This is a genomic window from Actinomadura mexicana (genome assembly GCF_900188105.1).
Classification (GTDB): Bacteria; Actinomycetota; Actinomycetes; order Streptosporangiales; family Streptosporangiaceae; genus Spirillospora; species Spirillospora mexicana.
Window position 1 is genome coordinate 170,795 of record NZ_FZNP01000012.1, and the last position, 53,312, is coordinate 224,106.

Below are 53,312 nucleotides of genomic sequence, written 5' to 3' on the forward strand. Positions count from 1 at the left end.
CCGTACTGGGACGTCCGCAGCCTCCTCGACCTGCTCCCCGAGGACGGCGCCCGCATGCTCGACGAGCCCCAGGTCCCCCTCTACGAGGACTACCTCGACAGGCTCCTCGCCCAGTGCTGAGGCGCCGCCTCACGGGCGCGCCGGCGCGTCGGGCGGCCAGGCCGGGCGCGACGGCGCGCGCGTTCAGGGCAGGATGACGGCCTCGATCGGGAGGCTGGAGTCGGCGGGCAGTTCCAGAGCGGACGGGCCGATGCCGGAGGCGACCAGCTCCGAGCCCAGGGCGGCGACCATGGCGCCGTTGTCGGTGCACAGCTTCGGACGCGGGACCCGCAGGCGGACCCCGGCGGCCGCGCAGCGCTCCGCGGCGAGCGCGCGCAGCCGCGAGTTCGCCGCGACGCCGCCGCCGATCAGCAGGTGGTCGACGCCGTTGTCCTTGCAGACCTGCAGCGCCTTCCGCGTCAGGACGTCCACGACGGCCTCCTGGAAGGAGGCCGCGACGTCGGCGACCGGGACGGGCTCGCCCGCGCGCTCCTTCGCCTCCACCCAGCGCGCCACGGCCGTCTTCAGGCCCGAGAACGAGAAGTCGTAGGTGCCGTCGTTGTACTTGCCGCGGGGGAACGCGATCGCGGCCGGGTCGCCCTCGCGGGCCATGCGGTCGATGACGGGACCACCGGGGAACCCGAGGTCCAGGACGCGGGCGACCTTGTCGAACGCCTCGCCCGCCGCGTCGTCCACCGTGCTGCCCAGGGGCCGGACGTCGCCCGCCACGTCCGGGACCAGCAGCAGCGAGGAGTGGCCGCCCGAGACCAGCATCGCCACGCACGGCTTCGGCAGCGGGCCGTGTTCGAGCTGGTCGACGCACACGTGCGCGGCCAGGTGGTTGACGCCGTAGAGCGGCTTGCCGAGCGACAGCGCGTACGCCTTGGCGGCGGCGACGCCGACCATCAGCGCGCCGGGCAGCCCCGGGCCCGCGGTGACCGCGAACGCGTCCACGTCGGTGAACGCCACCCCGGCGTCGGCGAGCGCGCGCTCGACGGTCGGCCCCATCGCCTCCAGGTGCGCCCGCGACGCGACCTCCGGCACGACGCCGCCGAACCGGGCGTGCTGGTCCACGCTGGAGGCGATCGCGTCCGCCAGCAGCGTGTGCCCGCGCACGATCCCGACCCCGGTCTCGTCGCAGGACGTCTCGATGCCGAGCACCAGTGGCTCGTCCCGAATCACGTGAGTCTCCCTGTCTCCCCGTTCACCCTGTCCCGCCCGCTTCCAGGGCGCCTTCTGCCGCTCCGGCTCATTCGGCTCTGGTGAAGCCCATGGGCGGACGGTCGCGGAGCTTGCGGCACATGACGATGGCGTCCACGTCCGAGGGCTGGTAGTAGCGCTTGCGGATGCCGACCCGCTCGAAGCCGAACCGCTCGTAGAGGCGGTGGGCGGCGTCGTTGTCGGCCCTGACCTCCAGGAACACCGACTCGCTGCCGCGCCGGACGGCCTCCTCCAGCAGGGCGGTGAGCAGCACCGCGCCGATGCCGCCCTTGCGGCGGTCCGCGCGCACCCCGATGGTCTGCACGTCGGCCTGCCCGCCCGCCGCGGCCAGGCCCGCATAGCCGACGATCTCGCCGCCGGGCGCCTCCGCGACGACGTAGAACCGGGTGCGGGGCTGGTCGGCGAGTTCGCCGGCGAGCATCTCCTCGCTCCAGGTGTCCTCCGGGAACAGCAGCCGGTCCAGCCGGTGGACGGCCGGGAGGTCCGCAACGGTCATGGGGCGCAGGGCGACGTCGCTCACGCCGGCGTCACCTTCTTGCGGGGGCCCGGCTCCCTCGCGTCCGGCCGGCGCAGGTAGAGGGGCTCCGGCGGCAGCAGCTCGGGCCCCTTCAGGCCCGACAGCCGCGCGACGACGAGCTCGGCGAGGGCGCCCGCGGTGGGCAGCAGCGGCTCGTGCCCGGACTCTCCGAGGACCTCCGGGTACAGGGTCGCGCCCTCGCCCACGACGGGCAGCCCCCCGGGCGCGCCCTCCAGGACGTCCGCCGCCGGGCCCACGGCGGGCTCGGTGGCGCGGAAACGTGCCGAGTCGTACCGCGCCCAGTAGACCTCCTTGCGGCGGGCGTCGGTGGCGACGGCGAACGGCCCGTCCCGCTTCGTGGCCCAGGCCATGATGTCGAGCGTGCAGACACCGTGCACGGGAACGCTGAGCGCCTCGCCCATCGCGCGGGCGGTGACCAGCCCGACCCGCAGGCCCGTGTAGGGCCCCGGCCCGACGCCGACGGCGATCGCGCTGAGATCGGCGGGCGCCGCCCCCGCCTCCGCCATCACCTGCGCGATGGACGGGGTGAGCAGCTCGGTGTGGCGCCGCCGGTCGACGGCCTCCGCCAGACCGCGCGGCGCCGCGCCCTCTCCCGGGATCCACTCGTACAGCGCCACGGTGATCGCGGCGGTCGCGGTATCGAAAGCCAAGACCAGCACGGGTTGTAAGCCTACCGGCCGCCGGCACGGCATGGTCCGGCTCTCGCCCGGCCGTGCTCAGGGGCCGGGGGCGGGTTCAGGGGCACGGGCGGGCTCAGCGCCGGCTCAGCGCGGTGACCACGGCCTTGGTGACATCGGTGGCGCCGCCCGTGGCGGCGTCCGACGACAGCGGATCGCCCTTGTCCGAGCCCGAGTAGTGGACGGTGACCAGGACGTTGGCGACCCGCACGTTGCCGATGGCCTCGCCGGAACCCTGGTTGCGGTCCACGCTGTAGACGATGTAGCCCTCGTCGCCGACGCCGGTGAGCCGGATCTTGTCGGTGAGCTTCTGCCCGGCCAGCAGCCCCTTCCCGGACTCGTCGGCGGTCCGCTCGGTCGCGAACGTCCTGCGGGCGGCGTCCGTGGGCGACGCCGCGGCCCCGGCCGCGATCGCGCGCAGCTCGATGGTGAGCTGCCGCCTCTGCTCGCCCGCGTAGGCGCCCCACACGCACTGGTTCTGCTGGTCGTCGCCCTGGTAGTTGTCGGCGTCGGTGCGCTCGGACCGGGGCGCCAGCCGGCCGATCAGGTCGTCGCCGACGATCGTGCAGGAGTCGGGGACGGCGGTGCGCTCCCCCTTGGACGCCGGGGAGTCGTCCGTGGCGCCGCTGCCGACGACCTGGCCGGCGCTCTTGTCGCCGCTCGCGCCGACGCCCGTCAGGACGGCGAACGCCGCGAGCCCGCAGACGGCGACGCCGGCGACGGCGCCGCCGAGGACGACGGCCCAGCGCCGCCCGGTGCGGCGCTCGCGCGCCCGGTGGCTGCCGGTGCGGTATCCGCCGCTCCCGGTGCGGTATCCGCCGCTTTCGGCGCGGTATCCGCCGCTGCCCGTGCGGTAGCCGCCGCTACCGGTCTCGTAAGGGCCGGTCTCCCGCTGGTAGGGACCGCTGCCCGGCCGTCCGGAGGAGTACCGCTCGTACTCGTCTCCGCCCGCGCCGTATCCACCGCCCTCCGGCCGGTAACCGCCACCTGATCCCTGGCCACCGCCTGAAGCGCGGTAACTGTCGCGGTAATTCCCGCTGCGATGGCTACCACTCACCGGCCCCACTCCCGTTCGGAATCGATATGTCGCGAAGGTGAGGTTCGTTCCGGCAAAGAGTACGACATCAAGCCAAAGAAAGGACCAACCGGCCAGGCAAAAACCGTAAAAGTTGCCAGACCCAGGTCATCCGGGGCCGAGTTCCAGGTCGGACCAGCGATCACCGACCCCGACGATCCTTACCTCGCGCCCCTCGCCGGGCCCGTCCCCGCGAGAAATGATCATTTCCAGCCGGTCCTCGGCGAGGCCTTCGGCGAGCCCTTCTCCCCATTCCACGATCGTCACCGATTCCGCGACGGACGCGTCCAGATCGAGATCGTCCAGCTCCGCGAAACCGCCCAGCCGGTAGGCGTCCACGTGCACCAGCGACGGGCCGCCCGCAAGCGACGGATGCACCCGCGCGATGACGAACGTGGGCGAGGTGATCGGGCCGCGCACCTTCAGCCCCTCGCCGATGCCCTGCGTGAGGGTCGTCTTGCCCGCGCCGAGGTGGCCCGTCATCACGAGCAGGTCGCCCGCCCGCAGCAGCCCGGCCAGGCGCAGCCCGAGCTCGCGCATGTCCTCGGCGGTCGGGACGGTCACGCTGACGGCTTTCACGCGGTGCGCTCCTCTTCCTCGTACGCGGGGCGGACCCGTTCGACCAGACGGCGCAGTCCCCCGGTCACCACGCCCGGGTACTCCAGGGGCAGCACGTGGCCGGCCTCCTCCACCTCTACCAGTTCCGCGTCCGGCAGCGCCGCGGCGATCCGGCGGGCGTGCTCCGCGGGGGTCAGCCGGTCCCGGCCGCCCGCCAGCACCAGCATCGGCACCCCGCCGAGCACGTCCAGGCACCCGATCTTGTCGTGCGCCATCAGCGCCGGGTAGTACTCCGCGATCACGTCGATCGGCGTCTGCCTGATCATCTGCTCCAGGAAGCCCACCACGGAGGGGCTGACGTGCTTGTCGGCGAACGCCATCTTCCGCGTGACGACGAACGCCAGGTCGGCGCCCAGCCCGCGGGCCTTGTCGACCAGCTCCGCGCGGCGGCCGAGGCCGCGCAGCGTCCCGGGGGCGAGCGGCCGGACGGCCTTGGCCAGCAGGAGCGGCAGCCCCAGCGTCATCTCCCCCATGTCGCCGCAGGAGGTGTTCACCAGCGCCACGCCCACCACCCGCGACTCGAACAGCTCGGGGTACCGGTCCGCCAGCGCCATGATCGACATGCCGCCCATGGAGTGCCCCACGAGGACGACCGGACGGCCCGGCGGGACGGCCGCGTCCAGTACCGCGCGCAGGTCGTCGCCGGTCTGCTCGATCGTCGCGTCCCCGGGCCCGCCGCGTCCCGAACGGCCGTGGCCGCGCTGGTCCCAGAACACCAGCCGCAGCGACCCCCGCAGGTCGCGACGCTGGTAGTGCCACGAGTGCTGGTTGAGGGTGTAGCCGTGGCAGAACACGACGGTGAGGTCGGCGTCGTCGGGGCCGTCCACCTCCACGTGCAGCGGGACGCCGTCGTCGGCCCGGACCGCCAGCTCCCGCCCGCGCAGCTCGCCGAAGGGCTCGGCCGCGTCGGGGTCCGGGCGCAGCCGCACCCGGCCGACGGCGAGGCGCCGCAGCCCGACCGCCGCGCCCACCCCGGCGGCGCCCACGCCCGCGACGACGCCGGCGACACCGATCCTGCGCCTGTTCCTGCTGTCCATGCCCGCGCCCCCTACAGCCCCCCTCCCGGGTACGCCCTCGGTACCCGGGCTCCGATGCGGGTGACGATCTCATACGAGATCGTCCCCAGCGCCTCCGCCCACTCCCGCGCGGTCGGCTCGCCCCGGTCCCCCGGGCCGAACAGGATGATCTCGTCTCCTGCCGCGAACGGGTCGTCGCCGAGGTCGACGACGAACTGGTCCATGCAGACCCGCCCGGCGATCGTCCTGCGGCGCCCGCCCGCCAGAACCTCCAGCACGTTGGACCCCTGCCGCGGGATCCCGTCGCCGTACCCCACGGGCACCACGGCCAGCGTGGTCTCCCGCTCGGTGTGGTAGGTGTGACCGTACGACACTCCGCTCCCTGCCGGAACCCGCTTGACCAGCGCAGCGTCGGCCACGAGCGTCATCGCGGGCCGCAACCCGAACTCGCCGAGCGACGGCACCGGGGTCAGCCCGTACGTCGCGATGCCGGGCCGGACGAGGTCGAACCGCGCCTCCGGCAGCGTCAGCGCCGCCGCCGAGTTCGCGATGTGCCGCACCTCGAACCGCGCCCCCGCCTTCTCCGCGTGCGCGACCATCTCGGTGAACGCGCCGACCTGCGCCGCGATCGAGGGATGGCCGGGCTCGTCCGCGCAGGCGAAGTGCGACATGACCCCGGCCACCCGCACGTGCCCCGTGGCCTCCGCCTTGAGCGCCGCGTCGACCAGCGCCTCCCACCCGGCGCCGCGCGCGCCCCCGCGCGACATGCCCGTGTCGGCCTTGAGGTGGATCCGCGCCTCGCGCCCGGCCCGCTCCGCCGCCCGGACGATCTCCTCCAGCAGCCAGACCGCGCCCACGGTCATGTCCACGCCCCGCGCGACGGCCTCCTCGTAGGGCTCGCCGGGAACGCCCAGGCAGACCAGTGTGCGGACGGTGAGCCCCGCGTCCCGCAGGCGCAGCGCCTCGGCCAGCTTCGCGACGCCCAGCCAGGACGCCCCGCCGGCGAGCGCGGCGCGGGCGGCCTCCACCAGCCCGTGCCCGTACGCCTCGGCCTTCACCATGGCCATCACCTCGGCGCCCCCCGCATGCCGGCGCAGCACCCCGATGTTGTGGCCGATGGCGCCGAGATCGACCCGTGCCTCCGCAGGAACCCTCATGGGCTCATTCTCCCAGGGTGGCGTCCCTCTGGAAGACAGAACTACCCCTGGGAGGAAACTGTCCTGAAGGCGGCGGGGAGGGCTTCGACCACGTCCTGGGCGCTGATGGGGGCTTCGGGGCCGGGGGCGGGGGCGGCGGCCAGGCGGGCGGCGAGGCCGTGGAGGTAGGCGCCGGCGGCGGCCGCGTCCAGGGCGGGCATCCCGCCGGCGAGGAGCGCGCCGATCAGGCCGGACAGGACGTCGCCCGTGCCGGCGGCGGCGAGGCGCGGGGTGCCGGTCGGGTTCACGCGGACGGGGCGGTCCTGCTCGGCGACCAGGGTCGTGGAGCCCTTGAGCAGGACGGTCGCGGAGAGTTCGGCGGCGGCGCGGCGGACGTTGTCGAGGCGGGCGGCCTCGATGTCCTCGCGCCGGGCGGCGACGAGGCGGGACAACTCGCCCGCGTGCGGGGTGAGGACGGTCGGGGCGGCGCGGCGGAGCAGGTCGCGGCGGCGGGCCAGGACGGTGAGGCCGTCGGCGTCCACCAGCACGGGCAGTTCGGTGGTGAGAACCGCCTCCAGGAGCGACTCGGCGGCGTCGCCGGTGCCGAGGCCGGGGCCGGCGACCCATGCCTGGACGCGCCCGATGCGCTCCAGGATGCCCGTGTCGTGGCGGCCGGGCTCGACGACCGTGGTGACCACTTCGGGCCAGCGCTGCCGGACGAGTTCGACCGGGCGGGCCACCGAGGCGAAGCGGACCATTCCGGCGCCGCCGCGAAGGGCGCCGCCGGTGCTGAGGACGGCCGCGCCGGTGAACTGGTCACCGCCGGCGAGGATCCCGACGACGCCGCGGCGGTACTTGTCGGACTCGGGACGGGGCTCGGGCGGGGCGATGTCGGCGGGCCGGGCCGCGACGACGTCGGGGTCGGGCAGGTCGGGGCCGAGCCCGATGTCGACCAGTTCGACCACGCCGCAGTGGGCCGCGCCCGGGTCGACGAGCAGGCCCGGCTTGTGCGTGCCGAAGGTGACGGTGACGTCGGCGTGGACGGCCGCGCCCTCGACGCGCCCGGTGCTCGCGTCCACGCCGCTCGGGACGTCGCAGGCGACCACGAGCCCTGCGGACTCGGAGGCGAGCGCGGCGTACCGGGCGTGGGGCTCGCGGAGGCCGCCGGTGCCGCCGATGCCGGTCAGGCCGTCGATGATCAGGTCCGCGCCGGCGATCGCGGCCTCGGCGCCCGCGTCCAGCAGGCGGCCGCCGGCGGCGCGCAGGTCCGCCAGCCCGCCCGGGTGGATCTTCGACCCGGCCTGGACGGCCCGGACGCGGGCGCCGCGGCGGGCGAGGCGGGCCCCGGCGTACAGGGCGTCGCCGCCGTTGTCGCCGCCGCCGATCAGCAGGACGACGCGGGCCCCGTACACGGCGGGCAGGAGGCGCGCGCACACCGAGGCCAGCCCGGCGGCGGCGCGCTGCATCAGGGCGCCGTCCGGGAGGCGGGCCATGAGGGCCCGCTCGGCCGCCCGGACCTTGCCGACCTCGTGCGCGTACCTCATCCGCGGCTCCCCAAGTCGATCACACACTTAGAGTGCCACGTGGGGACCGTCCGCAACCGTCGGCGAAGGTGATCACAACTTGCAGCGCAAGTTTCGGTGTCATGTGCGTAAAAGAATCATCAGCCGTAGAATCTTGCTCCACCGGTCCGATGTATTCGCGCCGCCACCCCCCGGTGCGGCAGAATGCGCCCAGATCAGTCCGCCGGGACTGGAGAGGCCCGAGCAATGAGCACTTCCCGAGGTCCCTCCGTCCGGCAGCGGCGGCTGGCCGCCGAGCTCCGGAGACTGCGCGAGAGCAGGGGTCTGACCGGAGACGAGGTCGCCGAACGGCTCGCCTGGTCCACGGCCAAGGTCAGCCGGATCGAGAACGCGCGGACCGGCGCGAAGATCGGCGATGTGCGGCGGCTGCTCGATCTGTACGAGATCGAGCGCGCGCGGCACGACGACCTGATCGCCCTGGCGCACGACGCCGCCCAGCGGGGCTGGTGGGAGGACTACCGCGACCTGCCGAGCCAGCTCGCGAACTTCATCGCGCTGGAGTCCGAGGCCACGGCCGCGAGGGAATGGGGCAGCACCGTCATTCCCGGGCTGCTGCAGTCGGAGAGCTACGCCCGAAATGTGATCGGCGGCTGGAGCGACCTGGCCACCCTGCCCCCGCAGGAACTCGAACGCCGGCTGGACGTGCGAATGCGGCGGCGCGAACTGCTGGACGGGCCCACTCCGCTGGAACTGTCGGCGATTATCGACGAGGCGGTTCTGCGGCGCCGCATCGGCGATCACAAGGTCATGCGCGAGCAACTCGAACATCTGTACCAGATGACCGAGCGGCCGAACGTGAACGTGCAGATCTTGCCCTTGGACATAGCACACTCGGTGTTGGCTGAATCGTTTATCCTTCTAGAATTCTCTTCGGTGCACGACATCACCTTCCCTGATATCGTTCACACGGAATCCCTGACGATCAGCCACTTCGCGGAAGAAGCCGTCACCTATATGTACCGGCTCGCCTATTCGAGCCTGTCCCGGCAAGCACTGGACGCCGCGGAGTCGCGGCGGCGCATAGCCGAGGTCAAAGAGGCGTGGTGACGGTCCGCCAAGGGGCTCAATCCTTGTGAAAGGCACCGAGTGTCCCCTTTCGCCACTCCTGTACCACAATGGAGGAAAAGCGCCTACTGCGGGGCGAGCAATACCTGCGTCGAGATCGCCACACTGGTCGATTCGTCCCGTTTTATCGGGGCGCGAGACGCTAAGTACGGTACGCAGAGTCCAGTTCTGTCGTTCTCCCAGGCTGAATGGCGGGAATTCCTCAAACGAGCCAAGAAGGGTGATTTCGACCTGGGCTGCTGACCCGGCGCCGACGCGCCGTCCGGCCCCGTCCGCCCAGGGCGGCGCGGGGCCACGCCGCACGGGCCGGGTCCATCGTTGACCCGGCTCGTCGCCCTCCCACCCGGCACTCTGCAACTACCTCGGCACGCCTGTCACACGGGTACCGCGCCACCCGGACGTGATCAGGCGTTTTTTGCGATCTTGTTACCGTGTGCTTGAGCACCGGCAGCGCGGCCGCGGGCAATGCAACTTTCAATGCAGGGAGCCGGAATGAGTTTCCAGGGGACACCGCCCGCCCGATGGAGAAAGAGCGCTCGATGCGGCGCCAGCAACGGCTGCGTCGAGGTCGCACGGCGCGACGAGGACGCCATATCCGTGCGCGACACCGAGGACACCGCGACGATCCTTTCGTTCGGGCCCGACGAATGGCGCAGGTTCACGGAGGAGGCCAAAGGCGGCCGTTTCGACCACCCGCTGAAATAGTCACTGCAACTTGCATCGCCGGAGAGATTTCCAACCGGCCAGAGAATTGCGATCAGCGGGAGCGGATACGCGCCGCCGCATGATATGCCACACGTTTTTCCGCGGCTCCCCGCTCCCGCTGATCGCATTTCTCAGAAGATGATCGATTTGTGAGTCCGCTCACGCCACCCGAACGCCCCGGGGAACCCGGTGAAGCGGCGTCCGCAGCCGGGATGCCGTGATCATTACCGCGCCTCCCGCGAGGGCCAGATCGAAGGCCAGCCCCCACGGCCACACCGCGGCCCCGTCCGAGCGGTTCGACCCGTAGTCGCCGTCCCCCGCGCGGATCTCGCGCACGCTGCGGCTGATCTGCCCGAGCGGGTCGGAGGAGGACGAACGGTGGATCATCACGTCGCCGACGAGGACGCGGCGCTCGGGCAGGCGCGGCGCCGCGTCGGCGAGCGCGACCACCGGGTTCGGGGCCAGCAGCCACCAGATCCGCTCGGTGTGGTCCCGGCCGTACCCGCCGTAGGAGCCGCCGGCACGCTCGGACGTGAGCGGGACCGCCAGCGTGAACAGCAGCGGCGTCCCGACGAGCAGGCCGAACACCGTCAGGTACGACAGCAGGATCGAGGTGACGCTGCGGGCCAGCACCGCCGACCAGGCCTGCGAGACCGCGCAGACCACGCCGATCATCAGCGCCGTCACGAGCAGGACGACGAGGGCCCGACCCGCGCCGATGGCGCCCTCGGCGACCGGCAGCAGCAGGCTCGGCAGCGTCAGGAGCAGCGTGACCAGGCCCGTCCCCCAGGCGGCGGCGAGCTTGCCGAGCGCGATCTCGCCCGGCGTGAGCCGGGTGACCTGGAGGGTCGCGAGCGTCCCGCGCTCCCGGTCCCCGTTGACCGACTGGCCGCCGAGCGCCGGGGTGACGAGCAGCGTCAGCACCAGCACCCCGAGCAGGACCCCGCCGAACATGGGGACGCCGGGCTCGCCGTAGGAGGAGGTGTCGCCGTGCTCCAGCGCCACCCGGAACAGCAGCCCGAGCCCGTTGACGACCAGGAACCAGGTCGCGAGCAGGATCTTCCAGCGGCCGGTCCGCAGCCGCGTCCTGATCTCCTGCCGTGCCACCAGGCCGATTCCACGGGCGGTCACGGCGCTCACCTCCGGTCCTCGGTCATCGCCAGATAGGCCGATTCGAGCGCGCTGCCGGCGGGCGCGAGGCCGCAGACGGGCACGCCGGCGGCGACGAGCCTGGCCAGCAGCCCGGCCGCCTCGTCCTCGGTCAGCGGCCCGACCTCGGCGGCTCCCGCCGCGTCGGCCGCCCGCACCCAGGGCAGCCCGCCCGGCTCGCGGTCCAGGGCCGCCGCCAGCGGCTCGGGGTCGAGCGAGCGGATCCGCCACCGGACCCGGGCCGACGCGCCGGCGATCTCCGCCATCGCGTGGACCCCGGCCGTCCGGCCGTGGTCGACCAGGACCACCCGGTCGGCGATCTCCTCCAGCTCGCCGAGGATGTGGCTCGACACGAGCACCGCGACCCCGTCGGCGGCGAGGGAGCGCAGCAGGTCGCGCAGCTCGATGCGGGAGCGCGGGTCGAGACCGGACGCGGGCTCGTCCAGCAGCAGGACGCGCGGCCGGTGCACGAGGGCCCGCGCCATCCCGAGTCGCTGCTTCTGCCCGCGGGAGAGGGCGTGGACGGGCTGCCCGAGATGGTCCTCCAGGTGGACGAGGCTGAGCAGCGCCCTGATCCGGCGCGGGCGCTCCTGCCTGGACAGCCCGTAGGCGTCGGCGAAGAAGGCCAGGTACTCGTCCACCGTGAGCTGGTCGTACACGCCGAACGTGTCCGGCATCCAGCCGAGGGCTTCGCGGGCCCGAGCGGGCCGGGCGAGCGCGTCGTGCCCCGCGATCCGCACCGTGCCCGCGTCGGGCGCGAGCAGGGTCGCCAGGATCAGCAGGAGCGTCGTCTTGCCCGCGCCGTTGCCCCCGACGAGCGCCGTGACCTGCCCGTACGGGACGGTGATGTCGAGTCCGCGCAGCGCCTCCACCGGCCCGAAGCGCCGCACCACCCCGCGTGCCTCGATCGCGAGGCCGCCGTCTCCTGCCACCCGTCACCTCCGCCGCCGGGCCGGTTTCGATGGTGATGGGACGCGGCCCGCCGCCGGCGGGTTCAGTCGATCTCGGGCTGCTCGCCCGAACCGGCCGCTATTCGACGGTGACGGACTTGGCGAGGTTGCGGGGCTGGTCGACGTCGTGGCCCTTGGCGGTGGCCAGCTCGCACGCGAAGACCTGCAGCGGGACGGTCGTGACCAGCGGCTGCAGCAGCGTCGGGACGGCCGGGACGCTGATCAGGGTGTCGGCGTACGGCTCGACCGACGCGTCGCCCTCCTCGGCGATCACGATCGTCCGGGCGCCGCGGGCCCGGATCTCCTGGATGTTCGACACGATCTTGTCGTGCAGGACGTCCCGCGCCCGCGGCGGCACGACGACCACGACGGGCAGGTCCTTCTCGATCAGCGCGATCGGGCCGTGCTTCAGCTCGCCCGCGGCGAAGCCCTCGGCGTGCATGTACGCCAGCTCCTTGAGCTTGAGCGCGCCCTCCAGGGCGACCGGGAAGCCCACGTGGCGGCCGAGGAACAGCACGCACCGCTCGCCGGCCAGCGAGCGGGCCAGCTCGCGCACCGGCTCCATGGTCTCCAGGACCTTCTCCACCTTCTCCGGCATCCGTTCGAGAAGCTGGACCATGGCGAAGACCTCGTCGCCCCACTTGGTGCCGCGCACCTGTGCGATGTAGAGGGCGATGAGGTAGACGGCGACGAGCTGGGTGAGGAACGCCTTGGTCGACGCGACCGCGATCTCCGGCCCGGCGTGCGTGTAGAGGACGCCGTCGCACTCGCGGGGCAGCGTGGAGCCGTTGACGTTGCAGATGCCGAGCAGCTTGGCCTTCTGCTCGCGGGCGTGCCGGACGGCCATCAGCGCGTCCATCGTCTCGCCCGACTGGGAGATCGCGATGACCAGCGTCGTCGGGGACAGGATCGGGTCGCGGTAGCGGAACTCGCTGGCCAGCTCGACCTCGCAGGGCAGCCCCGCCCAGTGCTCGATCGCGTACTTGGCGATCAGCCCGGCGTGGTAGGACGTCCCGCAGGCCACAATGATGATCTTGTCGACCTCGCGCAGCTCCTGGTCCGGGATGCGCATCTCGTCCAGGTGCAGGCGCCCGTCGGCGCCGATCCGGCCGAGCAGCGTGTCGGCGACGGCGCGCGGCTGCTCGGCGATCTCCTTGAGCATGAAGTAGTCGTAGCCGCCTTTTTCCGCGGCGGACACGTCCCAGTCGACGTGGTACTCCTTCACCTCCGCGGGGCGCCCGTCGAAGTCGGTGACCGTCACCCCCTCGGCGCGCAGCTCGACGATCTGGTCCTGGCCCAGCTCGATCGCGTCCCGGGTGTGCTCGATGAACGCGGCCACGTCGCTGGCGAGGAAGTTCTCGCCGTCCCCGACGCCGACGACGAGCGGGGAGTTGCGGCGCGCCCCGACGACCAGGCCCGGCGAGCCGGTGTGCGTCGCGACCAGCGTGAACGCGCCCTGCAGCCGGCCGCAGACGCGGCGCATGGCGTCGGCGAGGCCGCCGCCGCCCTTCAGCTCGTCCTCCAGCAGGTGGGCGACGGCCTCGGTGTCGGTGTCGGACCCGAGCCCGTGCCCGCCCTCCTCCAGCTCCGCGCGCAGCTCCGCGAAGTTCTCGATGATGCCGTTGTGGATCACCGCGACGGAGCCGGTGCAGTCGACGTGCGGGTGGGCGTTGCGGTCGTTCGGCGGGCCGTGCGTCGCCCACCGGGTGTGCCCCATGCCGAGCGTCCCGGCGGGCGGGGGCTCCTCCTCCAGGGCGGCGCGCAGGTTCACCAGCTTGCCCGCGCGCTTGGCCGTCGCCAGCTTCCCGTCGGCCAGCACGGCCACTCCGGCCGAGTCGTAGCCGCGGTACTCCAGCCGCGCCAGCCCGTCGACGACCACGTCGAGGGCGGAACGGCCGCCCACGTACCCCACGATTCCGCACATGGCGGCAACTCTATTCGGTACCGCGCACCGGACCTACCTGCAAGGGCCACCCGGCATGACGCTAGCGTGGACGACCGGTGGAAACCCGGTGACCGGAACGCGGCCCGGTTAGTGTTCAGCCATGACGAGCGGATGGGACAGCGTGCCGAGCCCCTACGTGGAACTCCTGCGTGAGGCCTGGCGCGGCCTGCGCGAGAACACCCCGCTCCCGCTCACGCCCGGTGAGCTGGACGCCCTGCGCGGCCTGCGCGACCCGATCGACATCGCCGAGGTCGAGGAGGTGTACCTGCCGCTGTCCCGGCTGCTCAACCTGTTCTTCCTGTCGGACGGCCGGCTGCGCGACACCGTCAGCGGCTTCCTCGGCGGCGCGGTGCAGCCCACCCCGTTCATCATCGGCGTGGCGGGCAGCGTCGCGGTCGGCAAGTCCACCACGTCCCGGCTGCTGCGCACCCTCCTCGCGCGCTGGCCGGAGCACCCGAGCGTGGAACTGGTCACGACCGACAGCTTCCTGCACCCGAACTCGGTGCTGGCCGAGCGCGGGATCATGGACCGCAAGGGGTTCCCCGAGTCCTACGACCGCCGCGCCCTCGTCCGGTTCGTGTCGGCGATCAAGTCCGGCGCGGCGGAGGCGTCGATCCCGGTGTACTCGCACCTGGAGTACGACATCGTCCCCGGCGCGACGCAGACCGTCCGGCGCCCGGACATCCTGATCGTCGAGGGCCTGAACGTCCTGCAGGCGCCCCCGCCCGGCACCCTGGGCGTATCCGACTTCTTCGACTTCTCCATCTATGTGGATGCGCGGGTCGAGGACATCCGGCAGTGGTACATCGACCGCCTCTTCGCGCTGCGCCGCACCGCCTTCACCGACCCGCGCTCCTATTTCCACAAGTACGCCCGCGAACTGGACGAGGACGAGACCGCCGCGTTCGCCCAGCGCGTGTGGCGCGACGTCAACGAGATCAACCTCGTCTCCAACATCCTCCCGACCCGCGCCCGCGCCACCCTCGTCCTCCACAAGGACCGGAACCACTCGGTGCAGAGGGTGAGACTGCGCCGTATCTGATGCGGGTCAGCGGGACCAGGGGCCCGTGACGGCGAAGGTGGTGCCCGGGGTGTAGGCGTTGACGTACATCGTGCGGTTGTCGGGAGAGAACGTGACTCCCGCGAACTCGCCCCACTCGGGTTCGGTCTCGGTGCCGATGTTCTGGCGGTTCCGGGCCATGGGGTAGACGGTGCGGCGGCGGGAGACGCCGAAGACGTGCTGGGCGCCGTTGCCGTCCTCGCACACCATCAGGCCGCCCCGCGGCGCCAGGCAGATGTTGTCGGGCGACTCGCCGGGCTTCTCGACGTCGGTGGCCGGGCCGAACACGATGACGAGGGCGAGCCTGCGGTGGCGCGGCTCGTAGGACCACACCTGCCCGAAGTGGTCGGCCCGGGAGCCGTCCTTCGTCTTCGCGAAGCTCGACACGAAGTAGACGCGGTCGCCGCCCCAGTAGCAGCCCTCCAGCTTCTGAGCGTGCGTGATGCCTCCGGATCCGAAGTCCTGGAACCGGATCGGCGTCAGCGCCGCGAGCGGGTCGGGCACCTTCTTCCACTCGACGCGCTCGAAAACGGTGCCGGGCTCCTGCACGACCGACAGGTCCGGGACGCCGGGGACGCACAGCGCCTCAAGCCGCCCGCCGGCCCGCAGGCTGCCGAAACCGCCGCGCGGCCGCTTCGGCTGGAACCGGTAGAACAGCCCGAACGGCTTGTCGAAGGCGTCCTCGGTCTCGTAGACGGTGCCGTCGCGCGGGTCGACGGCGATCGCCTCGTGCTGGAACCGCCCCATCGCGGTCAGCGGCTCGGGGACGGTGCGGCCCTGGTCGTACGGGTCGACCTCGAAGATGAACCCGTGGTCCTTGGTGTAGTTCCCCGTGCCCGCCTTGTCCTCGGTCTCCTCGCAGGTCAGCCACGTGTGCCACGGGGTGGGGCCGCCCGCGCAGTTGACGGCCGTCCCGGCGATGGCGACGCGCTCGGTGTGCACGCGCCCGGCCGCGTCGACCTCCAGCGCGGTGCAGCCGCCGAGGCCGCCCGGGTCGTAGGTGACGCCCTCGACCGCCGGCACCCGGTGCGCGGCGTCCGGACGGTTCTCGTGGTTGCGGACGAGCCACGTGCGGCCCCGGCGCCCGGGGAAGGCCGACATCCCGTCGCAGTGGCTCGGCACCGGCCCCTCTCCGGAGCGCAGCGGGTCGCCCTCGCGGGACAGGACGGTGTAGCGGAAGCCGCGCGGCAGGTCCAGCAGCCCCTTCGGGTCGGGCACGAGGGGCCCGTACCCGTCGTGGCCGCCGGTCGGGGCGGCGGACGCATCTCCGGCGAACAACTGCTCCACGGATCCGGTGAAGGCGATCCCCGCCCCCACCGCACCCGTCCTGGCGAGGAGCTGGCGGCGTGAAACTGTCATGAGCACACTCCCTGATGGATCGTTACAAGATCCTCTTGCCCGTTGTAACACGCGTCACATCGATTGTGAACCGACCCCGGCGCGGAACCGGCCGAACCGGGCGTCACGGGCGTGCGTCTGACGATCGATACTGTCCGTGCCTGTCGTGAAACTGGAGCGATGACCGACATTCCCCGCGTTGAGGACGCCCCCGACAGCGATCTGCCCCGCCTGCTCGTCGATCCGCCGTGGACGCGCCGGACCCGCGCGAGCGCCGAGCCGATCGTCGTGAAGGGCCTGAAAAAGCCCAAGACGTCCGTTGTCGAGTCCTGGCCGCCCGGGCTGCGGGACGAGTGGCTGAACATGCCCCACCGCATGTTCCCCGACTCGTACCAGCCCTACCCCGAGGAGCCCGACTGGAAGGTGCTGGCCGAGCGGTACCGCAGCGGTGAGGCGCTGACCGCCCCCCGGGGCGGGGACCGCCGGCACGGCTACTACTGGCTGGTGATGCAGGGTCCCGACGACCTCGCCGAGGAGCTCCTCGGCGACGAGCGCTACTACGACGACTGGGACAGCAGCATCTTCGACGTCGCGCTGAAGCACTTCGCGGCCCGGCGCGGCCTCGCCGCCCACCGGCTGCTGCTCTTCGCGGCGAAGGAGCAGATTCGCTGCGCGGCGGCGCTCGTCCCGTTCCTGGACGACGCCACGGCGCAGCTCATGATCGGCGCGCTCGGCCGGGTCGACGAGGCCGCGCGGCTCTGGTTCACCTGGCACGGCGCCGGGGCGGCCCCGTTCGTGATCCCGGACGCGCTGCGCAAGCCCGGCCCCAAGCGCACGAAGGCCGAGCAGGCCCTCACGCTGATCGCCCGCGAGCACGGCAGCGGCTGCGTCGTGGACGCGGCGCGGGGGTACGGCGAGGAGGCGGTCGCGGCGATCGAGGCGCTGCGCACCGACCCGCTGGACCAGTATCCCGACGATCTGCCGGAATGGGACGAGGAGACCGTCGGCAGGCTCCCGCGACTCCTGCTGCGCGGTCGCGACCGGGCGCTGCCGGTGGAGGCCGTCCGGCACTTCGTGACCATGTTGCTGATCTCCACACCGGAGGACCCGTACCCGGGCTGCGAGCAGGTCGCCGAGCTGTGCGACCCGGCCTCCCTGGCCGAGTTCGCCTCGGCTCTCGGCGTCAACGACCGGGGCAGCGGGCTGTGGGCGTCGCAAGGCGTGCAGTACGCCCTCCGGCGTTTCGGCGACGCCGCCACGGCCGCCCGCCTGGCCGACCGCATGGTGCGCTGGGACAACTACTACACCTGGACGTTCAAGGGGTGGACGGCGCTCGACGTCCTCATGGCGATCGACATGCCCGCCGACGACCGGCTGCGCCACCTGGACCGCATCGTCCGCCGGGGCGCCGACGCCAAGCACCTGCGCCCCCGCGCGCAGGGCCTGCTGAACGCCGCCGCCCGGAAGCGCGGACTGACCTCCGAGCAGCTGGCGGACCTCCTCGTCCCGGACCTCGGCCTTGACGCCGAAGGCTCGATGACGCTCGACTACGGCCCGCGCCGCTTCGTCGTCGGCTTCGACGAGCAGCTCAAGCCCTTCGTGACCGACGAGGACGGCAAGCCCCGCATGGCCCTGCCGAAGCCGGGCGTCAAGGACGACGAGAAACTCGCGCCGCTCGCCTACCAGCGGTTCGCCGACCTCAAGAAGGAGGCCCGCGCGGTCGCCGCCGACCAGATCAAGCGGCTGGAGAAGGCGATGGTCACCGGGCGCTCCTGGACGCCCGAGGAGTTCCGCTCCGTCTTCGCGGGGCACCCCCTGATGCGCCACATCGCACGCCGCCTGGTGTGGTCGGCGGACGGCGCCGCGTTCCGGGTCGCCGAGGACGGCACGCTCGCCGACGTCCACGACGACGAGTACGTCCTCCCGCGGGACGCCCGCGTGACGCTCCCGCACCCGGTCCTTCTCGGCAAGGACACCGTTGCGGCCTGGGCCTCGGTCTTCGGCGACTACGAGATCCTCCAGCCGTTCCCGCAGCTCGGACGTCCCGTCTACGAACTGCGGGACGGCGAGCGCGACGCCGCCCGGCTGGCCCGCTTCGAAGGGCTCACCGCCCATTTCGGCAGGTTCATGGGCATGACGTCCCGCGGCTGGGAGCTCGGCGACAAGGAGACCGGCGGGTTCCGCCGCCAGGTCAACCTGGTCACCCCGGACGAGCGGCACGTGATGGTCGCGTTCGAGCCCGGCATCCGCGTCCTCGACCCCGAGGAGTTCGCTGAGCAGACGATCGAGCGCGTCATGCTGATGACCGGCCGCTACTCCGGGAAGGCGCATCCCTTCGGCGCGCTCGACCCGGTCACCGCGTCGGAGATGCTCGCCGAGCTGACCCGCCTGACCGGCTCCACCACCTGACCGGTGCCTCCGTCCACCGATCGGTGGACGGAGGGTTCCACCGGTCGAGGCTCATGCGCGCCAGGGTGCCGCGGCCAGCATCTCCGGTATGACGGATCTTCTCGTACGCATGGCCCGGTGGAGCGCCGGGCATCCCTGGCGCGGCATGGCGGCCTGGCTGCTGTTCGTGGTGCTGTGCCTCGGCATCGGCGTCGCGGCCGGCGGGCACGCGGCCACGACCGAGGACTACCGGATCGGCGAGGCCGGCCGGGGGGAGGCGATCGCCGCCGAGGGCGGGCTGCAGCAGAGGCCCGTCGAGCACGTGCTGGTCACCGGCAGGGGCGCGGCCGCCGACGCGGCGGCGCGGGACGCCGCCGCGCGGATGGGGCGGCTGCCCGAGGTCGCGTCGGTGTCCGCGCCCGTGCGCTCCGAGGACGGCTCGGCGGTCCGCGTCGACGTGACGCTGAAGGGCCCCGAACTCCAGGGCAAGGAGCACGTCGAGCCGCTGCTGGCCGAGACCGCCGCGGTCCGGGCCGCGCACCCGGACGTGAGGGTGGAGGAGACGGGCGGCCCGTCCATCAGCAAGGGCGTCGGGGAACTGCGCGACGACGACCTCGCCCGCACGGAGATGATCGCGTTGCCGATCACACTGGTCACGCTGCTGCTGGTGTTCGGCTCGTTCGCGGTGGCGGTCGTGCCGGTGGTGCTCGCGCTGACCTCGATCGCGGCGGCGATCGGCCTGTCGATGCTCGCCTCGCACGTCTTCCCGGACGCCGGGGTCGGCGCCAGCGTGATCCTGCTGATCGGCATGGCGGTGGGCGTCGACTACACCCTCTTCTACCTCAAGCGGGAGCGGGAGGAGCGGGCCCGCTCGGGCGGCCGGCTGGACGCGCGGGCGGCCGTGGAGACCGCCGCGGCGACGTCGGGGCGCTCGGTCGTGGTGTCCGGCCTGGCTGTCGCCGCGTCCAGCGCGACCCTCTACCTGGCCGACGACGTCATCTTCTCCTCGATCGCGACCGCGGCGATCGTCGTCACGCTGATCGCGGTCGTCAGCTCGCTGACCGTCCTCCCGGCGGTGCTCGCGAAGCTCGGCGGATGGGCGGAGCGGCGGGCCGTCCGGCGCGGCCGGGCGCCGAAGCCGCCGCGGACGGGCGGCGGCCGGATCACCCGGGCGATGCTGCGCCCCACCGGAAGGCACCCGGCCGCGACGCTGGCCGTGGCCGTCACGGCGATGCTGGCGCTGACCGCGCCGCTGCTGAGCATCGACCTCACCGACATGGGCCGCGACAGCCACCCGCGCGAGATCCCGGCGATGCGGGCCTACGACCGGCTGAACGCGGCGTTCCCGGAGCTGAAGGCCATGCACCAGGTCGTCGTCAGGGCCGACGCCGGACGCGCGGACGAGGTGACCGCCGCCCTGCGGGCCCTGGCCGAGCGCGCCGGGGGCGACCCCCTGCTCGCCGGGACGTCCCAGTTGCGCACCTCGCCGGACGGGCGGATCAGCATGCTCGAACTCGCGGTGCCGCACCACGTGAGCACCGGCGCGGCGCGGCGCTCCCTGGAGCGGGTCCGCGGCGAGTACGTCCCGGAGACCGTCGGGATGCTCGGCGTCGAGACCGCCGTGACCGGGGACGTGGCCCGCTATGCCGACTATCCCGAGCACCAGGAGGGCAAGCTGCCGTTCGTCGTCGGAGCGCTCCTGCTGGTGACGTTCGCGATGACCGTGTGGGCGTTCCGCTCGGTGGTCCTCGGGCTGATCGGCGTGGTGCTGAACCTGCTGTCGGCCGGCGCCTCGCTCGGCCTGCTCACCCTGGTGTTCCAGGGGACGTGGGCGGAGGGGCTGCTCGGCTTCACCTCCACCGGCTCGGTCGGCTCCCGCGTCCCGCTCTTCCTGCTGGTGATCCTTTTCGGGCTGTCGATGGACTACCAGGTGTTCGTGATCAGCCGGATCCGGGAGGCGGCGCTGCGCGGCGTCCCGACCCGGCAGGCGGTGCTGGACGGGGTCGGAGGCTCGGCGAGCGTGGTGACCAGCGCCGCGTTCGTCATGGTCACGGTGTTCGCCGGCTTCGCCACCGTCCACATCATGGAACTGAAGCAGATGGGCTTCGCGCTGGCCGTGGCGGTGCTGCTGGACGCCGCCGTCATCCGCATCACGGTCCTGCCCGCGCTGATGCTGCTGCTCGGCGACCGGTGCTGGTGGCCCTCGCGCGCCGCCCGCCGGACGCCAGGCCGCCCCGCCCGGCCGTCCTCGATGACCGTAGGCTGATCGGCATGGCGCGGCCCGGCGAACGACCCCAGGTGCGAGCGCTCCGCAGGTGGTACGCCGGGGCCTGGGTCCTGTTCGGGCTGGCTCCGTGCGCCCTGGGGGTGGCGGACCAGCCCGACTCCTCCCGGGCCCCGGCGCTGGGGCTGCTGTCCGTGCTCGGGCTCTGCTACCCGATCACCGAGACGTTCCCCGGGAACCCGGTGGTCCGCCGGAACACGTTCCTGGGCGTGCTGATCGCGGGGATCGGCGCCGTCTCCTACCTGATGAACGGCGCCGCGTCCCTGCTCATCACGTCCCTCCCGCACTTCTGGATCCTCGCGGGCGGCCCCCGGCGCGCGGTGGCGCTCAGCGGCGCCGCCACCGCGGCCGCGGTCGCCGGCGGCACCGTCCGGGGCGCCCCGGACGGGGAACCGCTCACCGGCAACTCGATCGCCGCGCTCGTCGGGTACGCGGCCGGGGTCCTGCTCGGGTTGTGGATGCACCGCGTGGTCGGGCAGCACGACGAGCGCGCCCGGATGCTCGAAGCCGACCTGGCCGACGCCGAGCGCCGCCTCGCCGAGGCGCAGCGGCAGCAGGGCGCCGCCGACGAGCGTGAACGGATCGCCCGCGAGATCCACGACACGCTCGCGCAGGGGTTCGCGTCCATCGTCGTCCTGGCGGCGGCGGCCCGCGACGGCCTCCGCTCCGACCCGGACCGCAGCGGCCGTCAGCTCGTGTCGATCGAGGAGACGGCGCGGGAGAACCTCGCCGAGGCGCGCGTCCTCGTCGGGGCGGCGTCGCAGGGCAGCGTCGCGCCCGCGTCGGCCGCCCGGACGCTGCGCCGCACCCTCGACCGGTTCGCCGAGGACACCGGGCTCACCGTCCACGCCGAGCTGCCCGACGTCGAATGCGACCAGACGACCCGGATCGCGCTGCTGCGCTGCACGCAGGAGTCGCTCGCCAACGTCCGCAAGCACGCCGCCGCGTCCACGGTCGGCATCGTCCTCGAACGGCACCCGCACGGCGTCGAGCTGGAGATCACCGACGACGGGCGCGGGTTCGCGGTGGCCGGGTCGCGCGGCTTCGGCCTCGACGGCATGCGCCGCCGCCTCGCCGAACTGGGCGGCGAGCTCACCGTGACCAGCTCCCCCGGCGAGGGCACCCGGATCCTCGCCATGATCCCCGCAAGGGCGTGAGATGACCGCGAGACTCAGAATCATCGTGGTGGACGACCATACGGTCATGCGCGCGGGCGTCGTCGCGCTGCTGGCCGCCGAGCCCGGCATCGAGATCGTCGGCGAGGCGGGCGACGGCCGCGCGGCGATCGCCCTGGCCGAGCGGCTCCGGCCCGACGTCGCGCTGCTCGACCTGCGGATGCCCGTGCTGGACGGGGTCGCGGCCACCGCCGGGATCGGCCGGCTCGGCACCCGCGTCCTCGTCCTCACCACCTACGACACCGACACCGAGATCGAGCGCGCGATCGAGGCCGGGGCCATCGGCTACCTGCTCAAGGACACCACCCGCGACCAGCTGGTCGACGCCATCCGCGCGGCGGCGCGCGGCGAGACCGTCCTCGCGCCGCGGGTGGCCGAGAAGCTCGTCGCCCGGATGCGCCGCCCCGAACCGGCCGCGCTGACCGCCCGGGAGATCGAGGTGCTCCGGGCGGTCGCCGACGGCCTGTCCAACGCCGAGATCGGGCGGCGGCTCGTCATCGCGGAGGCGACCGTCAAGACGCACCTGCTCCGCGTCTTCGCGAAGCTGGACGTCGGCGACCGCACGCACGCCGTCGTCGTCGCCATGGACCGCGGCCTCCTCGCCCGCCAGTACGGCTAGTCGGCGCTGGCGACGGGCAGGGAGCGGAGCCGGAAGGTGGCGAGGAACGCCGCGACGAGCGTCACCGCCACCAGCAGCCCGATCGCCACGGGCAGGTCCACGGTCGACCTCACCGGCGACGCGTCGGTCAGCGCGTCCGTCACCGACAGGCACCACTGCTGGATGGACGCCGACTTGGCGCCCGGCGCGAAGTTGCCGAGCAGCGACTCCCACACCAGCGCGTACAGCAGGCCGATCGTGACGGCGTTGCGGCTGGCGACGGCCAGCGCGACGAACACCGCGCTGTAGACGACGCCGCCGATCAGCACGCCGATCGCGAACGCCGGCGTCAGCTGCGCGGTCGTCCCCGTGAGGACCAGCCCCGCCAGCAGCGTCGGCACCGCGGCGAACGCCGTCACCAGGACGATCGCCACGACCAGCTTCGTCAGCACGATCACCTCGCGCGGGATCGGCTTGGTCAGCACGTACATGATCTGACCGTCGTCGATCTCCGGTCCGATCACGCCGGTCCCGGCGATCAGTGCGAGCAGCGGCAGCAGCGTCGCCAGGCCGAACTTCTGCAGGACGTTCGCCGAGACGTCCAGGTCGTCGTTGCCGGTCACCTTCAGCGCCGCCGCCAGCACCAGCAGGAGCAGCGGCAGCCCCAGCAGGAGCAGCGCGCGCTTGCGTCCGAGCATCGCCCGGAACGTGATCATCGCGATCGTGCCATTCATCGGGCCACCAGGTAGGAGAAGACGCTTTCGAGGGACTCGTCGGCCGGGGAGACCTCCCACAGCCGCACGCCGGCGTCCCGGGAGACCTGCGGGAGCAGCCAGGTGAAGCGCTGGAAGTCGACCGCCTCGACCTGCAGGCCCTTGTCGGTGAGCTGGACGCTGCGGGCCGACCCGTCGGCGATGACGGCGGCGGCGAGCCGCCGGTCGTCGGACGAGCGGACGAGGAAGATGTGCGGCCGGTCGGTCATCAGCCGCCGGATCTTGCGGAAGTCGCCGGACGCCGCGTGCCGCCCCGCCACGATCACCTCGATGTGGCTGGCGAGCCGCTCCACCTCCTCCAGGATGTGCGAGGAGAACAGGATCGTGCGGCCCTCGGCGGCCATCCGCTGGATGAGGTCCATCAGCTGGAGCCGCTGCCGCGGGTCCATGCCGTTGAACGGCTCGTCCAGCAGCAGCACGGGCGGGTCGTGCACCAGCGCCGACGCCATCTTGATGCGCTGCTTCATGCCCTTGGAGTAGTTGCCGATGGGGCGCTCGGCCGCGTAGTCCATCTCCACCAGGCCGATGGCGCGGCGGGCGGCGGCCTTTGGATCGGGCAGCTTGTGCAGTTTGGCCATCGCGAGGATGAACTGCCGGCCGGTGAGGAAGTCGTAGGCCGACTCCCGTTCGGGCACGAGACCGAGGCTGCGGTAGACGCCCGGGTTCCGCCAGATCGGCGTCCCGTCCAGCGTGACGGAGCCTGACGACGGGGCGAGGAACCCGCCCATCATGTGGATGAGCGTCGACTTGCCCGCCCCGTTCGGGCCGAGGAGCCCGGTGACGCCCGGCCCGACCTTCATCGTGACGCCGTTGACGGCGACGACGTTCCCGTACCACCGGGACACGTTCTCCAGGATGAGCTCGCTCATTGTTTCCTCCCATGTGGGGAGGCGACCCCCCACACCCCCCGGCTCGCTCCGCTCATACCTGCTCCATGTGGGGGGACGACTCCCCACACCCCCCGGCTCGCTTCGCTCATCCCTGCACCCCGTGGGGGGACGACCCCCCACACCCCCCGGCTCGCTCCGCTCATTAGGAGAGGCCCGCCTTCCGGAACCTGCGGTACAGCACCGCGATCGAGCCGACGACGATCAGGGTGCACACCGCGAGCGCGACCACGCCGCCGGCGACGCCGGACGGCACCCCGGCGGACGACGACTGCGCGCCGAGCAGCCGCACCTGGACGATGTCGACCAGGTTGAACGGCGTGAACAGCCCCGCCCAGCCCTGGAGCGTGAAGTTCGTCTGCGCCTCGGCGATCCCCTGGACGGCGCCGACGAACGCCGCACTGATCATGTAGACGGCGATGACCGCCGCGACCCCGAACCCGCGCCGCGGCGTGAACGCCGCGACCACCATCCCGATGGCGGCCAGCACGAGCGCGAACAGGACGCAGCCGACGAGCGCGCCGAGGTACTTCAGCAGCTGCTCGCCCGGGTCCGGCATCTTGGAGATCAGGCCGCCGACGTACAGGACGGTGACGGGCACCGCCATCAGCGCGAACAGCGCGGTCGCCATCGCGGCGGCCTTCGCCAGCACGAAGTCGAGATGGCCGACCGGGCGTGAGAAGTACAGCGGGATGACGTGGAAGCGCACCTCCCGCGAGGCCAGCACCGGCGCCTGCGTGGCCAGGAAGATCGCCACGATGACCTGCATGATGTTGGCGTAGGACGCGTAGCGGAAAAGCGCGTCCTCCTGCTTGGTGAAGGCGAACGCCGCGACCGACCCGGCGGCCGGCAACAGCATGATCGCCGCCAGCAGGAACGGCATCACCTTCGCCCGCGCGGGACGGCCGAGGCCGTAGGCGGCGCGCAGGTTGTGCACGTACAGGGACCGCAGCACGTACGCGCGGCCGTTGCGACGCCCCTCGTAGTGCCGGTAGCCGATGTCGTGGATGGTGCTGGTGCTCATCGCGGCGCCCCCTGCTGCACGTCTCCGGGCCGCACGTCTGCGGCCGGGCCCTGCGGCGCCGGCGGCGTCTGGAAGACCTCTTCGATGTGGTGGCGGCGCTGCTCCATCCGGATCAGCCGGAGCCCGAGCTCGGCGACACCGTCGCGGACCAGGTCGTAGGTCTGCTCGCCGACGATGTCCACGACGAGGAACCGGCCCTCCGGATGGACGGTCACGCCCTGGTCGTGGAGGTGCCGCCCCAGCGTGTCGCGTCCCTCCTCCACCTCGACGGTGAGGAAGCCGCTCTCGGCCGTGTACGCCTCGACGGCCTGGGAGCGCAGCAGCTTCCCGCCGTCGATGATGACGACGTGCTCGCAGACCCGCTCCAGCTCGCCCAGCAGGTGCGAGGTGACCAGGACGCTGATCCCGAACTCGGTGCCGATCCGGCGGATCAGGTCGAGCATCTCGTCGCGTCCGGCCGGGTCGAGGCCGTTGGTGGGCTCGTCCAGGAAGACGAGCTTCGGATCGTGGACTAGGGCCTGGGCGAGCTTCACGCGCTGTCGCATCCCCGTCGAGTAGCCGCCGATGGGACGGTAGCGCTCCTCGTACAGGCCGACGTGCCGCAGGGTGTCGGCGGCCCGCTCGCGGGCCGCGGTCGGAGGCAGCCCGCACATCCGGGCCATGTGCACCACGAACTCGGTCGCGGACACGTCCGGCGGCAGGCAGTCGTACTCGGGCATGAACCCGACGCTCTCCCGGATCCGCAGACCCTCGCGCGCGATGTCGAGGCCGAGCACGGTCGCGGTCCCGGAGGTGGGGGGCATCAGCCCGAGGAGGATCTTGATGAGCGTCGACTTGCCGGCGCCGTTGGCGCCGACCAGGCCGACCACTCCGGGCTCGACGGCCACGGACAGGTCGTCCAAGGCGGTCACCCGAGGGAACCTCATCGTCAGGCCCTGGGTGGCGATGATGGGCATACCGTCGAACCTAGCCGCTGGCTCCGCGTGGCACGTCACCCTGAAGAGCGATCAGGGGCAGCCTTTGGTCCGGTGCCGGAACGACCTAAGTTCCCCGCATCGCACTCCTTCGGCCACGCTGCCGCAGCACCGCGGCCCACACGGCCCGCTGGAGGAGCAGGGTCAGGGCGCCCGCGATGATCATTCCGGCGACGTTGACGCCCAGCTGGAGCAGCGAGCCGTTGATCTCGCTGCCGTGCTTGAGCGCCATCGCGACCGCGAGGTTGCCCGCCGCGGGCACGGTGGTGACCGAGATGAAGACCCCGACCAGCGCCGAAGACTTGCCCGCGGTGAGCGACAGCACCCCCGCGGCGCCGGCGAGCAGCGCGACGATGAACGACCAGCGGTCCGGGCTGTAGATGAACGCGGTGAGCGGGCGGTCGTCCGGCAGGCGGTCCAGCTCGATCACGCCGGTCCACCGGGCGGCCAGCGCGCACACGTAGGTGACCGCGATCGCCGTGGCGAACCCGATGACCAGTGCCCGCACCGCGTGCACGATCCGTCCGGGCTGGAGCCGGACGAGCCCGTAGCAGATCGCCGCGATGGCCGCGAACTCCGGCCCGAGGACCATGGCGCCGACCACCAGCACCGGCGAGTCGATCAGCGCCGCGATCGCGGCGAGCTGCGTGGCCAGCACGAGGAACGCCACGAACGACCAGGTCAGCGCGGTGCCCTCGCTGACCTGCCGGTCCAGTTCCTCCCAGACGACGGCGTCGTCGCCGTGCCCCGGCGCCAGGTCCTTGGCCACTTCGGCGCGGTCGGAGAGCGTGAGATCGACCTTGTCGAGGGCGATCGACCCGTCCCGGTCGACGCCCAGGGCGCGCAGCGCGTCCAGGACCTCGTTGGCCGACTCGCGGGCGATGTCGGCGGTGACGAGGTCGCCCCGCGGAGCGCGGGCGGCGCCCTCGATCACCACGACGTTGGTGGCCCCCGCGCAGGCCGCCAGCTCCTTGCAGACCACTTCCGTGCGCTCGGCCGGGACGATCGCTCTGAGATGCAACACGGGCCAATCGTGCCGCAAACACCGCGGCGCCGTGTCACCAGCACATCCGGAGGAACGCCAGGCCAGAATGTTTGATCGATTATTTGCCTTCAAGTTGGCAAAAACGCCTAGAAACTCCCCCAGGACGGTGAAGTCATGACACAGCCTCCGGTGCTGTTGAAGGCCGCGCGGACGGCTGCGGCGGGTCTCGCGCTCGTCGTCCCGCTGGCGACGGCGGGCTGCGAGGGCGACGTGGGCCTCTCGCAGACGGGATCGCCCTCGTCCGGCTCGACCAGGCCCGCCTCCGGCGACGAGGCCAGGGCCCGCAAGAACCTGTCCGGGCTGCGGATCGCGTCCGCGACGGACGGCGGCTACCGGCGCGACGCGTTCGGCACGCGCTGGAAGGACACCGACCACAACGGCTGCGACCAGCGCAACGACGTCCTCGCCCGCGACCTGACGAAGGTCGAGAAGAAGGGCCGCTGCATCGTGCTCGCCGGGAGGCTGGACGACCCCTACAGCGGCAAGCAGATCGACTTCGAGAAGAAGGACGCCGCCGAGGTGCAGATCGACCACGTCTACCCGCTCGCCCTCGCCTGGCGGATGGGCGCCTCCCGCTGGAGCGAGGACAGGCGCGAGCAGTTCGCCAACGACCACGACAACCTGCTCGCGGTCTGGGGCGTGCCCAACCGGCAGAAGAGCGACTCCGGCCCCGGCGAGTGGAAGCCGCAGAAGGGGTTCCAGTGCGTCTACGCGATCAAGTACGTCGCGGTCGCGAAGGAGTACTCGCTACCGGTGACGCGCTCCGACCACGACGCGCTCCAGGACTTCCTCGCCCGCTGCTGAGCGGCCCTAAGCTCGTCCCATGAGCGAATTTCGCGGCAAGGACGCCGAGAACGACGTGGACAGCGCCGAGCGGGAGCTGCCGAGGGTGCGGACGGAACGGGGCGTGGGGGCGCGGGCGACCGGTGCGGAGGTGACCGGCGCGTCCGCGACCGGGCTCACGCTGCGGGCCGGGAACGGGCTCGGCTCCCTCGCGCTCGGGGCCATGGCCCTCGGCGCGGTCGCGGTCGGCGCGGTCGCGATCGGCAAGCTCGCGGTGAAGCGGGCGGTCATCGGCCATCTCCAGGCCGGGACCGTCGAGATCCAGCACCTGAAGGTCGGCCGGCTGGAGATCGACGAGCGCTAGCCGGGCGGGCGGCGTCCGTCCGGCTGGCCGAGGGTCGTGCGGACCACGCCGGCGAGGTGCTCGGCCACCGACCGGGCCTGCGTCTCGGACGCCGCCTCCACCATCACGCGCACCATCGGCTCGGTGCCGCTCGGCCGGATCAGGACGCGTCCGGTGTCGCCGAGGCCGGCCTCGGCGGCGGAGACGGCCGCGGCCAGCTCGGGGGAGGTCTTGGCACGGTCCTTGTCGACGTCCCTGACGTTGATGAGGACCTGCGGCAGCCGCGTCATCACCTTGGCCAGCTCGTCCAGCGGGCGCCCGCGGCGGACCATCGCGGCGAGCAGGTGCATGCCGGTCAGGACGCCGTCCCCGGTCGTCGCGTGGTCCAGCATGATGACGTGGCCGGACTGCTCGCCGCCGAAGCCGAAGCCGCCCTCCTTCATCGCCTCCAGGACGTACCGGTCGCCGACCGCGGTCTCCACGACGGTGATGCCCGCCTCCCGCATGGCCAGCTTGAAGCCGAGGTTCGACATCACGGTCGCGACCACGGTGTCGGCGGCGAGCGCGCCGGCCTCGCGCAGGTCCAGGGCCAGGATCGCCATGATCTGGTCGCCGTCGACGACCTCGCCGCCCGCGGTCACCGCCAGGCACCGGTCGGCGTCGCCGTCATTGGCGATGCCGGCGTCCGCGCCGTGCTCGCGGACGGCCTTCTGCAGCGCCTCCAGGTGCGTGGAACCGCAGCCGGAGTTGATGTTCAGCCCGTCGGGGGCGGTGCCGATCGTGATGACCTCGGCTCCCGCGCGGCGCAGCGCCTCCGGGGCGACGTCGCTGGACGCGCCGTTGGCGCAGTCGATGACGACGCGCAGGCCGTCCAGCGACACCGGGACCGTGGTCAGCAGGTGCGCGACGTACTGCTCGACCGCGCCGTGCGCCTCCCGGACGCGGCCGACGCCCGCGCCGGTCGGCGGCTCCCACGCCTCGCCGAGCCGCGCCTCGACGCGGTCCTCCAGATCGTCGGGGAGCTTGTAGCCGCTGCGGTCGAAGAACTTGATCCCGTTGTCGGGGGCCGGGTTGTGCGAGGCCGACAGCATCACGCCGAGGTCGGCGTCCAGCGTGTGGGTCAGGTGCGCCACCGCGGGCGTCGGCAGGACGCCGAGACGCAGCACGTCCACCCCGGCGCTCGCGAGGCCCGCCACGACGGCGGCCTCCAGGAACTCGCCCGAGGCGCGGGGGTCGCGGCCGACCACCGCGACCGGGCGGTGCCCCTTGAACGCGCCCTGCTCCCCCAGCACCCGCGCCGCCGCGACGGACAGGTCCATGGCGAGCGGGGCGGTCAGGTCGCGGTTGGCGAGTCCGCGCACGCCGTCGGTCCCGAACAGACGAGCCACAGTTCAACTCCCGATCAGAGAGAAGGTTCCGGAAATGAGGGAGAGGCCACCCGGAAAAGCGGACGAGCCGCCGCACCCGGGTGCGCCGGCCGTGCGGGCCGGCTGCGGAGAAGCCACGGGGTGCGACGGCTCGTGCCGTCGATCAACGCTTGCTGTACTGCGGAGCCTTGCGGGCCTTCTTGAGACCGGCCTTCTTGCGCTCCGGCACCCGCGCGTCGCGGGTGAGGAAGCCGGCCTTCTTCAGCGCCGGGCGGTGCTCGATGTTGGCGAACTGCAGCGCGCGGGAGATGCCGAGGCGCAGCGCGCCGGCCTGGCCGGTGGTGCCGCCGCCGTTCACGCGCGCGAGCACGTCGAACTGGCCCTCCAGGCCCAGCAGCACGAACGGCTCGTTCACGATCTGCTGGTGCACCTTGTTCGGGAAGTACTGGTCCAGGGTGCGGCCGTTGATCTTCCACTGGCCGCTGCCGGGAACGAGGCGGACCCGCGCGATGGCCTGCTTGCGGCGGCCGGTGCCGGCCGACGGGCCGGTCGCGACCGGCTGGCCGAGGAGGCCCTCGCCGGCGGCCTCGGGGGTCTCGGTGCTGTACTCGGACGGGGCTTCCTCGTACGAGTCGAGCTCGGCGGCCTGCTCGGCGCCGGTGGTGTCGTCCACGGTTCTCCTCGGGGTTTTCTGGCCAGGGCGGCTGACCCGTCAGGCGGGTGCCCCGGCGGCCACTGCTTCCGGGTCGCGCGCGATCGGCTCGCGCGCGGGCGTCACTTCTTGATCTGGCTGATCTGGGTGATCTCGAACGGGACCGGCTTCTGCGCCTGGTGCGGGTGCTCCGGCCCGGCGTAGACCTTCACCTTGCCGAACATCTTCCGGCCGAGGGAGTTCTTGGGCAGCATGCCCTTGATCGCCTTCTCGACCGCCCGCTCGGGGTGCTTGGCCAGCAGGTCGCCGTAGCTCACCGAGCGCAGACCGCCCGGGTAGCCGGAGTGCCGGTAGGCCCGCTTCTGCTCCAGCTTGTTGCCGGACAGCGCCACCTTGTCGGCGTTCACGATGACGACGAAGTCACCGGTGTCGAGGTGCGGGGCGTAGATCGGCTTGTGCTTACCCCGGAGCAGCTGTGCGACCTGACTGGCGAGACGGCCCAGCACGACATCGGTCGCGTCGATGACGTACCACTGACGCTGGACGTCAGCGGGCTTAGGGGTGTACGTGCGCACGGGCGTCAGCCTTCGTTTCTCGTCGACTCTCAGCGGTTTCGATCCTTCACCCGTCCTCGCGGACGGGCTGCCACTGGCAGCGGAATCCTGCTCGCGCCGATCAGAGGATCATCCGACCCGGCGCTCCGGGATGCCGGGGCCCGCACGCGGCCACGGGGGCGCACATGACGGGGACACACCGGCAGGTCGTCGCGCCTCCCGCCTGCAGCGAGCAGGCGCCGACGCACACAACAAACACGCAGGATACTCGGCCGCGTGCACACGGGTCAAAACGAGCCGCCGTGGCGCTTCGGGCCGCGTGCCAAGTATGCCGCATGCGCCGAATGCCAGAAAGAGAACGTTCAGCACCGCAACGATCACACTTCGTAGCGACTAAGCCTTTCTGGGATCATTTCGGTAACGGAGGGTCCATATCGGGATATGGTGCCGGGCGACCGGTCCATGCCGGCTCACGCCGGCCCGCACCCGGGAGCCCCCGCTGACTACTCCCCGCAGACCAGCCGATCCCGCCGGAGGCCGCCCGCCCGGCAGCGCCGGGCGCTCCGGCCCCGCACGGCGCGACGCCTCGGCGCCGCGCGACGTCCCCCCACGGCCCGGCGCCCGTCCCTACCGGGACGAACTCGTCGCCAGCGGCCCGCGGCGCGCCCGCCGGGAGCCCCCGCCCGCCGGGCCGGGGCCGAACGACGGCGACACGTTCTGGAACGACCGCCCACCGCGCGGGAAGCGTCCCAAGAAGAAGGGCGCCAAGGGGCTCGTCGTGGCCGCCACCGCGTCCGCGCTCGCCATCGGCACCGGCGTCGTGATCGACCGGCTCGTCCTGCCTCAGTTCCGGTCGGAGAAGACGTCCGCCTCCGGGGCGGAGCGCAGCCCGTCGGTAGAGGTCCCGACCGGACCGCAGAGCGACCCGCTCGCCGCGACCGGCAAGGGCTCCGGTACCGGCTCGGGATCCGGTTCCGGGACGGGCACCGGCGGCGGCCGGACCGGCGCCTCTCCCGCGCCGACCGCCGAGGAGCAGACGCCGCCGCTGAAGGTGATCCACCCGCCGAAGAGCGCGTCGGCCAAGCCCTCCAAGGCCAAGAGGTCCCCCGGATCGGACGCCCCCTCGACGCCGGGCGGGGGCACGACCCCGGGCGGCGGGTCCGGCGGCTCCGGCGGATCGTCCGGTCCCGAGGCGAGCGTGGTGTCGCTCACCAACGCCGAGCGCGCCAAGCACGGGTGCCCGGCGCTGCGCAGCGACGCGCGGCTCGCCACCGCGGCCGGCAAGCACTCGGCGGACATGGCGGCCAACAACTACTTCGACCACACCTCCCGCAACGGCGACAGCCCGTGGAAGCGGATGGAGGACGCCGGCTACAGCAGTCCCGGGGCGGAGAACATCGCCAAGGGGTACCCGACCGCCTCGGCCGTCGTGAAGGGCTGGATGGACAGTCCCGGCCACCGGGCCAACATCCTGAACTGCGGGCTGCGCGCCATCGGCGTCGGGATGGCCTCGGGGTCCGGCGGGCCGCTGTGGACGCAGGACTTCGGCTGGAAGTGACCCTCCCCGCCCCGCGGGGACATGACCTTCGGCAAATCACCGGCGTCCGGTTCGCCCCCATGTCATGGTGGGTGTCGCGAAGGTCCAGAGCCCTGAACGAGGAACGGTAAGGTCCAACCCATGGGTTATCCGGGCGATCAAGGCAAACCCGGCGACTGGCCTCCCCGGCAGTCGCCGCACGCGCCGTACGGACCCGGAGCCGAAGCGCCGCCGTACGGCCACGACAACGACGAGTCCCCTTTCGCGCCACGTGACCAGGGGCCCGGCGCGCCCCCGCTCGGCAGTGACAGCTTCGGCAGTGACAGCTTCGGCGGCGACGCGTCCGGCCAGGACAGGTTCGGCGGCGCCCCCTACGGCGGCGGTGCGCCCGGGGGCGCGCCCGGGGGCGAGGCGCCCGGCGAGCAGACCGCGGCCTGGTCCGGCCAGCCGCCCGCATGGGGCGACGAGCCCGCCGGCGGCGCCGCCTTCGGCGAGAACGCCCCCGGCGAGGGCGGCTTCGGCTCCTACGAGGGCATGCCGCCCGGTCCGTCCGACGCCCCCGAGCGCCCCGAGCGCCGCCGCAACCTGCCGCTGATCATCGGCGGCGCCGCGGTCGCCGGGATCCTGCTCATCGGCGGCGGCGTCGGGCTGTCGTCGATGCTGAAGGGCGACTCCGAGCCGGAGCCGAAGCCGACGCAGGCCGCGTCCCGGCAGCCGCAGGCCACGCCGAGCCCCACGCAGCCCGTCCTCGCTCCGGTGAAGCTGCAGAGCCGCACCACCGACCCCGCGCCGCTGACCCTCAAGGAGGTCTTCGGCAAGGCGACGTTCAAGTCGGGCGGTCACAAGTACGTGCGGACGGCCGCCACCGGCAAGAAGTCCTGCACCGGCGTCGTCGGCGGCACGACGCTGGCGGCGGCCCTCAAGAAGGGGCGCTGCACGCAGTCGCTCCGGGCCACCTACGCGCTCAGCAACGGCTCCCTCATCGGCACGGTCGGCGTGTTCAACCTGCAGACCGAGGCCGCGGCCAAGAAGGCCGTCAAGGCCGCCGCCGCCAAGGACGCGTTCCTGGTGGCGCTGCCCGGCAAGGGCGTCAGCAAGAACAACGGCAAGGGCGAGGCGCTCGGCACCTCGCAGGCACGCGGCCACTACGTCATCATGACCTGGGTGCAGCGGCCGGACGGCAAGAAGATTTCCAGCAAGTACCATGCCGCCGTCCGGGTCTTCGGCACCCAGCTGGTCAAGGGCAGCAACCTGGCACTGGCGCTGCACTACCGGGAGACCGAAGGCAAGCCCCTCCAGAAGTGACCCCCATGAATACCCTCACTGCTTATGTCTGGACCTAGAGACGCACGGGAGCACGGCGAGCAGGCCGGCGAGGCCGCTCCCCTCAAGCTCCCCGCCTTCGGGCTGGAGGCCCCCTGGTGGGCCGCCGAGTCCGTGGACGCCGCCCCGCCGGCCGAGCAGGCGCCCGCGGCGCCGGAGATGCTGTCGGCGCCCGTGCTCGAAGCCCCCCTGGTCGAGGACGCCCTCGCCGGGCAGGCCGAGGACGAGGCGGACGTCCGCGCTCCCCAGGTCCCCACCGCTCCCCACCTCGCCTCGGCACCGCCCGGGACGCTCGTCGCCGGGAGGGGCGTCCCGCAGGTCGACTCCCGCGGCGCCGTCCCCGCCGAGCCGATCGTCAAGCCGCCGATCTCCCCCGACGAGACCGACCCCGAAGGCTTCCCGCCCGTCCCGCCCGCGCAGGGCGGGTCCGGGGGCGCGACGCCGCGAGGCCAGGACGCGGGGGCCCTCACACCAGAGACCGAGGCCACCGTGGACCACCCCGCCGCGACCGACACCGCGACGGACATCCCCGCGTCGCTTTCGGCGTTCGAGAAGGCCAAGGAGGCGGAGGACGCCGCCTCGCTCGCGCCCGTGCTCGTCCCGGACGCCATCCTTCCGCCCGGCGTCGTCCCGCCCACCGGAAGCGGCCCGTTCCCGCACGCCGATCCGGCCGCGGTGGGCGCGGCGGCCGCCGAACAGCCCCAGGTGGGCACGCCGCCCTTCCACGCCGAGGGCACCGCCCCGGCCGACGGCCCGCCCGGACGCCCCCCGCAGGGCATGCCCGTCACCGGCCGGGGCGGCGGCAAGGGACGCCCGGTGCTGATCGGCGGCGTCGCCGCCGTCATCCTCGCGGCGGTCGGCGCCCTGTTCCTCATCGGCGGAACGGGTTCGGACGGCGACGACGGCAAGGACGGCAGGACGCCCGAGGCGCCCGCGGCGGCGCAGACCACGCCCGCGGTCACACCGTCCGCCACGGCCGCCGCCCCCGTGGACATCACCAGCGAGAAGACCGACACCGCCGACCTGACGTTCCACGACGTCTTCCCGACCGAGACCATCCGGTTCGGCGACCGGACCTACCTCCGTGACCGCTGGTCGCTCAACCGGGACGTCACCTACGCGGCCCGCGGCTCCATGCTCGCCGCCCTGCGCAAGGACCAGTGCCGCAAGATCGTCCGCGCCACCTACATCGACCCGGCCAGCAGGCTCGCCGTCACCTCGGGGATCGCGGTGATGCCGACGAAGGCGGCCGCGATCGCCGTGAGCAAGGCGGGCGACCCCGCCCGCTACGAGTGGTTCCGCGGCATGGCGGGCAAGCGGTCCCCCGACATCGACCAGGCCGGCGGGTACGCGGCGGCGACCGTCCGCGGCCGGTACGTCGCCTACGCCTACGTCCAGTGGGCGAACGGCAGGAAGGCCAAGCCCGGCGACCCGACGATCAAGAAGGCGGCGCAGCTGTTCCTGGACTACGACCTGCGCCCGATCGTCTCGCGGTCCCGGGGCTGAGCCCCGGGACCGCGGATCAGCAGCCCTGCCGGGGCGCGGCGCCGCCGGGCGCGGCGGGCTGGTCGGCGGCCGCCGCGGCCGTGGCGTTCAGCGTCCGGACGCGGCGGGTCTCCTGGGCCCGCCTGGCCAGGCTCTCGTCCTCGGGATAGCGGATCTCCTCCAGCGACAGGCCGTGCGCGGGCGCCACGTTCACGCCGGAGTCGCGGACGCGCGCCGCGAGCACCTGCGCGGGCCACTCGACCTCGCGCCGCCCGTCCCCCACCATCAGCATCGCGCCGACGAGCGCGCGGACCATCGAGTGGCAGAACGCGTCGGCCTCCACGGTGGCGAGCGCGAGGTGCGGGTCGCGGTCGTCGCGCGCCCACTCGTAGCGCAGCAGCTCGCGGATCGTCGTCGCGCCCTCCCGCCGGCGGCAGTACGCGGCGAAGTCGTTCTCGCCGACCAGCCTGCGGGCGGCCTCGTTCATCCGGCCGAGGTTCAGGGGGCGGGGATGCCACAGCACGTCGTGGCGGCGCAGCGGCTCCACCCCGAAGGGGTTGTCGCACACCCGGTACACGTAGCGGCGCGACAGCGCGGAGAACCGCGCGTCGAACCCCTCCGGGGCGATCGACACGCGCCACACCCGGACGTCCGGGGGCAGCAGCCCGGCGAGGCGGCGCGGCATCGTCCCGTTGATCGCCGAGTAGGCGGCGACGGGGACGACGAGGTGGGCGACCTGCCCGCGGGCATGGACTCCGGCGTCGGTGCGGCCGGCGACGGTGAGCATCGGCGGCGGGTCGAGGCGCAGCATCCGGGCCAGGGCGTCCTCGATGACGCCCTGGACGGTCCGCTGGTTCGGCTGCCGCGCCCAGCCCGCGAAGTCCGACCCGTCGTAGGAGATGTCGAGACGGAGACGTACCAGTGCGGTCATGTCAGCCGAGTCGTCCTTCTGCACCGTCCGTCATCCCTCCGGGCACCCCGCGTTCGTCGGGCACTCCCCTGACACGCTCCCCGCTGAACCGTCGCCCTCCTGCCATGACCATGCGATCAAGTCTGGCAAAGTTCGGGCCCGCCGTCCCGATGGAAACGGCGGGCCCTCACGAATGTCGAGCAAACGCTCGCCCAGTTCAAACGGCGGATTACTCCTTCTCGCCCTTGTCCTTGGCTTCCGCGTCACCGGCGGCCTCGTCCTTGGCGTCGACGGCGGCGGTGTCGTCCGCCTCGGTCGCGGCCTCGGTCTCCTCGGCCTCCGGCGCCGGGGCGGCCTTCGCGGCGGGAGCGGACCCGCCGGTGGACGCCGCCAGCTGCTCCTGCACCAGCTCGATCACGGCCATCGGGGCGTTGTCGCCCTTACGCGGCCCGATCTTGGTGATGCGGGTGTAGCCGCCGGGACGGCTCTCGAAGCGCGGCGCGATCTCGGTGAAGAGCTCGTGCAGGACGCCCTTGTCGCGGATCGTCTTGGCGACCAGGCGACGGTTGTGCAGGTCGCCCTTCTTCGCCTTGGTGATCAGCTTCTCCGCCAGCGGACGCACCCGCCGGGCCTTGGCCTCGGTGGTGGTGATGCGGCCGTGCTCGAACAGCGCCGTGGCCAGGTTGGCCAGGATCAGGCGCTGGTGCGCCGCGCTGCCGCCGAGGCGGGCGCCCTTGGTGGGCTGAGGCATGTCGTTTCCTTCCTGCACCGGCCGTGTCAGGTACCGGTGTCAGCTGGTTCCGGCCGGCCGGGGACCGCGGGCCCCCGGCCGCCGGACTCGGGTTTCCTAGTACTGCTCGGTCTCGGCGTAGCCCTGGTCGTCGTCGCCGTAGTTGTCGGCCGCCGCGCTCGGGTCGAACCCGGGCGGGGAGTCCTTCAGCGACAGGCCCATGTCGTTGAGCTTCTGCTTGACCTCTTCGATCGACTTGGCGCCGAAGTTGCGGATGTCGAGGAGGTCCTGCTCGCTGCGGGCGACGAGCTCGCCCACCGAGTGGATGCCCTCGCGCTTCAGGCAGTTGTAGGAGCGGACCGTGAGGTTCAGCTCCTCGATCGGCAGGGCCAGGTCGGCCGCCAGCGCGGCGTCCGTCGGGGACGGGCCCATGTCGATGCCCTCGGCCTCGACGTTGAGCTCCCGGGCCAGGCCGAACAGCTCGACGAGGGTCTTGCCGGCGGAGGCGACCGCGTCGCGCGGCAGCATCGCCTGCTTGGTCTCCACGTCCAGGATGAGGCGGTCGAAGTCGGTGCGCTGCTCGACTCGGGTGGCCTCGACCTTGTAGGTGACCTTGAGCACGGGCGAGTAGATGGAGTCGATCGGGATCCGGCCGATCTCCTGGCCCGGCTGCTTGTTCTGCGCGGCCGAGACGTAGCCGCGGCCGCGCTCGACCGTCAGCTCCATCTCCAGCTTGGCCTTGTTGTTCAGCGTGGCGATGTGCAGGTCCGGGTTGTGGACCTCGACGCCCGCCGGCGGCGCGATGTCGGCCGCGGTCACCTCGCCCGGGCCCTGCTTGCGCAGGTACATGACGACGGGCTCGTCGTGCTCGGAGGAGACGACGAGCTCCTTGAGGTTCAGGATGATGTCGGTGACGTCCTCCTTCACCCCGGGCACGGTCGAGAACTCGTGCAGGACGCCCTCGATCCGGATGCTGGTGACGGCCGCACCGGGAATGGAGGAGAGCAGGGTGCGGCGCAGCGAGTTGCCGATCGTGTAGCCGAAGCCCGGCTCCAGCGGCTCGATGGTGAACCGCGACCGGTACTCGTCGACCTGCTCTTCGGTGAGAGTCGGACGCTGTGCGATGAGCATGGTGGTGCCTTCTTTCCGCGGTGCCCGCTATTTGACTACCGCGTTCTGGATTCTTCCCCGATCCGCCGGGGCCCCAACGGGGGACCCCGGCGGGCGTTGAGCCCCTACTTGGAGTAGAGCTCGACGATCAGCTGCTCCTGGACGGGAGCGTCGATCTGCTGCCGGACGGGCAGCGAGTGCACGAGGATCCGCATCTTCTCGCCGTCGACCCCGAGCCACGCCGGGACCTGACGGTCGCCGACCTCGGCCTTGGCGACCTGGAACGGCGTCATCTCCAGCGACTTGGCCTTCACATCGACGATGTCGGCCTCGCCGACGAGGGCCGACGGGATGTTGACCTTCTTGCCGTTGACCCGGATGTGGCCGTGCCGGATGAGCTGGCGGGCCATGTCGCGGGACTTGGCGAAGCCGGCCCGGTAGACGACGTTGTCGAGCCGGCGCTCCAGCAGCGTGAGCAGGTTGTCGCCCGTCTTGCCCTGCTGGCGGGTCGCCTCGACGTAGTAGTTGTGGAACTGCCGCTCCAGCACGCCGTAGATGCGCCGCGCCTTCTGCTTCTCGCGAAGCTGCAGCAGGTACTCGGTCTCCTTGGGCCGACCGCGACCGTGCTCACCCGGCGGGTAGGGACGGATCTCGATCGGGCACTTCGGGCCCTCGCACTTGCTGCCCTTGAGGAACAGCTTCATCTTCTCGCGGCGGCAGAGCTTGCAGTCCGCACCGGTGTAACGAGCCATTGTTCTAGATCTCCCCTGCTCAGGCCCGGCTGGCCAGCGCAGTGGCGGGCGCTGCCGCCTGCGCAAATTCCAGATTGCTCATGACGGGTCAGACCCTCCGACGCTTCGGCGGGCGGCAGCCGTTGTGCGGAACGGGCGTGACGTCCTGGATCGAGCCCACCTCGAGGCCGGTCGCCTGCAGCGACCGGATGGCGGTCTCGCGGCCCGAGCCCGGGCCCTTCACGAAGACGTCGACCTTGCGCATGCCGTGCTCCATCGCGCGCCGGGCGGCGGCCTCGGCGGCCTGCTGCGCGGCGAACGGGGTGGACTTGCGCGAGCCCTTGAACCCGACGTGGCCCGAGGAGGCCCAGGAGATCACGTTGCCGTTGGGGTCGGTGATCGAAACGATCGTGTTGTTGAACGTGCTCTTGATGTGGGCGTGCCCGTGAGCGACGTTCTTCTTTTCCTTGCGGCGCACCTTCTTGGCGCCGACACGGCTCTTAGGAGGCATGTGCTCTCTCTACTCTTGAGGTCATCGATCCGGAGGACCGACTCCGGACTACTTCTTGCCGGCCTTCTTCTTGCCGGCCACGGTCTTCTTCTTGCCCTTGCGGGTGCGCGCGTTGGTCTGCGTGCGCTGACCGTGCACCGGAAGCCCCCGGCGGTGCCGGATGCCCTGGTAGCACCCGATCTCGATCTTGCGGCGGATGTCCGCCTGGACCTCGCGGCGAAGATCGCCCTCGATCTTGTAGTTCGCCTCGATCCAGTCCCGGAGCTTGATCAGCTCGTCGTCGCCGAGCTGGTGCACGCGCAGGTCGCCGCTGACGCCGGTACCCGAGAGGGTCTCCAGCGCCCGCGTCCGGCCGATGCCGAAGATGTAGGTGAGAGCGACCTCGAGGCGCTTTTCGCGCGGGAGGTCGACGCCGAGCAGGCGTGCCATCGTGGGCAGTTCCCTTCATTCGTTCGGAGGTATGGACGCACCGCGTCCGCGAACACCCTGCCCGGGTGGCGGCCCCGGCCTCCGAAGGTCCGGGGGTGCTCCTCCACACGACACTGCCGTACGTGCCGGATCCCGGAGTTCCCGGACCCGGCACGTACGGCCGTGTGAAGGCTGCGGTGCGCTTGCTGGGTGGTGAGCGTCAGCCCTGACGCTGCTTGTGGCGCGGGTCGGAGCAGATGACCATGACCCGGCCGTGCCGGCGGATGACGCGGCACTTGTTGCAGATCTTCTTGACGCTCGGCTTGACCTTCACTGGGTCTCCTAGAGATAAGGGTCACCCCCGCGCCGCCACGCACGGGGAAGGCAACCCCAGTGGGATTTACTTGTAGCGGTAGACGATCCGACCGCGCGTGAGGTCGTAGGGGCTCAGCTCCACAACAACGCGGTCGTCCGGCAGGATTCGGATGTAGTGCATCCGCATCTTGCCGCTGATGTGGGCGAGCACCTTGTGCCCGTTGTCGAGCTCCACCTTGAACATGGCGTTCGGCAGCGACTCGATGACGGTGCCCTCGATCTCGATGGCCCCTTCTTTCTTGGGCATGTCCTCCGCGCTTCGCTGATCGGCTCATGGGACGCGGCCCGGCTCTCCAGAGGAGAATCGGCCGCAAACCCGCAACGCGGCACGGAAGCGCCAGGAAGGGGAAATCGGACGGCCGTCGACGGACCGACAAGGGAGTCTACGTCAACCGGCCGTCCAATGCGAAATCGACGCATGACACGCGTCCGGAGACTGCTCCCGAGTCAAGCATACATCGCCTGCGCGTTGTACCTTTCGGGGAGGAGAGACGTTCGAGGAGGGTCAGCATGCCGAGCTATGACTTCGCGCTGATCCTCAGCCGTCCCCTCTACGAGGACGAACTCGACCCCCTGTTCGACCGCACGTACGGCGCGGTCACGGTATCGATCATCAGCGAGCCGCAGCACGCCGAGCGCCGCGGCAACGCCTCGTGCACCTGGCCGGGCGCCACCCTCGCCGCGGCGATCATGGAGGTGGTCGGGCACGTCGAGGAGAGCGCGGCCGGCCTGCACGTCCTGCAGGTGGAGGCCGACCCGCTGCTGACCATCCGCGACATCGCCGAGCGGGTGGGCCGGTCCCTGGACTCGGTCCGGCACGCGATCACCGGGGCGCGCGGCGCCACCGGCTTCCCGTCCTCGGAGATGTCCACCGCCGGCCACCGGCTGTGGCGGTGGTCCAAGGTCGCCGCGTGGTACGGCGTGGACGACCCCCAGCTCATCGAGGCCAAGCCGACCGTCCAGGCCATCAACGGCTGGCTCGCCCTCCGCGACGTCGTCCCCGACGTCGCCCCCGCTCCCGAAGAGATCACTTCGGCCCTCTCCCTGGTCATCCCGCACGTCGCCTGAGCGCGGCGCTCAGGCGGCCGGCCTCCCGCCGGGGGGCGTGGGGCCCCCGCACAAGGATCCGCCCGGCGACGCCCGGAGCGCGGCGTAGGGGCGGCGTAGGGGCGGCGTAGGGGCGGCGCTCAAGCGGCCGGGCTCGTGCCGGGGGGGCGTGGCGTGTCGCCCAGACACACATGCACGGCCGGCGACGAGGCCCTCCCCGGGGGGCGAGTCGACAGTGCCGCCGTGCGGGCGCGAAGATCGTCCCGGCGCCCGCCGCCCGGGGCTGCCCGGAGCGTGGGGTTCCGTGATGTGCTGGGGGCAACGGGGAGGGGATCGATGGCGATCATCGCGCAGCTGAGCGATATCCATCTGGCGGCCGGACGCGACGGCGGGATGAACGACGACTCCGGGCCGGTCCGCGCGCTGCGGGCCGCCGTGTCGAGCCTGCTGTCGCTGCCCGCGCGGCCGGACGCCGTCGTCCTGACCGGCGATCTCGCCGACCGCGGCCTGCCCGCCGAGTACGCCCGGCTGCACGCGCTGCTGTCGCCGCTGCCGATGGCCGTCTATCCGATGTGCGGCAACCACGACGACCGCGACGAGATGCGCCGGATGTTCGCCGACCATCCGGCGGTCGCGGCGACGGGGACCGGGCCCGGGGCGCCCGTCCAGTACGCCGTCGACGTGGCCGGCGTGCGCCTGGTCTGCTGCGACACCACCGTCGACGGCCATCCCCACGGGCACATGAGCGAGGAGAGGCTCGACTGGCTGGAGGAGACGCTGAGCGCCGCGCCCGGCGTCCCGACGCTCATCGCCACCCACCACCCGCCGTACCCGATCGGGATGCGGTTCATCGACGACCTGCGCTTCGTCGACCCCGCCGGTTTCGCGTCCGTGATCTCCCGGCACCCGCAGGTCGTGCGGGTGATCTCCGGGCACGCGCACCGGGCCACGGTCGGATCGCTGGCGGGACGGGTCTGCACCACCTGCCCGAGCACCTACCGGCAGCTGTTCCTCGACCTCACCCAGCGGGGCCGCGCGGCCGTCACCGGGGAGCCCGCCGGGTTCGCCCTCCACCTGGTCGGCGAGGACGGCACCGCCACCACCCACTTCGCCCCGACCGGGAACTACCGGCCCCTCATGGACGTGGAGTGAGCCCTGCCGGGCGGGCGCGTCAGCAGCCGTCCTGGCGCCCGCCGAAGATCGTGCGCATCAGCAGGAAGGCGCCCCACGGGCCCGCCACCCAGATCCACCACGGGTAGACCGCGCCCGACGCCACCAGGATGATCAGCCACACCGTCACGTTGATCGCGCTGACCGTCGCCCAGGCGCCCCACATCGCCCGCATCCGCCGCGGTTCGAGGTCGCCGGACGGCCGCCGCGCCGGCGACGCGGTGCCCTTGCTCTGCGTCGCGGGGACCGGGAGCTGGTACAGGTCCTCCTCCGGCAGGTCGGACGTGACCTCCTGGAGCTGCCCGACCGTCCTCGCCCCGTAGACCGCGTCCAGCCGCTCCTGCAGCTCGTCCATCGTGATCCGGCCCTGCGCGCAGTGCTCGCGCAGACTCTCCGCCACCCGGTCGCGGTCGGCGTCCGACGCCCGGATCTCAGGGTTCGGCGCCATCGCTCCTCCGCTCCTCCGCTCCTCAGGACCTGCCTTCTCTATCCATTCTGCTGCGCGGATCCGAGCTTGGCGAACCGGTCACGGCCCTCGTCGAGCGCCGTCAGGACGCGGGGGCCGTCCTCCGTGACCGCGAAGGTGTGCTCGAAGTGCGCCGAGGCGCGCCCGTCGGTCGTCACGACCGTCCACCCGTCGTCGAGTTCGGCGGTCTCCTTCGTGCCGAGGTTCACCATCGGCTCCACCGCAAAGCACATGCCCGGCTCCAGGACGGGCCCGTGCCCCGGCGCCCCGTGGTTGGGGATCAGCGGGTCCATGTGCATCTCGGTCCCGATGCCGTGCCCGCCGTAGCCCTCGACGATGCCGTAGGGACCCTGAGAGCGGATGTGGGCCTCGATCGCATGGGAGATGTCCGTGAGGCGCGCGCCGGCGCGCCCGGCCGCGAGGCCGCGCCACAGGGACGCCTCGGTGACCTCCAGCAGCCGCTGCCGCTCGTCGGTGATCTCCCCCACCGGGACCGTGATCGCCGCGTCGCCGTGCCAGCCCTCCACGATCGCGCCGCAGTCGATGGACAGCACGTCGCCGTCGCGCAGGATCTTGTCGGCCCGCGGGATGCCGTGCACGATCTCCTCGTTCACCGACGCGCAGATCGTGCCGGTGAAGCCGTGGTAGCCCTTGAACGACGGGACGCCGCCGTTGTCGCGGATGTGCCGCTCGGCGAGCACGTCCAGGTCCAGGGTGCTCATGCCGGGCTCGACGGCCCCGCGCAGCAGCTCCAGCGTCCGGCCGACGAGCAGCCCCGCCGCGCGCATCAGCTCGACCTGCTCCGCGGTCTTCATCTGGATCATGAGCCTACGCCGTTTGAACATCTCTCCCCTTGCACCGGTTCTGGCGCCTGAACAGCCGCGCGGACGCGGGATCGCCCGCGTCCGCGCCTACGGCTTCACGGCGGCCCGTCACCCCTCCGGCGTGCCCGTCATCTCTCCAGCGGGCCCGTCATCTCTCCAGCGGGCCGTCATCTCTCCAGCGGGCGCAGTGCGGTGAGGGCGCGCTTGGTGACCTCTTCGACCGGCCCCGTCGCGTCGATGCCGACGAGGATGTTCTCGTCGGCGTAGAACTGCACCAGCGGCGACGTGTCGTCCCGGTACACCTCCAGGCGGTGCATGACGACCTCTTCCTTGTCGTCGTCCCGCTGGAACAGGCGGCCGCCGCAGTCGTCGCAGATGTCGTCCTGCTTGTCGTCGAAGTCGACGTGCCAGATCCGGCCGCACTTGTCGCAGGTGCGCCGGCCCGACAGCCGCCGGACGACCTCGTCCTCGTCGACGACGAGTTCCAGCACGATGTCGAGGCGGGTGTCCCACTCGGCGAGGATCTTCTTCAGCGTCTCGGCCTGCGGGACGTTGCGCGGAAAGCCGTCCAGCAGGAAGCCGTCGCGGGCGTCGTCCTCGCCGAGCCGGTCGCGGACCATCGCGATGGTGACCTCGTCGGGGACGAGGTCACCGCGGTCCATGTACTGCTTGGCCTGCCGGCCGAGCGGCGTCCCGCCGCTGACGTTCGCGCGGAAGATGTCACCTGTCGAGATCTTCGGGACCGACAGGTGAGAAGCGATGAACTGGGCCTGCGTCCCCTTGCCCGCACCCGGGGGGCCCACCAGGACGATACGCACTACCGGAGGAAGCCCTCGTAGTTGCGCTGCTGGAGCTGACTCTCGATCTGCTTCACGGTATCCAGTCCGACGCCGACGACGATGAGGATGCTCGTGCCGCCGAACGGGAAGTCCGAGCTCGCCTTCATGAGTGCGAAGGCGACCATCGGGATGAGGGACACGAGCCCCAGGTAGAGCGCACCGGGTGTGGTGATCCGGGTCAGCACGAAGTCGAGGTATTCGGCGGTCGGCCGACCAGGACGGATACCTGGGATGAATCCACCATACTTCTTCATGTTGTCGGCGACTTCAGCGGGGTTGAAGGTGATCGCCACGTAGAAGTACGTGAAGAAGATGATGAAGACGAAGAAGATCCCCATGTGCCAGGCGTTGTCCTGCTGGAGATAGGGCTGCACTTTTTGCAGCCACTTGGTGTTGGGCCACAACTGGGTGGCCAGCACCGGCAGGTAGAGCAGCGAGGACGCGAAGATGATCGGGATGATGCCGGCCTGGTTGACCTTCAGCGGGATGTAGGTCGACGTGCCGCCGTACATGCGGCGCCCCACCATCCGCTTGGCGTACTGGACGGGGATGCGCCGCTGCGCCTGCTCGACGAACACCACCCCGGCCATGATCGCCAGACCCACCAGGATCACGATCGCGAAGACGAACCCGTTCTTGGTCTTGTAGATGCTCCAGAACTGGGCGGGGAAGACCGCCACCACCTGGGTGAAGATCAGGATCGACATCCCGTTGCCGACGCCGCGGTCGGTGACCAGCTCGCCCAGCCACATGATGACGCTCGTGCCCGCCACCATGATGACCACCATGGTGATGATCGGGAAGATGCCCGTGTCATAGAGGATGTCGCCGCTGCCGGAGATGCCCTGGAACAACTGGCCGGTGCTCGCCATCGCGACGATGCCGGTCGCCTGCAGGATCGCCAGCCCGACCGTCAGGTACCGGGTGTACTGGGTGATCTTCGTCGTGCCGGCCTGGCCCTCCTTCTTGAGGGCCTCCAGCCGCGGGATCACCACCGTCAGCAGCTGCAGGATGATGCTGGCCGTGATGTACGGCATGATGCCGAGCGCGAAGACCGACAGCTTGAGCAAGGCGCCGCCGCTGAACAGGTCGACCAGTCCGTAGAGCTGGTTGCTGTTCTTGGCCGCGTCCGCGGTCTCCTTCAGCACCTTCACGTTCACGTTGGGCGTCGGCAGGATCGAACCGATCCTGAACACCACGATCATGAACAACGTGAAGAGGATTTTCTTACGCAGGTCAGGCGTACGGAAAGCCCGAGCGAACGCGGTCAGCACCATTCCTCCTGCGCGACTGGCGGGTTCATGGCCGCCGAGGGGGCGGTTTCAGGTCCATGAGTTCGGGCGGAGGATACCCGGTGTGACGGCAGAGTGCGCAATCTCACGCGGAGTACCTTCGCTCGTGTGACTCTAACAGCAGATGACACCGGGGCCGCCCCGCCTGACCCGGCGGCCTGACGGCCCCGGGCCTCACGCGGGTACGGCCCCGGCATCGAAGATGTTCCTTCTTACAGCTCGTCGGCGGATCCGCCGGCGGCGGCGATCTTCTCCTTGGCGGCGCCGGAGAAGGCGTGCGCCTTCACCTGGACCGCGACGGAGATGTCGCCCGTGCCGAGGATCTTGACCGGACGGCCGCGGCGCACCGCGCCCTTGGTCGCCAGGTCCTCCGCCGTGACCTCCCCGCCCTCGGGGTAGAGCGCGGCGAGCTTGTCCAGGTTCACGACCTGGAACTCGACCCGGTTCGGGTTCTTGAAGCCCTTCAGCTTCGGCACCCGGCGGATCAGGGGCATCTGGCCGCCCTCGAAACCGACGGGGACGGTGTTGCGTGCCTTGGTGCCCTTGGTGCCGCGACCGGCGGTCTTGCCCTTGGACGCCTCGCCGCGGCCCTTGCGGGTCTTGGCCTTGTTGGCGCCGGGGGCCGGACGCAGGTCGTGCACCTTGAGCGGGGTGCCCTCGGTCTCCGAGGCGGAGTCCTTACCGAGATCAGCCGCCATGTCAGTCGACCTCCTCGACGGTGACCAGGTGCGCCACCGTCCGGATCATGCCGAGCACCTCGGGGCGGTCCTCGCGGACCACGCTCTGCCCGATCTTCTTCAGGCCCAGGGTGCGCAGCGTGTCACGCTGGTTCTGCTTCTCGCTGATCACGGACTTGGTCTGCGTGATCTTCAGGTTGCTCACGACGACGCGGCCTCCGCCCTCGGCTCGCTGCCCGCGGCGCGCGCGCGCAGCATGGCCGCCGGGGCGACGTCCTCGATCGGCAGGCCGCGCTTGGCCGCGATCTCCTCGGGACGCTTCAGCGACTTCAGACCCGCGATCGTGGCGTGCACGATGTTGATCGCGTTGTCGCTGCCCAGCGACTTGCTCAGCACGTCGTGGATGCCGGCGCACTCCAGGACCGCGCGCACCGGGCCACCGGCGATGACGCCGGTACCGGGGCTGGCCGGACGGAGCAGGACCTCGCCCGCCGCGTCGCGCGCCTGCACCAGGTGCGGGATGGTGCCCTGGATCCGCGGCACCTTGAAGAAGTGCTTCTTGGCCTCCTCGACGCCCTTGGCGATCGCCGCGGGCACCTCCTTGGCCTTGCCGTAGCCGACGCCGACGGTGCCGTTGCCGTCACCGACGATCACCAGGGCGGTGAAGCTGAAGCGACGCCCGCCCTTGACGACCTTGGCGACACGGTTGATCGCCACGACCTTCTCGATGTACGACTGGCCCTTGTCGGCGCCACCGCGGCGGTCGTCGCGGCGGTCGCGACGGTCGCCACCCTGACCGCCGCCACGCCTCTGCGCTGCCATCAGTGGTTCCTCTCGTTCACCTTGTTAAGGGCCATCAGAGCTCCAGGCCCCCCTCACGCGCACCGTCCGCGACAGCGGCGATGCGACCGTGGTACTTGTTGCCGCCGCGGTCGAACACGACTGCGTGGACGCCGGCCTGCTTGGCCCGCTCGGCGACGAGCTCGCCGACCTTGCGGGACTTGGCCGTCTTGTCGCCGGAGTCGGCGCGCAGGTCCGCCTCCATCGTCGACGCGCTGGCCAGCGTGTGGCCCTTGTCGTCGTCGATGACCTGGACGAACACGTGCCTGCTGGAGCGGGTCACGACCAGGCGCGGCCGTGCGGCGCTGCCCACGACCTTCTTGCGGACCCGCAGGTGCCGGCGCTTGCGAGCAAGCTGGCGACCACTCGTGGCCTTGCCGGCCAGGGTCTTGGTGCCTGCCATGACTACTTACCAGCCTTTCCGACCTTGCGGCGGATCTGCTCGCCCTCGTAGCGCACGCCCTTGCCCTTGTACGGGTCGGGCTTGCGCAGCTTGCGGATGCGGGCGGCGATCTCACCGACGAGCTGCTTGTCGATGCCCTCGACGACGAGCTGCGTCGGCCTCTCCACCGTGAAGGTGATGCCCTCCGGCGCCTCGAACGGGATCGGGTGGCTGTAGCCGAGCGAGAACTCCACGTTCTTGCCCTTGGCCACCACCCGGTAGCCGACGCCCTGGATGACCAGGGTCTTCTTGTAGCCGTCGGTGACCCCGACGACCATGTTGTTGATCAGAGTTCGGGTGAGCCCGTGCAGGCCGCGCACCTTGTTGACGTCATTGGGCCGGGAGACGACGAGCTGGCCGTCCTCCTGCTTGACCTCGATGGGCTCGACGACGGTGTGCGAGAGCGTGCCCTTCGGCCCCTTGACGGTGACCTCGCGGCCGTCGAGCTTCACCTCGACACCGCTGGGCAGGCTGATGGGGAGACGTCCGATACGAGACATTAGAAGTGCCCTCCCCTCACCAAACGTAGGCGAGGACTTCCCCGCCCACTCCACGCTTGCCGGCCTGGCGGTCCGTCATCAGACCGGAGGACGTCGAGATGATCGCGACGCCCAGTCCGCCCAGGACCTTCGGCAGGTTGTCCTTCTTCGCGTACACGCGCAGACCCGGCTTCGAGACGCGCTTGATGCCGGCGATCGAACGCTCGCGGGTCGGGCCGAACTTCAGCTCGATCAGGAGCTTCTTGCCGACCTCGGCGTCCTCCACGGTCCAGCCCGAGATGTAGCCCTCCTGCTGGAGGATCTCGGCGATGTGCGCCTTGATCTTCGAGTACGGCATCGCCACGGAGTCGTGGTACGCCGAATTCGCGTTGCGCAGACGCGTCAGCATGTCTGCGATCGGGTCGGTCATCGTCATGGCCTACTGGCCCTCCCTCGCCACGGTTTCCTCGGGTTGATGCGGCCCGTGGACCTTTGGCGCGGTCGTGGACGCCCTCTCAGGCGCCCGGTTGGTCATTACAGGCCGGCTCCCGCCGCCCCCGGAGCCGCGCTCCGGGGGACGGGGTCACCAGCTGGACTTCGTGATGCCAGGCAGCTCGCCGCGGTGGGCCATCTCCCGGAAGCACACGCGGCACAGGCCGAACTTCCGGTAGACGGAGCGCGGACGCCCGCAGCGCGAGCACCGAGTGTACGCGCGCACGCCGAACTTCGGCTTCCGCGCCGCCTTGGCGATCAGCGACTTCTTCGCCATGCTCAGCTCTCCTTGAAGGGGAAGCCCAGGAGCTTGAGCAGCGCCCGGCCCTCGTCGTCGGTCTTCGCGGACGTCACGACCGTGATGTCCATGCCCCGCGAGCGGTCGATCTTGTCCGGGTCGACCTCGTGGAACATGACCTGCTCGGTCAGCCCGAAGGTGTAGTTGCCGTTGCCGTCGAACTGCTTCGGCGACAGCCCGCGGAAGTCGCGGATACGGGGCAGCGCCGTGGCGAGCAGGCGGTCCAGGAACTCCCACATCCGGTCGCCGCGCAGCGTGGCGTGCGCGCCGATCGGCATGCCCTCGCGCAGCTTGAACTGCGCGATGGACTTGCGGGCCCGGTTCACCGCGGGCTTCTGCCCGGTGATCGCCGCCAGGTCGCGGATCGCGCCCTCGATCAGCTTGGCGTCCTTGGCCGCGTCACCGACCCCCATGTTGACCACGATCTTGGTCAGCGAGGGGATCTGCATGACGTTGGCGTAGCCGAACTGCTCGCGCATCTGGCCCGCGATCTCCTCGCGGTAGCGCACCTTGAGCCTCGGCGTCGGCACGGGACGCTCGGTAACGGTCTCGGTCATCGGTCTCAGATCTCCTTACCGCTACGGCGCGAGATCCGAACCTTCGTGCCGTCGTCGTTGATGCGGTAACCGACCCGTGCCGGCTTGCCGTCCTCGACGATCGCGACGTTGCTGACGTGCAGCGGCGCCTCGACCGTGACGCGACCGCTCTCCTTGCCTGCACGCTGCTGGTCGGCCTTGATGTTCTTGGTGATGAGGTTGACGCCCTCGACGACGACCCGCTCCTCGCGCGGGATGACGCGCAGGACCTTGCCCGTCGCGCCCTTGTCCTTGCCGGCGATGACGATGACCTCGTCGCCCTTGCGAATCTTCATCAGAGCACCTCCGGCGCGAGCGAGATGATGCGCATGAACTTCTTCTCGCGCAGTTCGCGGCCCACCGGGCCGAAGATACGGGTGCCGCGGGGGTCGCCGCCGTCCTTGATGAGGACGGCGGCGTTCTCGTCGAAGCGGATGTAGGAGCCGTCCGGACGCCGGCGCTCCTTGCGGGTGCGCACGACGACCGCCTTGACGACGTCACCCTTCTTCACGCCGGCACCGGGAAGGGCGTCCTTCACCGTCGCGACGATGATGTCGCCGACTCCCGCGTAGCGCCGACCCGAGCCACCGAGAACCCGGATGCAAAGGATCTCCTTCGCACCCGTGTTGTCGGCGACCTTGAGTCGCGACTCCTGCTGGATCACGTCTAACTCCTGTTCGTCACACCGGTTCTCGGCGCCCCCTTGTCGGGCGCCGAGCCTGGTGGAACCAGACTGTGGTCAATAGCGGGACTGCGTCCCGCGGGCCTGCGGCCCTACTTGGCCTTCTCGAGGATCTCCACCACGCGCCACCGCTTGGTGGCCGACAGCGGGCGGGTCTCCATGAGACGGACGCGGTCACCGACGCCGCACTCGTTGGCCTCGTCGTGCGCCTTGTAGTTCTTCGTGCGGCGGATCACCTTGTGGTACTTGGGGTGCTTCACGCGGTCCTCGACGGACACGACCACGGTCTTGTCCATCTTGTCGCTGACCACGAGACCCTCAAGGATCTTGCGGCTGCTCCGCTGCTCGGTCTGCTGCTCGGTCATTCGTTGCCCTCCGCGGCGTCCTCGACCGTCACGATGCCGAGCTCGCGCTCCCGCATCACGGTGTAGATGCGGGCGATCTCGCGCTTGACGGTGCGCAGCCGCCCGTGGCTCTCAAGCTGGCCGGTGGCGGCCTGGAAGCGGAGGTTGAACAGCTCCTCCTTGGCCTCCTTGAGCTTGGTGACCAGGACGTCCTCGGGCTCGGTCCGCAGGTCGTCGGCGGTAAGACCCTTGGCCATCAGGACTCACCCACCTCTCGCTTAACGATCTTGCACTTCATGGGGAGCTTGTGGATCGCGCGGGTGAGCGCCTCCCGAGCGACCTGCTCGTTCGGGTAGGAGATCTCGAACAGCACGCGGCCCGGCTTGACGTTGGCCACCCACCACTCCACCGAGCCCTTGCCGGAGCCCATGCGGGTCTCGGCGGGCTTCTTGGTCAGCGGACGGTCCGGGAAGATGTTGATCCAGACCTTGCCGCCGCGCTTGATGTGGCGGGTCATGGCGATACGCGCGGCCTCGATCTGCCGGTTGGTCACGTACGCGCTCTCGACGGCCTGGATGCCGTACTCGCCGAACGTCACCCTCGTGCCGCCCTTGGCCATGCCGCGGCGCTTCGGGTGGTGCTGCTTGCGGTGCTTGACCTTGCGAGGGATCAGCATCGGTTACTCAGCTCCCCTCACCCTGCGGAGCAGCCTCGGCGGTCGGCGCCGGCTGCTCGGAACCCTGCTGCTTCTGCTCACCACCGCGGCCGCCGCCGCCACCGGCACCGCCGGCACCGCCACGCCCGCCGCGGCCACCACGGCCGCCGCCACGACGCTCACCGCGGCGCTCACGGCTACCGCCGCCGCCCGCGGCGCGCTGCTGCGCGGCCTGCTGCTCGCGCTCGGCGCGCGTCTGCGCGGCCTCGCCCTTGTAGATCCACACCTTCACGCCGATGCGGCCGAACGTCGTCCGGGCCTCGTAGAACCCGTAGTCGATGTCGGCGCGCAGCGTGTGCAGCGGGACCTGGCCCTCGCGGTAGAACTCCGACCGCGACATCTCGGCGCCGCCGAGGCGGCCGCCGCACTGGACCTTGATGCCCTTGGCACCGGACTTCATCGCGGACTGGATCGCCTTGCGCATGGCGCGGCGGAACGCGACGCGGCTGGACAGCTGCTCGGCCACGCCCTGCGCGACGAGCTGCGCGTCGATCTCGGGGTTCTTGACCTCGAGGATGTTCAGCCGGACCTGCTTGCCGGTCAGCTTCTCCAGGTCGCCGCGCAGGCGCTCGGCCTCCGCGCCGCGACGGCCGATGACGATGCCCGGCCGGGCGGTGTGGATGTTGACCTCGACACGGTCACGGGTCCGCTCGATCTCCACCTTGGAGATGCCCGCCCGGTCCATGCCCTTCTGCAGCATGCGCCGGATCTGGACGTCTTCCTTGACGTAGTCCTTGTAGAGCTTGTCGGCGAACCACACGGACTTGTGGTCGGTGGTGATGCCGAGCCGGAACCCGTGCGGGTTGATCTTCTGACCCACTACCGGGCCCTCCTCGTCTTCTTACCGCCGCCGGACGCGGCAACAGCGTCGTCTCGCGACTCCACGACCACGGTGATGTGGCTCGTGCGCTTGTTGATGCGGTAAGCCCGGCCCTGGGCGCGAGGGCGGAAACGCTTCAGCGTCGGCCCCTCGTCCACCCACGCGCGACTGACGACGAGCGTCCCCGAGTCGAGCTTGAAGTTGTGCTCGGCGTTGGCAATGGCACTCGCCAGCACCTTGCCCACCGGCTCACCCGCTGCCTGGGGGGCGAACCGCAGCACCGCCTGAGCCTCCGCGGCAGGCAAGCCGCGGATGAGGTCCACCACGCGGCGGGCCTTCCTGGGCGTGACGCGGATGAACCGCGCCTGGGCCCTGGCTTCCATCGCTGTTCCCTCTCTCCTACGTGCTGACTGCTCAGCCTCGGCGGCTGCGGCGGTCTTCCTTGACGTGGCTGCGGAACGTGCGCGTCGGCGCGAACTCGCCGAGCTTGTGTCCCACCATCGAGTCGGTGATGAACACCGGGACGTGCTTGCGGCCGTCGTGCACGGCGATCGTGTGACCGATCATGTCCGGCACGATCATGGAGCGCCGCGACCACGTCTTGATGACGTTCTTGGTGCCCTTCTCGTTCTGCACGTCCACCTTCTTGATGAGGTGGTCGTCCACGAACGGGCCCTTCTTCAGGCTACGTGGCATGACGAGCGACTCCTACCGCTTCTTCTTGCTGCGACGACGGACGATCAGCCGGTCGCTCGACTTGTTCGCCTGGCGAGTGCGGCCTTCCTTCTTACCGGCCGGGTTCACCGGGTGCCGGCCACCGGAGGTCTTGCCCTCACCACCACCGTGCGGGTGGTCGATCGGGTTCATGGCCACGCCGCGGACGGTCGGGCGCTTGCCCTTCCACCGCATGCGGCCGGCCTTGCCCCAGTTGATGTTCGACTGCTCGGCGTTGCCGACCTCGCCGACCGTCGCGCGGCAGCGCACGTCCACCATCCGCATCTCGCCGGAGGGCATGCGCAGCGTGGCGTACTTGCCCTCCTTGGCCAGCAGCTGGACGCCGGCGCCCGCGCTGCGGGCGATCTTGGCGCCGCCGCCGGGACGCAGCTCGATGGCGTGCACGACCGTACCGGTCGGGATGTTGCGCAGCGGAAGGCAGTTGCCCGGCTTGATGTCGGCGCCCGGCCCGTTCTCCACCCGGTCGCCCTGACGCAGGCCACGCGGGGCGAGG

The 53,312-nt window shown here is 71.5% G+C and carries 65 protein-coding genes (2 of these 65 running past the window's edge); 16 read left to right on the top strand and 49 right to left on the bottom strand.

Annotation, left to right across the window (positions count from 1 at the left end; genetic code table 11):
* Positions 1-120, top strand: partial view of an aminoglycoside phosphotransferase family protein gene (locus CHC11_RS28395; protein ID WP_089314897.1) — the end only. It extends 819 nt beyond the left edge of the window; the window shows 120 of its 939 coding nt (coding positions 820-939); its start codon lies off the left edge, out of view; it ends in the stop codon at positions 118-120.
* A gap of 63 nt (positions 121-183) precedes the next feature.
* Here CHC11_RS28395 and tsaD read toward each other — a convergent pair whose 3' ends face one another.
* From tsaD to CHC11_RS28435, 8 genes are all read right to left on the bottom strand, one after another.
* Complete coding sequence (tsaD, locus tag CHC11_RS28400) at positions 184-1,221, bottom strand: tRNA (adenosine(37)-N6)-threonylcarbamoyltransferase complex transferase subunit TsaD (RefSeq protein WP_218826285.1); 1,038 nt, start codon at positions 1,219-1,221, stop codon at positions 184-186.
* Positions 1,222-1,288: 67 nt separating this feature from the next.
* Entirely contained in the window at positions 1,289-1,756 is a 468-nt protein-coding gene (gene rimI / locus CHC11_RS28405) for a ribosomal protein S18-alanine N-acetyltransferase (protein ID WP_089315001.1), read from the bottom strand.
* 20 nt (positions 1,757-1,776) lie between these two features.
* Entirely contained in the window at positions 1,777-2,457 is a 681-nt protein-coding gene (gene tsaB / locus CHC11_RS28410; protein ID WP_089314898.1) for a tRNA (adenosine(37)-N6)-threonylcarbamoyltransferase complex dimerization subunit type 1 TsaB, read from the bottom strand.
* A 94-nt stretch (positions 2,458-2,551) separates the two neighbouring features.
* The gene (locus CHC11_RS28415; protein ID WP_143227354.1) at positions 2,552-3,532 is read right to left on the bottom strand and encodes a hypothetical protein; all 981 of its coding nucleotides are present in this window, start codon (positions 3,530-3,532) and stop codon (positions 2,552-2,554) included.
* Between the two features lie 126 nt (positions 3,533-3,658).
* Entirely contained in the window at positions 3,659-4,129 is a 471-nt protein-coding gene (tsaE, locus tag CHC11_RS28420; protein ID WP_281258379.1) for a tRNA (adenosine(37)-N6)-threonylcarbamoyltransferase complex ATPase subunit type 1 TsaE, read from the bottom strand.
* The gene (locus tag CHC11_RS28425; RefSeq protein ID WP_089314900.1) at positions 4,126-5,205 is read right to left on the bottom strand and encodes an alpha/beta fold hydrolase; all 1,080 of its coding nucleotides are present in this window, start codon (positions 5,203-5,205) and stop codon (positions 4,126-4,128) included. Before CHC11_RS28425 ends, tsaE begins: the two co-directional genes overlap by 4 nt.
* Positions 5,206-5,216: 11 nt before the next feature.
* Complete coding sequence (gene alr / locus CHC11_RS28430) at positions 5,217-6,341, bottom strand: alanine racemase (protein ID WP_089314901.1); 1,125 nt, start codon at positions 6,339-6,341, stop codon at positions 5,217-5,219.
* A 41-nt stretch (positions 6,342-6,382) separates the two neighbouring features.
* A complete protein-coding gene (locus tag CHC11_RS28435; RefSeq protein WP_089314902.1) occupies positions 6,383-7,864 on the bottom strand; it encodes an NAD(P)H-hydrate dehydratase in 1,482 nt (493 codons plus the stop codon).
* Between the two features lie 225 nt (positions 7,865-8,089).
* Between CHC11_RS28435 and CHC11_RS28440 the strand changes: the two genes are divergently transcribed.
* From CHC11_RS28440 to CHC11_RS28450, 3 genes are all read left to right on the top strand, one after another.
* On the top strand, positions 8,090-8,950 hold the full coding sequence (locus CHC11_RS28440; RefSeq protein ID WP_089314903.1) for a helix-turn-helix domain-containing protein: 861 nt from the start codon (positions 8,090-8,092) through the stop codon (positions 8,948-8,950).
* Positions 8,951-8,989: 39 nt separating this feature from the next.
* Positions 8,990-9,211, top strand: coding sequence for a DUF397 domain-containing protein (locus CHC11_RS28445; protein WP_089314904.1), 222 nt, complete (start codon positions 8,990-8,992; stop codon positions 9,209-9,211).
* 249 nt (positions 9,212-9,460) lie between these two features.
* A complete protein-coding gene (locus tag CHC11_RS28450; protein ID WP_089314905.1) occupies positions 9,461-9,673 on the top strand; it encodes a DUF397 domain-containing protein in 213 nt (70 codons plus the stop codon).
* Between the two features lie 159 nt (positions 9,674-9,832).
* Here the strand turns inward: CHC11_RS28450 and CHC11_RS28455 are convergent, their stop codons facing one another.
* The 3 genes from CHC11_RS28455 to glmS all read right to left on the bottom strand — a co-directional run bounded on the left by CHC11_RS28455 (position 9,833) and on the right by glmS (position 13,696).
* A complete protein-coding gene (locus tag CHC11_RS28455; protein ID WP_089315003.1) occupies positions 9,833-10,804 on the bottom strand; it encodes an ABC transporter permease in 972 nt (323 codons plus the stop codon).
* A 5-nt stretch (positions 10,805-10,809) separates the two neighbouring features.
* Complete coding sequence (locus tag CHC11_RS28460) at positions 10,810-11,754, bottom strand: ABC transporter ATP-binding protein (RefSeq protein ID WP_089314906.1); 945 nt, start codon at positions 11,752-11,754, stop codon at positions 10,810-10,812.
* A 97-nt stretch (positions 11,755-11,851) separates the two neighbouring features.
* The gene (gene glmS, locus CHC11_RS28465; RefSeq protein ID WP_089314907.1) at positions 11,852-13,696 is read right to left on the bottom strand and encodes a glutamine--fructose-6-phosphate transaminase (isomerizing); all 1,845 of its coding nucleotides are present in this window, start codon (positions 13,694-13,696) and stop codon (positions 11,852-11,854) included.
* 121 nt (positions 13,697-13,817) lie between these two features.
* On the opposite strand from glmS, the gene coaA reads away from it, so the two are divergent.
* Entirely contained in the window at positions 13,818-14,759 is a 942-nt protein-coding gene (gene coaA / locus CHC11_RS28470; RefSeq protein ID WP_089314908.1) for a type I pantothenate kinase, read from the top strand.
* A 6-nt stretch (positions 14,760-14,765) separates the two neighbouring features.
* Here the strand turns inward: coaA and CHC11_RS28475 are convergent, their stop codons facing one another.
* Positions 14,766-16,136, bottom strand: a complete 1,371-nt coding sequence (locus CHC11_RS28475; RefSeq protein ID WP_089314909.1) for an alkaline phosphatase PhoX — start codon at positions 16,134-16,136, stop codon at positions 14,766-14,768.
* Positions 16,137-16,295: 159 nt separating this feature from the next.
* Here CHC11_RS28475 and CHC11_RS28480 point away from each other — a divergent pair, with 159 nt between their 5' ends.
* From CHC11_RS28480 to CHC11_RS28495, 4 genes are all read left to right on the top strand, one after another.
* The gene (locus tag CHC11_RS28480; RefSeq protein ID WP_089314910.1) at positions 16,296-18,524 is read left to right on the top strand and encodes a DUF4132 domain-containing protein; all 2,229 of its coding nucleotides are present in this window, start codon (positions 16,296-16,298) and stop codon (positions 18,522-18,524) included.
* A gap of 88 nt (positions 18,525-18,612) precedes the next feature.
* Positions 18,613-20,769 carry an MMPL family transporter gene (locus CHC11_RS28485; protein ID WP_089314911.1) on the top strand — a complete coding sequence of 719 codons (2,157 nt, stop codon included), beginning with the start codon at positions 18,613-18,615 and terminating at the stop codon, positions 20,767-20,769.
* Positions 20,770-21,284: 515 nt separating this feature from the next.
* Positions 21,285-21,944: a sensor histidine kinase gene (locus CHC11_RS43965; RefSeq protein WP_425427358.1), complete on the top strand. Its 660-nt coding sequence runs from the start codon at positions 21,285-21,287 to the stop codon at positions 21,942-21,944.
* Between the two features lies 1 nt (position 21,945).
* Entirely contained in the window at positions 21,946-22,581 is a 636-nt protein-coding gene (locus CHC11_RS28495) for a response regulator (protein ID WP_089314912.1), read from the top strand.
* On the opposite strand, the gene CHC11_RS28500 is transcribed toward CHC11_RS28495, so the two are convergent.
* The 5 genes from CHC11_RS28500 to CHC11_RS28520 all read right to left on the bottom strand — a co-directional run bounded on the left by CHC11_RS28500 (position 22,578) and on the right by CHC11_RS28520 (position 27,242).
* A complete protein-coding gene (locus CHC11_RS28500; RefSeq protein WP_089314913.1) occupies positions 22,578-23,294 on the bottom strand; it encodes an ABC transporter permease in 717 nt (238 codons plus the stop codon). The two genes, CHC11_RS28495 and CHC11_RS28500, sit on opposite strands and share 4 nt — an antisense overlap.
* Positions 23,291-24,202 (bottom strand): ABC transporter ATP-binding protein, encoded by a 912-nt coding sequence (locus tag CHC11_RS28505; RefSeq protein WP_089314914.1) that lies wholly within the window; start codon positions 24,200-24,202, stop codon positions 23,291-23,293. The genes CHC11_RS28500 and CHC11_RS28505 overlap by 4 nt, the downstream gene beginning before the upstream one ends.
* 163 nt (positions 24,203-24,365) lie before the next feature.
* Positions 24,366-25,244: an ABC transporter permease gene (locus tag CHC11_RS28510; RefSeq protein ID WP_089314915.1), complete on the bottom strand. Its 879-nt coding sequence runs from the start codon at positions 25,242-25,244 to the stop codon at positions 24,366-24,368.
* Complete coding sequence (locus CHC11_RS28515) at positions 25,241-26,200, bottom strand: ABC transporter ATP-binding protein (protein WP_089314916.1); 960 nt, start codon at positions 26,198-26,200, stop codon at positions 25,241-25,243. Before CHC11_RS28515 ends, CHC11_RS28510 begins: the two co-directional genes overlap by 4 nt.
* 85 nt (positions 26,201-26,285) lie before the next feature.
* Positions 26,286-27,242: a DUF389 domain-containing protein gene (locus CHC11_RS28520; protein WP_089314917.1), complete on the bottom strand. Its 957-nt coding sequence runs from the start codon at positions 27,240-27,242 to the stop codon at positions 26,286-26,288.
* A 135-nt stretch (positions 27,243-27,377) separates the two neighbouring features.
* Here CHC11_RS28520 and CHC11_RS28525 point away from each other — a divergent pair, with 135 nt between their 5' ends.
* Positions 27,378-28,067 (top strand): HNH endonuclease family protein, encoded by a 690-nt coding sequence (locus tag CHC11_RS28525; RefSeq protein ID WP_089314918.1) that lies wholly within the window; start codon positions 27,378-27,380, stop codon positions 28,065-28,067.
* Positions 28,068-28,086: 19 nt separating this feature from the next.
* On the top strand, positions 28,087-28,410 hold the full coding sequence (locus CHC11_RS28530) for a hypothetical protein (protein WP_089314919.1): 324 nt from the start codon (positions 28,087-28,089) through the stop codon (positions 28,408-28,410).
* Here the strand turns inward: CHC11_RS28530 and glmM are convergent.
* The 3 genes from glmM to rplM form a co-directional block, all read right to left on the bottom strand.
* Entirely contained in the window at positions 28,407-29,777 is a 1,371-nt protein-coding gene (glmM, locus tag CHC11_RS28535) for a phosphoglucosamine mutase (protein ID WP_089314920.1), read from the bottom strand. The genes CHC11_RS28530 and glmM overlap by 4 nt on opposite strands.
* 142 nt (positions 29,778-29,919) lie before the next feature.
* Complete coding sequence (gene rpsI / locus CHC11_RS28540; RefSeq protein WP_089314921.1) at positions 29,920-30,429, bottom strand: 30S ribosomal protein S9; 510 nt, start codon at positions 30,427-30,429, stop codon at positions 29,920-29,922.
* 101 nt (positions 30,430-30,530) lie between these two features.
* Entirely contained in the window at positions 30,531-30,983 is a 453-nt protein-coding gene (gene rplM / locus CHC11_RS28545; RefSeq protein WP_089314922.1) for a 50S ribosomal protein L13, read from the bottom strand.
* A 757-nt stretch (positions 30,984-31,740) separates the two neighbouring features.
* Between rplM and CHC11_RS28550 the strand changes: the two genes are divergently transcribed.
* From CHC11_RS28550 to CHC11_RS28560, 3 genes are all read left to right on the top strand, one after another.
* Entirely contained in the window at positions 31,741-32,520 is a 780-nt protein-coding gene (locus CHC11_RS28550) for a CAP domain-containing protein (protein ID WP_179279050.1), read from the top strand.
* A gap of 120 nt (positions 32,521-32,640) precedes the next feature.
* Complete coding sequence (locus CHC11_RS28555; protein WP_089314924.1) at positions 32,641-33,804, top strand: hypothetical protein; 1,164 nt, start codon at positions 32,641-32,643, stop codon at positions 33,802-33,804.
* 24 nt (positions 33,805-33,828) lie between these two features.
* Positions 33,829-35,328 (top strand): hypothetical protein, encoded by a 1,500-nt coding sequence (locus CHC11_RS28560; RefSeq protein WP_089314925.1) that lies wholly within the window; start codon positions 33,829-33,831, stop codon positions 35,326-35,328.
* Positions 35,329-35,344: 16 nt separating this feature from the next.
* Here the strand turns inward: CHC11_RS28560 and truA are convergent, their stop codons facing one another.
* From truA to infA, 8 genes are all read right to left on the bottom strand, one after another.
* Positions 35,345-36,238 carry a tRNA pseudouridine(38-40) synthase TruA gene (gene truA, locus CHC11_RS28565; RefSeq protein WP_179279051.1) on the bottom strand — a complete coding sequence of 298 codons (894 nt, stop codon included), beginning with the start codon at positions 36,236-36,238 and terminating at the stop codon, positions 35,345-35,347.
* A gap of 208 nt (positions 36,239-36,446) precedes the next feature.
* A complete protein-coding gene (gene rplQ / locus CHC11_RS28570) occupies positions 36,447-36,968 on the bottom strand; it encodes a 50S ribosomal protein L17 (protein ID WP_089314926.1) in 522 nt (173 codons plus the stop codon).
* Positions 36,969-37,064: 96 nt separating this feature from the next.
* Positions 37,065-38,078: a DNA-directed RNA polymerase subunit alpha gene (locus CHC11_RS28575; protein ID WP_067454600.1), complete on the bottom strand. Its 1,014-nt coding sequence runs from the start codon at positions 38,076-38,078 to the stop codon at positions 37,065-37,067.
* Between the two features lie 104 nt (positions 38,079-38,182).
* Positions 38,183-38,809 (bottom strand): 30S ribosomal protein S4, encoded by a 627-nt coding sequence (gene rpsD / locus CHC11_RS28580; protein WP_089314927.1) that lies wholly within the window; start codon positions 38,807-38,809, stop codon positions 38,183-38,185.
* Between the two features lie 88 nt (positions 38,810-38,897).
* Complete coding sequence (gene rpsK, locus CHC11_RS28585) at positions 38,898-39,299, bottom strand: 30S ribosomal protein S11 (RefSeq protein WP_021596710.1); 402 nt, start codon at positions 39,297-39,299, stop codon at positions 38,898-38,900.
* Between the two features lie 48 nt (positions 39,300-39,347).
* Positions 39,348-39,728, bottom strand: coding sequence for a 30S ribosomal protein S13 (gene rpsM, locus CHC11_RS28590; protein ID WP_089314928.1), 381 nt, complete (start codon positions 39,726-39,728; stop codon positions 39,348-39,350).
* Positions 39,729-39,927: 199 nt separating this feature from the next.
* Positions 39,928-40,041: a 50S ribosomal protein L36 gene (rpmJ, locus tag CHC11_RS28595; RefSeq protein ID WP_021596712.1), complete on the bottom strand. Its 114-nt coding sequence runs from the start codon at positions 40,039-40,041 to the stop codon at positions 39,928-39,930.
* 66 nt (positions 40,042-40,107) lie between these two features.
* Positions 40,108-40,329, bottom strand: a complete 222-nt coding sequence (infA, locus tag CHC11_RS28600; protein ID WP_034519601.1) for a translation initiation factor IF-1 — start codon at positions 40,327-40,329, stop codon at positions 40,108-40,110.
* A gap of 263 nt (positions 40,330-40,592) precedes the next feature.
* Here infA and CHC11_RS28605 point away from each other — a divergent pair, with 263 nt between their 5' ends.
* Together CHC11_RS28605 and CHC11_RS28610 are read left to right on the top strand one after the other, a co-directional pair.
* A complete protein-coding gene (locus CHC11_RS28605) occupies positions 40,593-41,150 on the top strand; it encodes a hypothetical protein (RefSeq protein ID WP_089314929.1) in 558 nt (185 codons plus the stop codon).
* A gap of 315 nt (positions 41,151-41,465) precedes the next feature.
* Positions 41,466-42,281 (top strand): phosphodiesterase, encoded by an 816-nt coding sequence (locus CHC11_RS28610; protein WP_089314930.1) that lies wholly within the window; start codon positions 41,466-41,468, stop codon positions 42,279-42,281.
* A 19-nt stretch (positions 42,282-42,300) separates the two neighbouring features.
* Here CHC11_RS28610 and CHC11_RS28615 read toward each other — a convergent pair whose 3' ends face one another.
* From CHC11_RS28615 to rplB, 21 genes are all read right to left on the bottom strand, one after another.
* Positions 42,301-42,747, bottom strand: a complete 447-nt coding sequence (locus tag CHC11_RS28615; protein WP_089314931.1) for a DUF1707 SHOCT-like domain-containing protein — start codon at positions 42,745-42,747, stop codon at positions 42,301-42,303.
* Between the two features lie 38 nt (positions 42,748-42,785).
* Complete coding sequence (gene map / locus CHC11_RS28620; RefSeq protein WP_089314932.1) at positions 42,786-43,610, bottom strand: type I methionyl aminopeptidase; 825 nt, start codon at positions 43,608-43,610, stop codon at positions 42,786-42,788.
* A 146-nt stretch (positions 43,611-43,756) separates the two neighbouring features.
* Positions 43,757-44,407, bottom strand: a complete 651-nt coding sequence (locus CHC11_RS28625) for an adenylate kinase (protein ID WP_089314933.1) — start codon at positions 44,405-44,407, stop codon at positions 43,757-43,759.
* Complete coding sequence (gene secY / locus CHC11_RS28630) at positions 44,407-45,705, bottom strand: preprotein translocase subunit SecY (protein ID WP_425427354.1); 1,299 nt, start codon at positions 45,703-45,705, stop codon at positions 44,407-44,409. Before secY ends, CHC11_RS28625 begins: the two co-directional genes overlap by 1 nt.
* A gap of 227 nt (positions 45,706-45,932) precedes the next feature.
* Positions 45,933-46,418, bottom strand: coding sequence for a 50S ribosomal protein L15 (gene rplO, locus CHC11_RS28635; protein WP_089314934.1), 486 nt, complete (start codon positions 46,416-46,418; stop codon positions 45,933-45,935).
* Position 46,419: 1 nt separating this feature from the next.
* Positions 46,420-46,602 (bottom strand): 50S ribosomal protein L30, encoded by a 183-nt coding sequence (gene rpmD / locus CHC11_RS28640; RefSeq protein WP_021596720.1) that lies wholly within the window; start codon positions 46,600-46,602, stop codon positions 46,420-46,422.
* Entirely contained in the window at positions 46,599-47,219 is a 621-nt protein-coding gene (gene rpsE, locus CHC11_RS28645) for a 30S ribosomal protein S5 (protein ID WP_425427355.1), read from the bottom strand. Before rpsE ends, rpmD begins: the two co-directional genes overlap by 4 nt.
* A gap of 34 nt (positions 47,220-47,253) precedes the next feature.
* Positions 47,254-47,640 carry a 50S ribosomal protein L18 gene (rplR, locus tag CHC11_RS28650; RefSeq protein ID WP_089314936.1) on the bottom strand — a complete coding sequence of 129 codons (387 nt, stop codon included), beginning with the start codon at positions 47,638-47,640 and terminating at the stop codon, positions 47,254-47,256.
* Between the two features lie 2 nt (positions 47,641-47,642).
* Entirely contained in the window at positions 47,643-48,179 is a 537-nt protein-coding gene (rplF, locus tag CHC11_RS28655) for a 50S ribosomal protein L6 (RefSeq protein ID WP_089314937.1), read from the bottom strand.
* 16 nt (positions 48,180-48,195) lie between these two features.
* Positions 48,196-48,594 carry a 30S ribosomal protein S8 gene (gene rpsH / locus CHC11_RS28660; protein WP_089314938.1) on the bottom strand — a complete coding sequence of 133 codons (399 nt, stop codon included), beginning with the start codon at positions 48,592-48,594 and terminating at the stop codon, positions 48,196-48,198.
* 147 nt (positions 48,595-48,741) lie between these two features.
* Positions 48,742-48,927, bottom strand: a complete 186-nt coding sequence (locus CHC11_RS28665; RefSeq protein ID WP_018657585.1) for a type Z 30S ribosomal protein S14 — start codon at positions 48,925-48,927, stop codon at positions 48,742-48,744.
* A gap of 2 nt (positions 48,928-48,929) precedes the next feature.
* Positions 48,930-49,505 (bottom strand): 50S ribosomal protein L5, encoded by a 576-nt coding sequence (rplE, locus tag CHC11_RS28670; RefSeq protein ID WP_089314939.1) that lies wholly within the window; start codon positions 49,503-49,505, stop codon positions 48,930-48,932.
* 5 nt (positions 49,506-49,510) lie between these two features.
* Positions 49,511-49,819, bottom strand: a complete 309-nt coding sequence (rplX, locus tag CHC11_RS28675; protein WP_089314940.1) for a 50S ribosomal protein L24 — start codon at positions 49,817-49,819, stop codon at positions 49,511-49,513.
* Positions 49,819-50,187: a 50S ribosomal protein L14 gene (rplN, locus tag CHC11_RS28680; protein WP_021596728.1), complete on the bottom strand. Its 369-nt coding sequence runs from the start codon at positions 50,185-50,187 to the stop codon at positions 49,819-49,821. The genes rplX and rplN overlap by 1 nt, the downstream gene beginning before the upstream one ends.
* Positions 50,188-50,297: 110 nt before the next feature.
* Positions 50,298-50,570, bottom strand: a complete 273-nt coding sequence (rpsQ, locus tag CHC11_RS28685; protein ID WP_089314941.1) for a 30S ribosomal protein S17 — start codon at positions 50,568-50,570, stop codon at positions 50,298-50,300.
* On the bottom strand, positions 50,567-50,806 hold the full coding sequence (gene rpmC, locus CHC11_RS28690) for a 50S ribosomal protein L29 (protein ID WP_089314942.1): 240 nt from the start codon (positions 50,804-50,806) through the stop codon (positions 50,567-50,569). Before rpmC ends, rpsQ begins: the two co-directional genes overlap by 4 nt.
* On the bottom strand, positions 50,806-51,225 hold the full coding sequence (gene rplP / locus CHC11_RS28695; RefSeq protein WP_089314943.1) for a 50S ribosomal protein L16: 420 nt from the start codon (positions 51,223-51,225) through the stop codon (positions 50,806-50,808). The genes rpmC and rplP overlap by 1 nt, the downstream gene beginning before the upstream one ends.
* A 7-nt stretch (positions 51,226-51,232) precedes the next feature.
* Positions 51,233-52,084 carry a 30S ribosomal protein S3 gene (rpsC, locus tag CHC11_RS28700; protein ID WP_089314944.1) on the bottom strand — a complete coding sequence of 284 codons (852 nt, stop codon included), beginning with the start codon at positions 52,082-52,084 and terminating at the stop codon, positions 51,233-51,235.
* The gene (gene rplV, locus CHC11_RS28705; protein ID WP_089314945.1) at positions 52,084-52,467 is read right to left on the bottom strand and encodes a 50S ribosomal protein L22; all 384 of its coding nucleotides are present in this window, start codon (positions 52,465-52,467) and stop codon (positions 52,084-52,086) included. Before rplV ends, rpsC begins: the two co-directional genes overlap by 1 nt.
* Before the next feature lie 31 nt (positions 52,468-52,498).
* A complete protein-coding gene (gene rpsS, locus CHC11_RS28710) occupies positions 52,499-52,780 on the bottom strand; it encodes a 30S ribosomal protein S19 (protein ID WP_089314946.1) in 282 nt (93 codons plus the stop codon).
* Between the two features lie 12 nt (positions 52,781-52,792).
* A protein-coding gene (gene rplB, locus CHC11_RS28715) for a 50S ribosomal protein L2 (protein WP_089314947.1) crosses the window boundary here: on the bottom strand, positions 52,793-53,312 show its 3' portion. Its footprint extends 314 nt past the window's final position; only the last 520 of its 834 coding nucleotides appear in the window; the start codon falls outside the window, past its right edge; it ends in the stop codon at positions 52,793-52,795.

Excerpts from the sequence above, each read along its gene's own strand:
- rpsQ (WP_089314941.1), bottom strand. The coding sequence starts at position 50,570 with ATGACCGAGCAGCAGACCGAGCAGCGGAGCAGCCGCAAGATCCTTGAG.
- CHC11_RS28510 (WP_089314915.1), bottom strand. The coding sequence starts at position 25,244 with ATGAGCACCAGCACCATCCACGACATCGGCTACCGGCACTACGAGGGG.
- rplF (WP_089314937.1), bottom strand. The coding sequence starts at position 48,179 with ATGTCTCGTATCGGACGTCTCCCCATCAGCCTGCCCAGCGGTGTCGAG.
- CHC11_RS28485 (WP_089314911.1), top strand. The coding sequence starts at position 18,613 with ATGACGGATCTTCTCGTACGCATGGCCCGGTGGAGCGCCGGGCATCCC.
- CHC11_RS28495 (WP_089314912.1), top strand. The coding sequence starts at position 21,946 with ATGACCGCGAGACTCAGAATCATCGTGGTGGACGACCATACGGTCATG.
- CHC11_RS28435 (WP_089314902.1), bottom strand. The coding sequence starts at position 7,864 with ATGAGGTACGCGCACGAGGTCGGCAAGGTCCGGGCGGCCGAGCGGGCC.
- rplX (WP_089314940.1), bottom strand. The coding sequence starts at position 49,819 with ATGAAGATTCGCAAGGGCGACGAGGTCATCGTCATCGCCGGCAAGGAC.
- rplQ (WP_089314926.1), bottom strand. The coding sequence starts at position 36,968 with ATGCCTCAGCCCACCAAGGGCGCCCGCCTCGGCGGCAGCGCGGCGCAC.
- rpmC (WP_089314942.1), bottom strand. The coding sequence starts at position 50,806 with ATGGCCAAGGGTCTTACCGCCGACGACCTGCGGACCGAGCCCGAGGAC.
- CHC11_RS28610 (WP_089314930.1), top strand. The coding sequence starts at position 41,466 with ATGGCGATCATCGCGCAGCTGAGCGATATCCATCTGGCGGCCGGACGC.
- CHC11_RS28525 (WP_089314918.1), top strand. The coding sequence starts at position 27,378 with ATGACACAGCCTCCGGTGCTGTTGAAGGCCGCGCGGACGGCTGCGGCG.
- secY (WP_425427354.1), bottom strand. The coding sequence starts at position 45,705 with ATGGTGCTGACCGCGTTCGCTCGGGCTTTCCGTACGCCTGACCTGCGT.
- infA (WP_034519601.1), bottom strand. The coding sequence starts at position 40,329 with ATGCCCAAGAAAGAAGGGGCCATCGAGATCGAGGGCACCGTCATCGAG.
- rpsE (WP_425427355.1), bottom strand. The coding sequence starts at position 47,219 with ATGGCAGCGCAGAGGCGTGGCGGCGGTCAGGGTGGCGACCGTCGCGAC.
- rplO (WP_089314934.1), bottom strand. The coding sequence starts at position 46,418 with ATGGCGGCTGATCTCGGTAAGGACTCCGCCTCGGAGACCGAGGGCACC.
- coaA (WP_089314908.1), top strand. The coding sequence starts at position 13,818 with ATGACGAGCGGATGGGACAGCGTGCCGAGCCCCTACGTGGAACTCCTG.
- CHC11_RS28425 (WP_089314900.1), bottom strand. The coding sequence starts at position 5,205 with ATGGACAGCAGGAACAGGCGCAGGATCGGTGTCGCCGGCGTCGTCGCG.
- CHC11_RS28575 (WP_067454600.1), bottom strand. The coding sequence starts at position 38,078 with ATGCTCATCGCACAGCGTCCGACTCTCACCGAAGAGCAGGTCGACGAG.
- CHC11_RS28530 (WP_089314919.1), top strand. The coding sequence starts at position 28,087 with ATGAGCGAATTTCGCGGCAAGGACGCCGAGAACGACGTGGACAGCGCC.
- rpsH (WP_089314938.1), bottom strand. The coding sequence starts at position 48,594 with ATGACGATGACCGACCCGATCGCAGACATGCTGACGCGTCTGCGCAAC.
- truA (WP_179279051.1), bottom strand. The coding sequence starts at position 36,238 with ATGACCGCACTGGTACGTCTCCGTCTCGACATCTCCTACGACGGGTCG.
- rplE (WP_089314939.1), bottom strand. The coding sequence starts at position 49,505 with ATGACCGAGACCGTTACCGAGCGTCCCGTGCCGACGCCGAGGCTCAAG.
- rplR (WP_089314936.1), bottom strand. The coding sequence starts at position 47,640 with ATGGCAGGCACCAAGACCCTGGCCGGCAAGGCCACGAGTGGTCGCCAG.
- CHC11_RS28450 (WP_089314905.1), top strand. The coding sequence starts at position 9,461 with ATGAGTTTCCAGGGGACACCGCCCGCCCGATGGAGAAAGAGCGCTCGA.
- map (WP_089314932.1), bottom strand. The coding sequence starts at position 43,610 with ATGTTCAAACGGCGTAGGCTCATGATCCAGATGAAGACCGCGGAGCAG.
- alr (WP_089314901.1), bottom strand. The coding sequence starts at position 6,341 with ATGAGGGTTCCTGCGGAGGCACGGGTCGATCTCGGCGCCATCGGCCAC.
- CHC11_RS28500 (WP_089314913.1), bottom strand. The coding sequence starts at position 23,294 with ATGAATGGCACGATCGCGATGATCACGTTCCGGGCGATGCTCGGACGC.
- CHC11_RS28560 (WP_089314925.1), top strand. The coding sequence starts at position 33,829 with ATGTCTGGACCTAGAGACGCACGGGAGCACGGCGAGCAGGCCGGCGAG.
- CHC11_RS28615 (WP_089314931.1), bottom strand. The coding sequence starts at position 42,747 with ATGGCGCCGAACCCTGAGATCCGGGCGTCGGACGCCGACCGCGACCGG.
- rpsK (WP_021596710.1), bottom strand. The coding sequence starts at position 39,299 with ATGCCTCCTAAGAGCCGTGTCGGCGCCAAGAAGGTGCGCCGCAAGGAA.
- rpsS (WP_089314946.1), bottom strand. The coding sequence starts at position 52,780 with ATGCCACGTAGCCTGAAGAAGGGCCCGTTCGTGGACGACCACCTCATC.
- rpsM (WP_089314928.1), bottom strand. The coding sequence starts at position 39,728 with ATGGCACGCCTGCTCGGCGTCGACCTCCCGCGCGAAAAGCGCCTCGAG.
- rplV (WP_089314945.1), bottom strand. The coding sequence starts at position 52,467 with ATGGAAGCCAGGGCCCAGGCGCGGTTCATCCGCGTCACGCCCAGGAAG.
- rimI (WP_089315001.1), bottom strand. The coding sequence starts at position 1,756 with ATGACCGTTGCGGACCTCCCGGCCGTCCACCGGCTGGACCGGCTGCTG.
- CHC11_RS28440 (WP_089314903.1), top strand. The coding sequence starts at position 8,090 with ATGAGCACTTCCCGAGGTCCCTCCGTCCGGCAGCGGCGGCTGGCCGCC.
- glmS (WP_089314907.1), bottom strand. The coding sequence starts at position 13,696 with ATGTGCGGAATCGTGGGGTACGTGGGCGGCCGTTCCGCCCTCGACGTG.
- CHC11_RS28480 (WP_089314910.1), top strand. The coding sequence starts at position 16,296 with ATGACCGACATTCCCCGCGTTGAGGACGCCCCCGACAGCGATCTGCCC.
- CHC11_RS28665 (WP_018657585.1), bottom strand. The coding sequence starts at position 48,927 with ATGGCGAAGAAGTCGCTGATCGCCAAGGCGGCGCGGAAGCCGAAGTTC.
- CHC11_RS43965 (WP_425427358.1), top strand. The coding sequence starts at position 21,285 with ATGCTCGAAGCCGACCTGGCCGACGCCGAGCGCCGCCTCGCCGAGGCG.
- CHC11_RS28605 (WP_089314929.1), top strand. The coding sequence starts at position 40,593 with ATGCCGAGCTATGACTTCGCGCTGATCCTCAGCCGTCCCCTCTACGAG.
- rplP (WP_089314943.1), bottom strand. The coding sequence starts at position 51,225 with ATGCTGATCCCTCGCAAGGTCAAGCACCGCAAGCAGCACCACCCGAAG.
- rpsD (WP_089314927.1), bottom strand. The coding sequence starts at position 38,809 with ATGGCTCGTTACACCGGTGCGGACTGCAAGCTCTGCCGCCGCGAGAAG.
- CHC11_RS28515 (WP_089314916.1), bottom strand. The coding sequence starts at position 26,200 with ATGCCCATCATCGCCACCCAGGGCCTGACGATGAGGTTCCCTCGGGTG.
- CHC11_RS28505 (WP_089314914.1), bottom strand. The coding sequence starts at position 24,202 with ATGAGCGAGCTCATCCTGGAGAACGTGTCCCGGTGGTACGGGAACGTC.
- CHC11_RS28475 (WP_089314909.1), bottom strand. The coding sequence starts at position 16,136 with ATGACAGTTTCACGCCGCCAGCTCCTCGCCAGGACGGGTGCGGTGGGG.
- CHC11_RS28555 (WP_089314924.1), top strand. The coding sequence starts at position 32,641 with ATGGGTTATCCGGGCGATCAAGGCAAACCCGGCGACTGGCCTCCCCGG.